General features: G+C 57.6%; 56 protein-coding genes (2 of these 56 cut by a window edge). 36 read left to right on the forward strand and 20 right to left on the reverse strand.

All coding sequences use genetic code 11. The features are described from left to right. Both B4056_RS13780 and malQ read left to right on the forward strand, forming a co-directional pair. On the forward strand, positions 1–377 hold the 3' portion of the coding sequence (locus tag B4056_RS13780; RefSeq protein ID WP_039380978.1) for a DeoR/GlpR family transcriptional regulator. The gene continues 382 nt to the left of window position 1, outside the view; only the last 377 of its 759 coding nucleotides appear in the window; its start codon lies beyond the left edge, outside the window; its stop codon occupies positions 375–377. Between the two features lie 132 nt (positions 378–509). Continuing rightward, positions 510–2,564: a 4-alpha-glucanotransferase gene (gene malQ / locus B4056_RS13785; RefSeq protein ID WP_039380975.1), complete on the forward strand. Its 2,055-nt coding sequence runs from the start codon at positions 510–512 to the stop codon at positions 2,562–2,564. 38 nt (positions 2,565–2,602) lie between these two features. Here malQ and nfuA read toward each other — a convergent pair whose 3' ends face one another. Both nfuA and gntX read right to left on the reverse strand, forming a co-directional pair. Beyond that, positions 2,603–3,178: a Fe-S biogenesis protein NfuA gene (gene nfuA / locus B4056_RS13790; RefSeq protein ID WP_039380973.1), complete on the reverse strand. Its 576-nt coding sequence runs from the start codon at positions 3,176–3,178 to the stop codon at positions 2,603–2,605. A 58-nt stretch (positions 3,179–3,236) separates the two neighbouring features. Then, entirely contained in the window at positions 3,237–3,914 is a 678-nt protein-coding gene (gene gntX, locus B4056_RS13795; protein ID WP_039380970.1) for a DNA utilization protein GntX, read from the reverse strand. A gap of 35 nt (positions 3,915–3,949) precedes the next feature. Here gntX and bioH point away from each other — a divergent pair, with 35 nt between their 5' ends. Next, positions 3,950–4,723: a pimeloyl-ACP methyl ester esterase BioH gene (gene bioH / locus B4056_RS13800; RefSeq protein WP_288655032.1), complete on the forward strand. Its 774-nt coding sequence runs from the start codon at positions 3,950–3,952 to the stop codon at positions 4,721–4,723. Here bioH and B4056_RS13805 read toward each other — a convergent pair. Continuing rightward, positions 4,704–6,389, reverse strand: a complete 1,686-nt coding sequence (locus tag B4056_RS13805) for an alpha-amylase family glycosyl hydrolase (RefSeq protein WP_039380965.1) — start codon at positions 6,387–6,389, stop codon at positions 4,704–4,706. The genes bioH and B4056_RS13805 overlap by 20 nt on opposite strands. A gap of 126 nt (positions 6,390–6,515) precedes the next feature. Next, a complete protein-coding gene (locus B4056_RS13810; protein WP_039385659.1) occupies positions 6,516–8,837 on the reverse strand; it encodes a Tex family protein in 2,322 nt (773 codons plus the stop codon). 191 nt (positions 8,838–9,028) lie between these two features. Between B4056_RS13810 and greB the strand changes: the two genes are divergently transcribed. Further along, positions 9,029–9,514, forward strand: a complete 486-nt coding sequence (gene greB / locus B4056_RS13815) for a transcription elongation factor GreB (protein ID WP_039380962.1) — start codon at positions 9,029–9,031, stop codon at positions 9,512–9,514. A gap of 53 nt (positions 9,515–9,567) precedes the next feature. Here the strand turns inward: greB and yjbE are convergent, their stop codons facing one another. Further along, positions 9,568–9,807 (reverse strand): exopolysaccharide production protein YjbE, encoded by a 240-nt coding sequence (gene yjbE / locus B4056_RS13820; RefSeq protein ID WP_094111190.1) that lies wholly within the window; start codon positions 9,805–9,807, stop codon positions 9,568–9,570. 498 nt (positions 9,808–10,305) lie between these two features. Here yjbE and ompR point away from each other — a divergent pair, with 498 nt between their 5' ends. Next, on the forward strand, positions 10,306–11,025 hold the full coding sequence (gene ompR, locus B4056_RS13825; protein WP_001157751.1) for a two-component system response regulator OmpR: 720 nt from the start codon (positions 10,306–10,308) through the stop codon (positions 11,023–11,025). Further along, the gene (envZ, locus tag B4056_RS13830; protein WP_039380956.1) at positions 11,022–12,380 is read left to right on the forward strand and encodes a two-component system sensor histidine kinase EnvZ; all 1,359 of its coding nucleotides are present in this window, start codon (positions 11,022–11,024) and stop codon (positions 12,378–12,380) included. The genes ompR and envZ overlap by 4 nt, the downstream gene beginning before the upstream one ends. Before the next feature lie 55 nt (positions 12,381–12,435). On the opposite strand, the gene pckA is transcribed toward envZ, so the two are convergent. The 5 genes from pckA to B4056_RS13855 form a co-directional block, all read right to left on the reverse strand. After that, a complete protein-coding gene (gene pckA, locus B4056_RS13835) occupies positions 12,436–14,055 on the reverse strand; it encodes a phosphoenolpyruvate carboxykinase (ATP) (RefSeq protein WP_039380954.1) in 1,620 nt (539 codons plus the stop codon). A 268-nt stretch (positions 14,056–14,323) separates the two neighbouring features. Continuing rightward, complete coding sequence (gene hslO / locus B4056_RS13840; protein ID WP_039380951.1) at positions 14,324–15,196, reverse strand: Hsp33 family molecular chaperone HslO; 873 nt, start codon at positions 15,194–15,196, stop codon at positions 14,324–14,326. A gap of 25 nt (positions 15,197–15,221) precedes the next feature. Next, a complete protein-coding gene (gene hslR / locus B4056_RS13845; RefSeq protein ID WP_039380949.1) occupies positions 15,222–15,623 on the reverse strand; it encodes a ribosome-associated heat shock protein Hsp15 in 402 nt (133 codons plus the stop codon). 13 nt (positions 15,624–15,636) lie between these two features. Next, complete coding sequence (locus tag B4056_RS13850) at positions 15,637–15,765, reverse strand: hypothetical protein (protein WP_255420281.1); 129 nt, start codon at positions 15,763–15,765, stop codon at positions 15,637–15,639. Positions 15,766–15,960: 195 nt separating this feature from the next. Next, complete coding sequence (locus tag B4056_RS13855) at positions 15,961–18,096, reverse strand: intracellular growth attenuator family protein (RefSeq protein WP_288655046.1); 2,136 nt, start codon at positions 18,094–18,096, stop codon at positions 15,961–15,963. Between the two features lie 388 nt (positions 18,097–18,484). Here B4056_RS13855 and nudE point away from each other — a divergent pair, with 388 nt between their 5' ends. Continuing rightward, positions 18,485–19,051: an ADP compounds hydrolase NudE gene (nudE, locus tag B4056_RS13860; protein ID WP_288655048.1), complete on the forward strand. Its 567-nt coding sequence runs from the start codon at positions 18,485–18,487 to the stop codon at positions 19,049–19,051. 30 nt (positions 19,052–19,081) lie between these two features. Here nudE and mrcA read toward each other — a convergent pair whose 3' ends face one another. Continuing rightward, entirely contained in the window at positions 19,082–21,631 is a 2,550-nt protein-coding gene (gene mrcA, locus B4056_RS13865; RefSeq protein ID WP_094111192.1) for a peptidoglycan glycosyltransferase/peptidoglycan DD-transpeptidase MrcA, read from the reverse strand. A 153-nt stretch (positions 21,632–21,784) separates the two neighbouring features. Between mrcA and pilM the strand changes: the two genes are divergently transcribed. From pilM to trpS, 12 genes are all read left to right on the forward strand, one after another. Continuing rightward, positions 21,785–22,600 carry a pilus assembly protein PilM gene (gene pilM, locus B4056_RS13870; RefSeq protein ID WP_113655563.1) on the forward strand — a complete coding sequence of 272 codons (816 nt, stop codon included), beginning with the start codon at positions 21,785–21,787 and terminating at the stop codon, positions 22,598–22,600. Next, on the forward strand, positions 22,594–23,136 hold the full coding sequence (locus tag B4056_RS13875) for a PilN domain-containing protein (protein ID WP_039380935.1): 543 nt from the start codon (positions 22,594–22,596) through the stop codon (positions 23,134–23,136). Before pilM ends, B4056_RS13875 begins: the two co-directional genes overlap by 7 nt. Then, positions 23,129–23,617, forward strand: a complete 489-nt coding sequence (locus tag B4056_RS13880) for a hypothetical protein (protein ID WP_223811815.1) — start codon at positions 23,129–23,131, stop codon at positions 23,615–23,617. The genes B4056_RS13875 and B4056_RS13880 overlap by 8 nt, the downstream gene beginning before the upstream one ends. After that, positions 23,607–24,014, forward strand: coding sequence for a HofP DNA utilization family protein (locus tag B4056_RS13885; protein ID WP_039380932.1), 408 nt, complete (start codon positions 23,607–23,609; stop codon positions 24,012–24,014). Before B4056_RS13880 ends, B4056_RS13885 begins: the two co-directional genes overlap by 11 nt. Next, a complete protein-coding gene (hofQ, locus tag B4056_RS13890; RefSeq protein WP_113655562.1) occupies positions 23,932–25,191 on the forward strand; it encodes a DNA uptake porin HofQ in 1,260 nt (419 codons plus the stop codon). The genes B4056_RS13885 and hofQ overlap by 83 nt, the downstream gene beginning before the upstream one ends. Positions 25,192–25,674: 483 nt before the next feature. Continuing rightward, positions 25,675–26,196, forward strand: a complete 522-nt coding sequence (aroK, locus tag B4056_RS13895) for a shikimate kinase AroK (RefSeq protein ID WP_039380929.1) — start codon at positions 25,675–25,677, stop codon at positions 26,194–26,196. Positions 26,197–26,235: 39 nt separating this feature from the next. Next, on the forward strand, positions 26,236–27,324 hold the full coding sequence (gene aroB, locus B4056_RS13900) for a 3-dehydroquinate synthase (protein ID WP_094111198.1): 1,089 nt from the start codon (positions 26,236–26,238) through the stop codon (positions 27,322–27,324). A gap of 120 nt (positions 27,325–27,444) precedes the next feature. Beyond that, positions 27,445–28,473 (forward strand): SPOR domain-containing protein, encoded by a 1,029-nt coding sequence (locus B4056_RS13905; protein ID WP_113655561.1) that lies wholly within the window; start codon positions 27,445–27,447, stop codon positions 28,471–28,473. 94 nt (positions 28,474–28,567) lie between these two features. Next, positions 28,568–29,377, forward strand: a complete 810-nt coding sequence (dam, locus tag B4056_RS13910; protein WP_039380921.1) for an adenine-specific DNA-methyltransferase — start codon at positions 28,568–28,570, stop codon at positions 29,375–29,377. A gap of 65 nt (positions 29,378–29,442) precedes the next feature. Then, a complete protein-coding gene (gene rpe / locus B4056_RS13915; RefSeq protein WP_039380919.1) occupies positions 29,443–30,126 on the forward strand; it encodes a ribulose-phosphate 3-epimerase in 684 nt (227 codons plus the stop codon). Next, positions 30,110–30,787 carry a phosphoglycolate phosphatase gene (locus B4056_RS13920; protein ID WP_094111201.1) on the forward strand — a complete coding sequence of 226 codons (678 nt, stop codon included), beginning with the start codon at positions 30,110–30,112 and terminating at the stop codon, positions 30,785–30,787. Before rpe ends, B4056_RS13920 begins: the two co-directional genes overlap by 17 nt. 15 nt (positions 30,788–30,802) lie before the next feature. Then, the gene (gene trpS, locus B4056_RS13925; protein ID WP_288655051.1) at positions 30,803–31,807 is read left to right on the forward strand and encodes a tryptophan--tRNA ligase; all 1,005 of its coding nucleotides are present in this window, start codon (positions 30,803–30,805) and stop codon (positions 31,805–31,807) included. A gap of 91 nt (positions 31,808–31,898) precedes the next feature. Here trpS and tsgA read toward each other — a convergent pair whose 3' ends face one another. Continuing rightward, positions 31,899–33,077, reverse strand: coding sequence for an MFS transporter TsgA (gene tsgA / locus B4056_RS13930; protein WP_094111203.1), 1,179 nt, complete (start codon positions 33,075–33,077; stop codon positions 31,899–31,901). Between the two features lie 260 nt (positions 33,078–33,337). Between tsgA and ppiA the strand changes: the two genes are divergently transcribed. The 5 genes from ppiA (at position 33,338) to argD (ending at position 36,690) form a co-directional block, all read left to right on the forward strand. After that, positions 33,338–33,910: a peptidylprolyl isomerase A gene (gene ppiA / locus B4056_RS13935; RefSeq protein ID WP_039380907.1), complete on the forward strand. Its 573-nt coding sequence runs from the start codon at positions 33,338–33,340 to the stop codon at positions 33,908–33,910. Between the two features lie 101 nt (positions 33,911–34,011). Then, positions 34,012–34,182: a YhfG family protein gene (locus tag B4056_RS13940; RefSeq protein WP_071669295.1), complete on the forward strand. Its 171-nt coding sequence runs from the start codon at positions 34,012–34,014 to the stop codon at positions 34,180–34,182. Further along, complete coding sequence (locus B4056_RS13945; protein WP_039380904.1) at positions 34,172–34,765, forward strand: putative adenosine monophosphate-protein transferase Fic; 594 nt, start codon at positions 34,172–34,174, stop codon at positions 34,763–34,765. Before B4056_RS13940 ends, B4056_RS13945 begins: the two co-directional genes overlap by 11 nt. Before the next feature lie 41 nt (positions 34,766–34,806). Continuing rightward, entirely contained in the window at positions 34,807–35,382 is a 576-nt protein-coding gene (gene pabA, locus B4056_RS13950) for an aminodeoxychorismate synthase component 2 (protein ID WP_039380901.1), read from the forward strand. Positions 35,383–35,469: 87 nt separating this feature from the next. Beyond that, on the forward strand, positions 35,470–36,690 hold the full coding sequence (gene argD / locus B4056_RS13955; RefSeq protein ID WP_094111204.1) for a bifunctional acetylornithine/succinyldiaminopimelate transaminase: 1,221 nt from the start codon (positions 35,470–35,472) through the stop codon (positions 36,688–36,690). A 3-nt stretch (positions 36,691–36,693) separates the two neighbouring features. On the opposite strand, the gene B4056_RS13960 is transcribed toward argD, so the two are convergent. Together B4056_RS13960 and crp are read right to left on the reverse strand one after the other, a co-directional pair. Continuing rightward, positions 36,694–38,766, reverse strand: coding sequence for a YccS/YhfK family putative transporter (locus tag B4056_RS13960; RefSeq protein ID WP_288655054.1), 2,073 nt, complete (start codon positions 38,764–38,766; stop codon positions 36,694–36,696). 60 nt (positions 38,767–38,826) lie between these two features. Then, positions 38,827–39,459: a cAMP-activated global transcriptional regulator CRP gene (gene crp, locus B4056_RS13965; protein WP_000242755.1), complete on the reverse strand. Its 633-nt coding sequence runs from the start codon at positions 39,457–39,459 to the stop codon at positions 38,827–38,829. Positions 39,460–39,749: 290 nt separating this feature from the next. Here crp and B4056_RS13970 point away from each other — a divergent pair, with 290 nt between their 5' ends. Further along, positions 39,750–40,154 (forward strand): OsmC family protein, encoded by a 405-nt coding sequence (locus tag B4056_RS13970; protein WP_039380892.1) that lies wholly within the window; start codon positions 39,750–39,752, stop codon positions 40,152–40,154. A 96-nt stretch (positions 40,155–40,250) separates the two neighbouring features. Here B4056_RS13970 and B4056_RS13975 read toward each other — a convergent pair whose 3' ends face one another. The 3 genes from B4056_RS13975 to B4056_RS13985 form a co-directional block, all read right to left on the reverse strand. Beyond that, positions 40,251–41,120 carry a phosphoribulokinase gene (locus tag B4056_RS13975; RefSeq protein ID WP_039380889.1) on the reverse strand — a complete coding sequence of 290 codons (870 nt, stop codon included), beginning with the start codon at positions 41,118–41,120 and terminating at the stop codon, positions 40,251–40,253. A gap of 61 nt (positions 41,121–41,181) precedes the next feature. Further along, positions 41,182–41,400, reverse strand: a complete 219-nt coding sequence (locus tag B4056_RS13980) for a YheU family protein (protein WP_039380886.1) — start codon at positions 41,398–41,400, stop codon at positions 41,182–41,184. Beyond that, positions 41,397–42,419 (reverse strand): hydrolase, encoded by a 1,023-nt coding sequence (locus B4056_RS13985; protein WP_288655059.1) that lies wholly within the window; start codon positions 42,417–42,419, stop codon positions 41,397–41,399. The genes B4056_RS13980 and B4056_RS13985 overlap by 4 nt, the downstream gene beginning before the upstream one ends. A 60-nt stretch (positions 42,420–42,479) precedes the next feature. Between B4056_RS13985 and B4056_RS13990 the strand changes: the two genes are divergently transcribed. Further along, on the forward strand, positions 42,480–43,082 hold the full coding sequence (locus tag B4056_RS13990; RefSeq protein WP_039380881.1) for a LysE family translocator: 603 nt from the start codon (positions 42,480–42,482) through the stop codon (positions 43,080–43,082). Between the two features lies 1 nt (position 43,083). Here the strand turns inward: B4056_RS13990 and B4056_RS13995 are convergent, their stop codons facing one another. Beyond that, complete coding sequence (locus B4056_RS13995) at positions 43,084–44,064, reverse strand: LacI family DNA-binding transcriptional regulator (protein WP_094111207.1); 981 nt, start codon at positions 44,062–44,064, stop codon at positions 43,084–43,086. Positions 44,065–44,297: 233 nt separating this feature from the next. On the opposite strand from B4056_RS13995, the gene tauA reads away from it, so the two are divergent. The 4 genes from tauA to tauD are packed head-to-tail and all read left to right on the forward strand — an operon-like array spanning position 44,298 to position 47,719. Beyond that, entirely contained in the window at positions 44,298–45,278 is a 981-nt protein-coding gene (gene tauA / locus B4056_RS14000; RefSeq protein ID WP_039380875.1) for a taurine ABC transporter substrate-binding protein, read from the forward strand. 10 nt (positions 45,279–45,288) lie between these two features. Further along, positions 45,289–46,056: a taurine ABC transporter ATP-binding subunit gene (tauB, locus tag B4056_RS14005; RefSeq protein ID WP_288655061.1), complete on the forward strand. Its 768-nt coding sequence runs from the start codon at positions 45,289–45,291 to the stop codon at positions 46,054–46,056. Continuing rightward, the gene (gene tauC, locus B4056_RS14010; RefSeq protein WP_288655063.1) at positions 46,053–46,883 is read left to right on the forward strand and encodes a taurine ABC transporter permease TauC; all 831 of its coding nucleotides are present in this window, start codon (positions 46,053–46,055) and stop codon (positions 46,881–46,883) included. The genes tauB and tauC overlap by 4 nt, the downstream gene beginning before the upstream one ends. Beyond that, on the forward strand, positions 46,880–47,719 hold the full coding sequence (gene tauD / locus B4056_RS14015; RefSeq protein ID WP_288655065.1) for a taurine dioxygenase: 840 nt from the start codon (positions 46,880–46,882) through the stop codon (positions 47,717–47,719). The genes tauC and tauD overlap by 4 nt, the downstream gene beginning before the upstream one ends. Positions 47,720–47,804: 85 nt before the next feature. Here the strand turns inward: tauD and B4056_RS14020 are convergent, their stop codons facing one another. After that, entirely contained in the window at positions 47,805–49,709 is a 1,905-nt protein-coding gene (locus tag B4056_RS14020; protein WP_039380863.1) for an ABC transporter ATP-binding protein, read from the reverse strand. Positions 49,710–49,824: 115 nt separating this feature from the next. Here B4056_RS14020 and kefG point away from each other — a divergent pair, with 115 nt between their 5' ends. From kefG to slyD, 4 genes are all read left to right on the forward strand, one after another. Beyond that, the gene (gene kefG / locus B4056_RS14025) at positions 49,825–50,376 is read left to right on the forward strand and encodes a glutathione-regulated potassium-efflux system ancillary protein KefG (protein ID WP_039380859.1); all 552 of its coding nucleotides are present in this window, start codon (positions 49,825–49,827) and stop codon (positions 50,374–50,376) included. Beyond that, positions 50,376–52,178: a glutathione-regulated potassium-efflux system protein KefB gene (kefB, locus tag B4056_RS14030; RefSeq protein WP_094111211.1), complete on the forward strand. Its 1,803-nt coding sequence runs from the start codon at positions 50,376–50,378 to the stop codon at positions 52,176–52,178. Before kefG ends, kefB begins: the two co-directional genes overlap by 1 nt. Before the next feature lie 95 nt (positions 52,179–52,273). Beyond that, positions 52,274–52,468, forward strand: a complete 195-nt coding sequence (locus B4056_RS14035) for a YheV family putative zinc ribbon protein (protein ID WP_039380854.1) — start codon at positions 52,274–52,276, stop codon at positions 52,466–52,468. 196 nt (positions 52,469–52,664) lie between these two features. Continuing rightward, positions 52,665–53,201: a peptidylprolyl isomerase gene (gene slyD, locus B4056_RS14040; RefSeq protein ID WP_150035029.1), complete on the forward strand. Its 537-nt coding sequence runs from the start codon at positions 52,665–52,667 to the stop codon at positions 53,199–53,201. Positions 53,202–53,264: 63 nt separating this feature from the next. Here the strand turns inward: slyD and B4056_RS14045 are convergent, their stop codons facing one another. Beyond that, positions 53,265–53,483: a protein SlyX gene (locus B4056_RS14045; protein WP_039380849.1), complete on the reverse strand. Its 219-nt coding sequence runs from the start codon at positions 53,481–53,483 to the stop codon at positions 53,265–53,267. A gap of 279 nt (positions 53,484–53,762) precedes the next feature. On the opposite strand from B4056_RS14045, the gene fkpA reads away from it, so the two are divergent. Beyond that, positions 53,763–54,593 (forward strand): FKBP-type peptidyl-prolyl cis-trans isomerase, encoded by an 831-nt coding sequence (gene fkpA / locus B4056_RS14050; protein ID WP_104086027.1) that lies wholly within the window; start codon positions 53,763–53,765, stop codon positions 54,591–54,593. Between the two features lie 192 nt (positions 54,594–54,785). After that, positions 54,786–55,229, forward strand: the 5' portion of a protein-coding gene (locus B4056_RS14055; RefSeq protein WP_065648594.1) for a helix-turn-helix transcriptional regulator. Its footprint extends 279 nt past the window's final position; 444 of the gene's 723 nt are visible here — the first part of the coding sequence; it begins with the start codon at positions 54,786–54,788; its stop codon lies beyond the right edge, outside the window.

The raw sequence follows: 55,229 nt of genomic DNA on the forward strand, positions 1-55,229 counted from the left end.
TCCTGATGGGCAAGCCCGATTTCCGGGTGATCATCGCCGGCGGAGAAGTGCGCACGCGTGACGGCGGGATCATGGGCGAAGCCACGCTCGACTTTATCTCGCAGTTCCGCCTCGACTACGGCATTCTCGGTATCAGCGGCATCGATATGGATGGCTCGCTGCTGGAGTTTGACTACCATGAAGTCCGGACCAAACGAGCCATCATCGACAATTCGCGCTGCGTAATGCTGGTTGTGGATCACTCAAAGTTCGGGCGTAACGCTATGGTCAATCTGGGCAATATGGGACTGATTGATTACATGTTTACCGATCAGAAGCCTCCCGCCAGCGTGCTTAAAGTGATTGAGCAGCATGAGGTCCATCTCGAACTCTGCTGATCCTGCGCCGGGCCACGCGCCCGGCAGCTATTTTTTCCCTCTCCCTTCCGATCCGGTCGCTTTTTTCACCAGGCGCGACTTTACTTATCCTTTTGATCTCTATCCGCCAGCCCGGACGCGAAAGGAGCGTTGATGTCTCTCAATAAACTGGATCAGGCCGCAGAAGCGGCGGGAATTGCCTTGCGTTTTGTGAATGCCAGAGGGGAAAAGGAAACCATCAGCGATGAGACCAAAGAGGCGCTGCTGGCGGTAATGGAGGCGCCGGCAGGTAAAGCGCCGCCGGTGCCGCCGGTGCAGGTCTTTGTGGCACGCGCCCGGCGCGAGCTTGCGGTGGGTGGCAAAGGTGAATTTACCTGGCAGCTGACCACTGAGCAGGGCAAAAGCCACAGCGGCACGGTACAGGGTGGCGAGATGCTGACGCTGCCGCCGCGTCTGACGCAGGGCTATCATCAGCTCAGCCTGCGTAAAGGGCGTCAGGAGTGGCAGTCGCGCCTGATTATTGCGCCGCGTCGCTGCTACCTGCCTGAACCGCTGGCACAGGGAGAAAAACGCTGGGGTGCGCTGGTGCAGCTCTATACGCTGCGCTCAGAGCAGAACTGGGGTATCGGTGACTTTGGCGATTTAAAACGGATGCTGGAGCAGGTAGCGGCGCACGGCGGCGACTTTATTGGCCTTAACCCGCTGCATGCGCTCTATCCGGCTCAGCCCGATCTCGCCAGCCCCTACAGCCCGGCGTCGCGCCGCTGGCTGAATATTCTCTATATTGACGTCAGCCAGGTGGCAGCATTTCAGCAGAGCGCCGCTGCACAGCGCTGGTGGAAGAGTGCGAAAACCCGCAAGGCGCTGGAGAAGGCGCGCGCGGTGGAGGCAGTTGACTATGCGGCAGTGGCGGCACTCAAGCTGGAGGCGCTGCGTCTGGCCTGGCAGCAGTATCAGCCGCAGGCGGCAGAGGAAGCGGATTACCAGGCGTTTCTGACGGCGGGCGGCGACGCGTTGCGTTATCAGGCCGCGTTTGATGGCATTCTGGCTGAGCGCAGCGGGCAGGATGAGCAGGGGTGGGGCTGGGAAACCTGGCCGGAGGGTTTACGCAGTGCTGCGCAGCCGGAAGTCCAGGCCTGGTGCGCGCAGCATGAAGAGGAGATTGGCTTCTGGAGCTGGCTGCAGTGGCTGGCGCATCAGCAGTTCAGTGACTGCTGGCAGCGCAGTCAGGAGCTGGGTATGGCGGTGGGGCTTTACCGCGACCTGGCGGTAGGTGTGGCTGAACATAGTGCCGAAACCTGGCAGGATCCGCAGCTATATAAACTTGGCGCTTCGGTCGGCGCGCCGCCCGATCCGCTGGGACCGCTGGGACAAAACTGGGGGCTGCCGCCGCTCGATCCGCACGTGCTGCGCGCGCGTGGCTATCAGCCGTTTATCGACCTGCTGCGCGCGAATATGCGCGACTGCGGCGCGCTGCGCATCGACCATGTGATGTCGCTGCTGCGACTGTGGTGGATCCCGCATGGGGAAGGTGCGGATAAAGGCGCCTACGTCTCCTATCCGGTAGAGGATCTGCTGGCGGTTCTGGCGCTGGAGAGCCAGCGGATGCGCTGCATGGTGATTGGCGAAGATCTCGGCACCGTGCCGCAGGAAATTGTCAAACTGCTGCGCGACAGCGGAGTTTTCTCCTGGAAAGTACTGTTCTTCGAACAGGAAAAAGAGGGGCGCTATCGCCTGCCCGACAGCTATCCGCCGCAGTCCATCGCCAGTGCCAGCACGCACGATCTGCCGACGCTGAGCGGCTTCTGGCAGGCGGAGGATCTGGCACTGGGCGAGAAGCTGGGTATGTATAAAGGCAGTACGCTGCAGTCGCTGCAGGCGCAGCGCGTGGAACAGAAACAGGCGCTGCTGGATGCGCTGCATCAGGCCGGGGCCATGCCGGCGCGCAGTGCAAAGCAGGCGGAAAAACAGGCGCTGACGCCAGCCTTTAATCAGGCTATCCATCGCTTTCTGGCGCTTACCCGCAGCACGCTGCTGGGCCTGCAGCCGGAGGACTGGATGGGCATGACAACGCCGGTTAACGTGCCGGGCACAACAGATGAGTATCCTAACTGGCGACGCAAGTGGAGCTTTACGCTGGAAGAGGCGTTTGCGGATAAGGGCGTGAAGAAACTGCTGAAAACGGTAAGCGAGGCGCGTAAAGCGTAGTAAAACCGCGGCAGCGCAGGGCGCTGCCGCATAAACTATCAGTAGTAGGAGTGTTCGCCGCGCTGGTGTTCAGTGAGATCGCGAACCCCTTTCAGCTCCGGGAAGGCAGCCAGCAGCTCTTTCTCAATGCCATCTTTCAGCGTGACATCAATCATCGAGCAGCCGTTACAGCCGCCGCCAAACTGCAGCACGGCGATGCCATCATCGGTGATCTCCATCAGCGACACGCGGCCGCCGTGGCTGGCCAGCTGCGGATTGATCTGCGCCTGCAGCAGATATTCGACCCGCTCTGCCATCGGCGCATCGTCAGAGACTTTACGCATTTTCGCGTTTGGCGCTTTCAGGGTCAGCTGAGAGCCGAGATTATCCGTAACGAAGTCAATCTCTGCATCTTCAAGATAGGGTGCGCTCAGCTCATCCACATAGGCAGAGAGTTTATCGAACTTCAGTTCGGTATCCGTTGCTTCTACCGCGTCAGGCGGGCAGTAGGAGACGCCGCACTCGGCGGTTGGCGTACCCGGGTTAATAACGAATACGCGGATCTGGGTGCCATCTTCCTGTTTTGACAGCAGTTTTGCGAAATGCTCTTGCGCAGTATCAGTAATACGGATCATGGCGATTGCTCAATAGTTGACTAAATTACCTGGTTATAATACGCCCAACACCGACGCTCTACAAGGTACGGCACAGGCAGCCAATATGGATGCTGGCGGCGCCCTCAGCCTGCAGCAGGCGGCTAATCTCCGCTACGGTGCTGCCGGTGGTGACCACATCATCAATCAGCAGGATATGGCGATCCTGCACCGGCATTTCAAGGCGGAACGCGCTGCGCAGATTATGACGGCGCGCGCGGGCATTAAGCTGATGCTGGGTGCTGCCGCGACGTATCCGGCTGACACCTTCACGATACTCACACCTCAGCCAGCGTGCGAGCGGCTGCGCAAGCAGCGCTGACTGATTAAAGCCGCGCTGCCAGGCGCGCTGATGATGCAGCGGCACGCTCAGCACCAGATCGAACGCCGTAGCGGGTTCATTCCGGCGCGTTGTTAACAATTTTAACAAAAGCAGCCGCGCCAGCATCACCCTGAGTGCGATCGCGCCGGAAAATTTCAGCTGCTGTACCCAGTCACTCAGCGGCGGAGTGTAATCGCTGACGCAGGTTAAGCGATGCCACGGCGGCGGCTGACGCAGGCAGCGACCGCAGCGCTGCGCTGCAGTGGCTGGCAGGCCGCAGCAGGGGCAGAGCGCCGGCAGGAGCGGCAGCTGATGCAGACAGAGAGTGCATAAGCCGTGGTGTGCAATCTGCAGCGGAAGATGGCATAGCCAGCAGCGGGCCGGGGTTGATAGCATAGCGACCTCTTTTTCACTTTTCGGGAGTGTAACCGATGAGTTCGCTTTACTGGCACACCACGGGCGCGGGCGATCGCGATCTTGTGCTGCTGCACGGCTGGGGACTGAATGCCGAAGTGTGGCAACACATTGTTCCGCGACTCAGTCCCCATTTTCGCCTGCATCTGGTGGATCTGCCCGGATTTGGCCGCAGCGCAGCGGCCGGTCCGCTGACGCTGATACAGATGGCGCAACAGCTGCTGCCGCAGCTGCCTGAACGCGCCACGCTGCTGGGCTGGTCACTGGGCGGGCTGGTGGCCAGCCAGCTGGCGCTGCTGCAGCCGGCGCGCGTTTCTGCATTGATCAGCGTAGCCTCCTCGCCCTGTTTTACCGCGCAGGCGGAGTGGCCGGGGATTAAGCCCGACACCCTGACCGGTTTTCAGCAGCAGCTCAGTGACGATTTCCGGCGCACCGTTGAGCGCTTTCTGGCATTACAGACCATGGGGACAGAAAATGCGCGTCAGGATGCGCGTCAGCTGAAAGAGGTGGTGCTGTCGCAGCCGATGCCGTCAGTTGCGGCGCTGCAGAGCGGGCTGGAGATTCTGCGGCAGAGCGATTTGCGCCCGACGCTGGACACTCTTAGCGTGCCGTTCCTGCGCCTCTATGGGGCGCTGGATGGGCTGGTACCGCGACGTATTGCCGCCGAGCTGGATGCGCGCTGGCCCGGCTCCCCGTCAGTGGTCATGGAAAAGGCAGCGCATGCGCCGTTTATCTCACATCCTGAGGCGTTCTGCGGGCACGTGACGCAGTTTATCCACGTAGCCACATAAACTGCCAGGCAGCGAGCGTCACCGGCGCGCTGCCGTCCACCTTTTGCCCGCTGACGATATCCTGGTAGTGTCGCGCCTGCGGCAGCGTGGCGGTAATTTCACGGCTGCTCAGGTTAAACAGGCACAGCAGCCCCTCTTCATCTGGCGCGTGGCGGCGAAACAGCAGGACTGCATTGTCGCTCTCCAGCAGAGTCATGGCGTTATCGGGATGAAAAGCGGGCTGGCGGGTGCGCAGCTGGATCAGCGCACTCAGCCGTTCAAACACCTGCTGACGCAGCCAGTCGCCGCCGCTGATCCACTGCTCCATTTCACGCAGGCTATATTTTTCGCGATTGATGGCGCGGTTGTGGCCGGCAGCGCGCACCCCTTCGTTATCGTTACGCGAGCCGAGGATGCTCTGAATATAAATCGCGGGCACGCCCGGAAACGCCAGCAGAATGGCGTGCGCCAGCAGGAAACGGCGCAGGCGCGTCTCATCATCATCGGTCTGATGGTTAAGCGCATCGAGATAGGTAACGTTGATTTCATAGGGGCTGGTGGTGCCGTCGGGGTTGTTTTTATATGACACCAGCGCGCCTTCCAGCGCCAGCTCACGCACCAGGGCAACAATTTCAGGCTCTGACAGAATGCCCCGCGCCGGATTCAGGCCGATACCGTCATGCGAGGCGAGAAAGTTAAAAAAGGTGGTGCTGCCGCTGCCGGGCGTCAGCGAGGCGGCCCACTGACGCAGCGCGCGCGCTGAACCGGCATGGATCGCCTGCAGCACCAGCGGCGGCAGAGAAAACTGATATACCATCTGCGCTTCATCATCCCCGCGGCCAAAATAGCTGATGTTATCCTGGTGCGGCACGTTGGTTTCCGTGATGATCACCGTGCCCGGCGCAACAACATCGGCGACGGCGCGGAACAGCTTCACCAGCAAATGGGTTTTATGCAGGTGAATGCAGCGCGTGCCCGGCGTTTTCCACATATAGCCAACCGCATCCAGCCGCACATAATCCGCACCTTTTTTCAGGTAGTCGAGCAGCACGCCGATCATACGGATCAGCACATCCGGGCTGGCGAAGTTAAGATCGATCTGATCGGCGCTGAAGGTGGTCCAGATATAGCGCGTGCTGCCGTCGGCCAGGGTAAAAGGCGTAAGCAGCGGCGAAGTGCGCGGGCGGGTCACGGCGCTGAGATCGGTGGCCGGCGGCATACTGATAAAAAAATCATCCCAGCCCGGGTCCTGCGCCAGATAGTGACGAAACCAGGCGCTGTGCGCCGAGATATGGTTGCAGACAAAGTCGAACATCAGCCGCGTCTGGCTGTGCAGCGCCGCAATCTGCTGCCAGTCACCGCAGATCGGATTGACTTTGTGGTAGTCGATAACCGAAAAGCCATCATCGGACGAGTAGGGAAAGAATGGCAGCAGGTGCACCAGGTTAAAAGCAGACTGCAGGTGCTGCTGATAAAAGCGTGTAAAGCTGGCGAGGGTGGGCTGCTCCGGCTCACGAAACTGATCGGCGTAGGTGATGAGCACCACATCTTTCTCATCCCAGTGCGCTTTACGTGGCATTTTCACGCTGTCGCGCGCGGCGCGGATATGTGACAGCAGACGCTCGCGCGCGATGGCGGGCAGGTCTCCTTCATAGATCTCATCGAGCAGGGCGTTGATTTTATCCATCAGATTGTCAGGCCACGCGGAAGGTCAGTGGATCACACAGATTTTTTCAGCGTAGCCTGACGGGACAATTTCGCAACCTGTTACCTGCAGCCATTTGCCGGCTGCAGGCAGATTAGCAGGCTGAAATCAGCGCTTTTTACCAAAAGCCGCAGCCAGCGCATCACCCATGGCACTGTTGCCTGCAGGCGCAGGCTTGCCGCGCCCTTTGGCCGGATTTGCGGCGCGCGCCGGTTCCCTGGCAGCAGGTCGGCTACCGCTGCGTGCATTGCTCTCACCCGGCTGTTCATCCAGACGCATAGTGAGCGCAATACGTTTACGCTGCAGATCCACTTCCATGACTTTGACCTTCACGATATCGCCTGCTTTCACCACCTGATGCGGATCTTCCACGAAGCGATCGGAGAGAGAGGAGATATGCACCAGCCCATCCTGATGCACGCCGATATCCACAAAGGCACCAAAGTTAGTCACGTTGGTCACGGCGCCTTCCAGAATCATACCGGGCAGCAGATCGTTCATGGTTTCCACGCCTTCGGCAAACTGCGCGGTTTTGAACTCAGGACGCGGATCGCGGCCCGGCTTTTCCAGCTCTTTGATGATATCGGTCACGGTAGGCAGACCAAAGCGTTCATCGGTAAAGTCGCGCGCGTTCAGATTGCGCAGGCTGCCGGGATTTCCCATCAGCGCATCCAGCGCCTGCTCAGTGGCAGAGAGAATACGCTCCACCAGCGGATACGCTTCCGGATGCACCGTAGAGGCATCCAGCGGATTGTCACCGTGATTGATGCGCAGAAAGCCGGCGCACTGTTCAAACGCTTTTGGTCCGAGGCGGCTCACTTTCAGCAGCTGCTGACGGTTCTGAAAACGTCCGTTTTCATCACGCCAGCCCACAATATTCTGCGCCATCATGCGCGTCAGACCCGCTACGCGCGTAAGCAGGGCGACCGAGGCGGTGTTGAGATCGACGCCAACGGCGTTAACGCAATCTTCAACCACGGCATCCAGCTTTTTCGCCAGCTGACTCTGACTGACATCATGCTGATACTGGCCCACACCAATCGATTTAGGGTCAATTTTGACCAGCTCGGCCAGCGGATCCTGCAGGCGACGGGCAATAGAGACCGCACCGCGCAACGATACGTCGAGGTCAGGAAACTCCAGCGCCGCCAGTTCCGAAGCGGAGTAGACGGAGGCGCCCGCTTCACTGACGATCACTTTTTGTGCGCTGACCTGCGGAAACTGTTTCTGCACATCGAGGAAAAAGCGCTCGGTTTCGCGCGAAGCGGTGCCGTTACCAATCGCCACCAGCTCAACCTGATGCTTTATACAGAGCGCCGCGACGGCCGCCGCCGCTTTCGCCGCCTGACCGGTGTGCGGGTAGACCGTATCAGTGGCCACCAGTTTGCCGGTCGCATCAACTACGGCAACCTTCACACCGGTGCGCAGGCCAGGGTCAAGCCCCATTGTGGCGCGCATACCGGCCGGAGCGGCCATCAGCAGATCGTGCAGATTGCGGGCAAAGACGTTAATCGCTTCATCTTCGGCCCGTTCACGGATGGTGCCCATCAGTTCGGTTTCGAGATGCAGCAGCACCTTGATGCGCCATGTCCAGCTCACCACCGCTTTACGCCAGCTGTCAGCCGGCGCATTATTCAGGCGCAGACCCAGGTGATCGGCAATCAGCGTTTCGCCATAGCTTTCACGCGGCGCCTCTTCAGACTGCGGATCGGCATTCAGCGACAGCTGCAGTACGCCTTCGTTGCGGCCGCGAAACATCGCCAGTGCGCGGTGCGAAGGCACGCTGCTCAGCGCTTCGTGATGATCAAAATAGTCGCGGAATTTAGCGCCCGCCTCTTCTTTGCCCTCAACGACACGTGCTACCAGATGGGCGTTTTTCCACAGATAGTCGCGCACTTTTGCCAGCAGCGCGGCGTCTTCGGCAAACCGCTCCATCAGGATATAGCGTGCGCCATCGAGCGCGGCGCGCGTATCCGCCACGCCTTTATCCGCATCCACAAAGCCTGCAGCTACCGCTTCCGGCTGCTGCGAGGGATCGTTCCACAATGTGTCAGCCAGCGGTTCGAGGCCCGCTTCAATGGCGATCTGGCCACGCGTACGGCGCTTCTGCTTGTAAGGCAGATAGAGATCTTCCAGCTCGGTTTTACTCAGCGTGCTGTTGATAGCCTGCGCCAGTTCCGGCGAGAGTTTGCCCTGATCGTCAATCGATTTCAGAATCGACTGGCGGCGATCGTCCAGCTCGCGCAGATAGCTCAGGCGGCTCTCCAGCGCGCGCAGCTGGGTATCATCCAGCCCGCCGGTGACTTCCTTACGGTAACGTGCAATAAAGGGGACGGTATTCCCTTCATCCAGCAGGCGTACGGCGGCATCAACCTGTTCGGCGCGTGCCTGCAGCTCACCTGCGATAATCTGGCTCAGCGAATCTTTCATCATCAGTAACGATCTTGCTTATCCGGGGTTAAAAACAGGGGACAGTTATACGGACTGAGGGCGTAAATTGCCAGCCAGCCGGGCGGCAATCCATCTTTTTCTGAATCGCGCCCGCATCTTGCTGCCTGCGGCAGCGTCGCTTATTGTACGCAGCTGGCGACCTGCAAAACTGACATAAATGAGCCGATGTAATGAAAACTCAACTGATTACCCGCGAAGGCTACAACAAGCTGCGCGCCGAGCACGATCATCTGTGGAATGAGAAGCGTCCGGAGATCACCCGTATCGTCTCCTGGGCCGCCAGCCTCGGCGATCGGTCAGAAAACGCGGACTATACCTACAATAAACGGCTGCTGCGGCAGATTGACCGGCGGGTACGCTACCTGCGCAAATGCCTCGCTGAGCTGAAAATTGTTGATTACGCCCCGCAGCAGGAGGGCAAAGTCTTTTTCGGCGCGTGGGTAGAAGTGGAGAATGAGCAGGGGGAACAAAAGCGTTTTCGCATCGTCGGACCAGATGAAATCTATGGCGATAATGTGAAAGAGTACATCTCAATCGATTCACCTATGGCGCGGGCGCTGATCAAAAAAGAGGTCGATGATGAGGTCACCGTTAACACGCCTGAAGGACAAAAGATCTGGTTTGTGAATCAGATTACCTATCACGACAAGGCGTAAGTGAACTGCACTGCGCGTGGTGAGCCACAGGCAGCGCAGTCCCGGTATAGCGCTTACTTGCCCGGCACCGTTGCGGTAGTGGTTGAGGTGCTGCTGCCATTGCCATCGCCACCGCCCATGGTAGCCAGCGCCACGCCCAGCAGTGCTGCTACTGCGCCCACGCCAATTGCATCCGAGTTGCCTTTTGCTGTCGTTGACGCCTGCGCACCGGCGGCTTCACCGACTGACGTTGCCGCCTGAACCTGGGTAAGGCTGGAGAGAACCAGCGCGCTCAGCAGAACAACTTTTTTCATTTTTCTTCTCCACATGACACCGATCGGGTCGATACAGCAGAAGTGTCGGAGATCATCGGGCCGGGCGAAAGTGGTGTTTACTCGCTGATTTAACTGTCTTTATTTATAAATGGTCTTGGATTGTGCCGCCGCTGGCACTCTTCCGAGAGCGTTATGAGGCGCTAACCAGAATCTGCGCAGTTTTGTGCTGCCGGCGGTCTGCTATCCCGCTGAATTGATGTGAAAGCGCAGGGCAGGCTCTGGCAGAGCGGGAAAAGTGCGGTCGAGCCACGCGCAGTGAGAAAAAGTGCCGTTTTTTCAGACAAGCGCTAATCAGGGTAAAATCGGGTGGCAAAAGCGGGAGCGGAGCCGCATTTCAGGCAAGAAATTAAATATAAGCTCCTGTTTAATATGCTTTGTAACAATTTCGCTTAGAATATAAACCATAAATATCTGTCACAGACAGGTCCCTTATCCTCACAATATTGCTTCAGGCAATGGCGCCTTTGGGAGTTGAACATGCAAGAGAACTACAAAATTCTGGTCGTTGATGACGATATGCGTCTGCGCGCGCTGCTGGAACGCTATCTCACCGAACAGGGCTTTCAGGTGCGCAGTGTCGCTAATGCTGAACAGATGGATCGCCTGCTGACGCGTGAATCGTTTCATCTGATGGTGCTGGATTTAATGCTGCCAGGCGAAGATGGCCTCTCTATCTGTCGCCGTCTGCGCAGCCAGAGTAACCCGATGCCGATTATCATGGTGACAGCTAAGGGTGAAGAGGTTGACCGCATTGTCGGGCTGGAAATCGGGGCGGATGACTATATTCCCAAACCGTTTAACCCGCGTGAACTGCTGGCGCGGATCCGCGCGGTGCTGCGTCGTCAGGCCAACGAGCTGCCGGGTGCGCCTTCACAGGAAGAGGCGGTTATCGCCTTCGGCAAATTCAAACTGAACCTCGGCACGCGTGAAATGTTCCGTGAAGATGAGCCTATGCCGCTCACCAGCGGTGAATTTGCCGTGCTGAAAGCGCTGGTGAGTCATCCGCGTGAGCCGCTTTCGCGTGACAAGCTGATGAACCTGGCGCGCGGACGCGAATACAGCGCCATGGAACGCTCAATCGACGTGCAGATTTCGCGCCTGCGCCGCATGGTGGAAGAAGATCCCGCGCATCCGCGCTATATCCAGACCGTCTGGGGTCTGGGCTACGTTTTTGTGCCGGACGGCAGTAAAGCATGAGGCGACTGCGCTTCTCGCCCCGCAGCTCCTTTGCCCGCACCCTGCTGCTGATCGTTACCCTGCTGTTTGTCAGCCTGGTAACAACGTATCTGGTGGTGCTGAACTTCGCTATTCTTCCCAGCCTGCAGCAGTTTAATAAGGTGCTGGCCTACGAAGTGCGTATGCTGATGACCGATCGGCTGCAGCTGGAAGATGGGACACAGCTGGAAGTGCCACCCGCCTTCCGGCGCGAAATTTACCGCGAGCTGGGGATTTCGCTTTATACCAACGCGGCGGCAGAAGAGAGCGGGCTGCGCTGGGCGCAGCACTATGAGTTTCTGAGTGAGCAGATGGCGCAGCAGCTGGGCGGCCCGACCGATGTGCGCGTCGAGGTCAATAAAAACTCGCCGGTTGTCTGGCTGAAAACCTGGCTTTCGCCCGATATCTGGGTGCGGGTGCCGCTGACGGAAATTCATCAGGGTGACTTCTCGCCGCTGTTCCGCTACACGCTGGCGATTATGCTGCTGGCGATTGGCGGAGCCTGGCTGTTTATCCGGATGCAAAACCGGCCGCTGGTGGATCTGGAGCACGCGGCACTGCAGGTGGGCAAAGGCATTATTCCGCCGCCGCTGCGTGAATACGGAGCCTCTGAAGTGCGTTCGGTGACGCGCGCCTTCAATCAGATGGCGGCTGGCGTCAAGCAGCTGGCTGACGATCGCACCCTGCTGATGGCGGGCGTCAGTCACGATCTGCGCACGCCGCTGACGCGCATCCGTCTGGCGACCGAGATGATGGGTGAGCAGGATGGCTATCTGGCGGAGTCAATTAATAAAGATATCGAAGAGTGCAACGCTATCATTGAGCAGTTCATCGATTATCTGCGTACGGGTCAGGAGATGCAGACCGAGCGGGCCGATCTCAATAGCGTGCTGGGAGAAGTGGTCGCGGCCGAGAGCGGCTATGAACGCGAGATTGAGAATGCGGTGATGACCGATGAGCTGATGCTGAATATCAATCCGCTCTCGATTAAACGCGCGGTGGCAAATCTGGTGGTAAATGCTGCGCGTTATGGTAACGGCTGGATCAAAGTCAGCAGCGGCCAGGAGCTTAACCGCGCCTGGTTCCAGGTTGATGATGATGGTCCCGGTATTAAACCCGATCAGCTGCAGCATCTGTTTCAGCCGTTTGTGCGCGGCGACAGCGCCCGCAGTACCAGCGGCACCGGGCTGGGGCTGGCGATTGTGCAGCGCATAATCGATGCGCATGAAGGATCGCTGGAGATTGGTGCCAGCGAGCGCGGCGGATTACGTATCCGCGCCTGGCTGCCGATGCCGGAAAACAGCACCGCGCTGGCCAGCGTCGCGCACAGCACCTGAGCAGACAGAAAAAAGGGCGGCAGTGATGCCGCCCGCTGCAGTGGTTCAGCCGTGCTTACAGCTGTGGACCCGCCTGTACCAGCGCTTTACCCGCGTCGTTGTCGGTATACTTCTCAAAGTTAGTAATAAAACGCTGTGCCAGATCCTGCGCGGCCTGCTGCCACTCCGCTTCGCTCTGCCAGCTGCGGCGCGGATCCAGCGTGGCGGCGTCCACCCCGGCCAGCTGCGTCGGGATCTGCAGATTGAACACCGGCAGGGTCACGGTCGCGGCGTTATCCAGCTCGCCTGCCAGAATCGCGTTGATAATCGCCCGGGTATCTTTCAGTGAGTTGCGCTTGCCGCTGCCGTTCCAGCCGGTGTTAACCAGATAAGCCTGCGCGCCCGCCGCTTCCATGCGCTTAACCAGCACTTCAGCATATTGCGTCGGATGCAGGGTCAGAAATGCGGCGCCAAAGCAGGCAGAGAAGGTTGGCGTTGGCTGCGTGACGCCGCGTTCAGTGCCGGCCAGCTTGGCTGTGAAGCCGGAAAGGAAGTGATACTGCGTCTGCTCTGGCGTCAGCCGCGAAACCGGCGGCAGCACGCCAAACGCATCAGCCGTAAGGAAAATGACCTTTTTCGCATGACCCGCTTTGGAAACCGGCTGCACAATGTTTTCAATGTGATTGATCGGATAGGAGACGCGGGTGTTTTCTGTTTTGCTGCCATCGGCGTAATCCACGCTGCCGTCAGCACGCACCACCACGTTTTCCAGCAGCGCATCGCGGCGGATAGCGCGATAGATTTCCGGCTCTGCCTGTTCAGACAGGTTGATGGTTTTTGCATAGCAGCCGCCTTCAAAATTGAAGACGCCGTCATCATCCCAGCCGTGCTCATCATCGCCAATCAGCTGCCGCTCAGGATCGGTGGAGAGCGTGGTCTTACCGGTGCCGGAGAGGCCAAAGAACACGGCCACGTCGCCCGCTTTACCCACGTTCGCGGAGCAGTGCATGGAGGCGATGCCTTTCAGCGGCAGCAGATAGTTCATGATGGCGAAGAGGCCCTTCTTCATTTCGCCGCCGTACCAGGTACCGCCAATCAGCTGCATGCGTTCTGTCAGGTTAAATGCAACAAAATTTTCTGAGTTCAGCCCCTGCGCCTGCCAGTCCGGATTGGTACACTGCGCCGCGTTCATCACCACAAAATCAGGCGTGAAGCTGGCCAGCTCTTCATCGCTCGGGCGGATAAACATGTTTTTCACAAAGTGCGCCTGCCAGGCCACTTCCATCACAAAGCGTACGCTCAGGCGGGAGTCAGGATTGGCACCGCAAAAGGCATCCACCACAAACAGGCGTTTGCCTGAAAGCTGCTGGGTACAGCGATCCTTCAGCGCCTGCCAGGTCTCCTGCGAAAGCGGCTGATTATCGTTTTTACCGTTGCCGGTGCCATTCCACCACAGCGTATCGCGCGTCGTGTCATCGCGGACAATATATTTATCTTTCGGTGAGCGGCCGGTAAAAATGCCGGTATCCACGGCGATTGCGCCGCTCTGCGTCAGGGTGCCTCGCGCATAACCCTCCAGCTCCGGGCGGGTTTCTTCCTGAAACAGCGTGTCATAGTCAGGGTTATACACCACTTCGGTAGTGCCGCTGATGCCCAGGTCGGCGAGGTCTTGCGATGTCAGGCCGTTAACGCGCATGTGACTGCTCCTTAAATCGGTACTTCATTGCATTTTTAGGGGGTGTCTGCCGCGTGGCGCACTCGGTTGCGCAGGACAGATCGCGCGCAGTGTACACATCTGAGCAGAAGCGGAAAGTGAAGATAGTTAAAAATGCGAACTGGAACGTGACAAGCGGAGAAATCGGCTACTTATAAAAGTAAAGTTAGTGAAAATTAGTTAATTTCCGTGAAAAAACATGGGGGTATAGTTTTATGCGAAACGGGCGGCGTGGCCGCCCGCAGCGGAATCAGTGCAGCTGGTCGCTGTCGCTGACAGATTCGTTCCGGATGGCAGCAATATCAACCGCGTCATAAACATAGTGCGTGCCGCAATAGTCGCAGTGCATATCGATTTTGCCATCTTCCTCGAGGATCTCATCCACTTCGCTCTCTGGCAGCGTTTTAAGCACTTCACCGCAGCGCTGGCGCGAGCAGGTGCACTTAAACATAACAGGCAGCGGATCGTAAACGGTGGCTTCTTCCTGATGGTAGAGACGCCACAGCACATCGTTTGCCGGCAGCGTGATCAGCTCTTCCGCTTTCACCGTTTCCGTCAGCATGGCCAGATGATTGAAATCATCCTGACTGGTCTCCTGCGCGGGCAGCACCTGCAGTAAAATACCGGCTGCGCCCTGCTCAGTAGTACGGATAAACAGGCGGGTAGGCAGCTGCTCAGAACGCATGAAATAGTCTTCCAGACAGCCTGCCAGCGTATCCGCCTCAAGACCCACCACGCCCTGATAACGTTCGCCTTTTTCTGGTGTAATGGTAATAACCAGATAGCCGTTACCTGTCATCTCTTTCAGCGTGCTGCCGGGCGCAATCTCTGCACCTTCTTTCACGCGCGCCACGCCACGCAGCTCCTGACGGTTATTACCGTTGATCACTGCCAGTGTCAGCGGGCCGTCACCCTGCAGCTGCACCGTGATATCACCGTCAAATTTCAGCGTGGCGGTCAGCAGACTGGTCGCAACCAGCAGCTCGCCCAGCAGCGTTTTTACCGGCTCTGCGTAGTCATGGTTGCGGATAATGTCCTGCCAGGTGTGGGAGACATTGACCAGCTCGCCGCGCACGGCAACGTTTTCGAACAGGTAACGGTGTAATTGATCTTGAACAGACATAAGTTTTCTCTCGCAGGGGTGGAAACTATTCATCACCCGACAGTTTAAATTTCATCAGATCGCGGCGCTCTTTTTTATCAGGCCGGCGATCCGGATGTGGCATAGTCAGCGCGTTCAGCTTGCGCGCCAGCGCCGTTTTTTCCCGTTTTTCCACGCTGGCGGCGGTTTCGCTATACATCAGTTGCGCTTCGCTGGCGGGGCGGCGCTGATCGCTGATGGCGTTAACGATCACCGTCCGCTCATCGTTTCCCTGTCGCAGCGTTAACTCCGCGCCAGATTCAACCAGCTTGCTGGGTTTGCTGCGCTGACCGTTATAGTGAACCTTGCCGCCTTCGATCATTTCACGTGCCAGCGCGCGGGTTTTATAGAAGCGCGCGGCCCACAGCCATTTATCAAGGCGTACGCCGTCGCTGATTTTCTCTTTCATTGTGGCTCCTGCTTTAACGCAGCGTTTCACCTTTACCGGTAAACGGGTCCGGCAGGGCGGCGCTGAAAAAGGGTGGCGGCCAGTCGGCGTCGGAAGCGGCTGACGCCCGGGTCTCTGCACCAGACGCTGGCCGGGCTCTCATCACCGCGTCGCGCTATATGCAACCGGCTCTGACGCGAACTTCGCAGAGGGAAAGCTGCAGATACCCGGAGATATGGGCAGAAAGTGATAAATCAAGGTGCGACGCGATGCCGCACCCTATCAGTTTAGCGTAAATGCCGGCCCCGACAGCCGTCGCAAAAAAATGCGCGTCAGGGTAGCACAGAAGGGCGGAGGGTCAGAACAGCGAGCGCACACTCTGCATAGTGCTGAGATTGTGGTTAAAGCATTTATCGTAATATTGCTGAATTTCAGCCATGCGCAGCCGGTTACGATGGATGCGACGCAGCGTCAGTAACCCGTTCACCAGCACGGAAATCAGCAGTATCAGCATCAGCACAACGCTGCCGATGTAGCGCCATTGCGCCATGGCATCCGGTTCGTTATGCAGCATGATATGGCGTGTCCCGTTAGCGTCGGTACTCATACTGGTAATGATGCCGCTGGCGCTGAACGGCGTATGCAGCAGCATGCCCGCGATACGCTGCAGCTCGCGCCACTGTGAAGGCGCGTCCAGATCAAACAGGGAGACGGCAGGCTGCGGCTGCGTCACCAGCTGCCGGCCTTCATCGCTGATGATAAGAAAGCCGCCCGGCGGCGGGCTGTTAAGCGTTTCCGCCGCACGACGGGTTTCACGGGAAAAGAAGGTCGACGTCGCGGTATTCACCAGATTCTCCAGCGCCTCGGCACTGACAGGCCTTAACAGCACATTCATGCCGCTGAGTTTGCCGGTGTCCGCGCGGTGGATCAGCGAATCCCAGTCTTTCGCATTGCCCAGGTTAACCAGCGCATTTTTCAGCCGGACGCAATCCTGCTGCTGGCTGCAGAGATCCTGCGTCCTTAGCACCAGCTCGGAAAAATCATCCAGCAAAATCATGCCTGACTTCTGAATCGCTGAGGCGAGCTGCGGATTAAGCTTGGGATCGGTACTGGTTTCCGGATGCAGCTGGCGCAGGGTGGTATCCAGCAGCGCAGCGGCCTTGTCAATAATGTCAGACTGCGGCTGAGGCAGCGGAGCAGCTTTGTTCCAGTAGATAGCAGAGCAGTCAAAAGGCATGTAAGCGTAGGTGCGATTGCTCTGGTAATTGCCTGGCACCGAGCACATACCGGTTCCCGTCACCCTGAGCACATCGCCGACGTGCAGCGGCAGGGCAGAGAGCTTATCCACGCTGTCGACCTCAAGACTTTCCGTGCCCTTGACCCAGGCCAGGCTCAGCTTGAGCGGCATACTGAGCGGGATCCAGGTCAGCAGCATTGCCAGTACCAGCAGTGAACCGCAGGTCAGTACCAGATTCTTGCGCCACCGCTGGACCGGGAAATTCCTGACCTCATCCTGCAGCGACAAAAAACGCCCCTGACGCACAACCTGGCGGTTCAGATAGATATCCACTTCGGTGATCTGTCCCAGATCGTGAGCGATATAAGGCTGCCAGTGCGGCGGGTAGATGAGATCGATAATGCCCAGCGAAATGTTGCTCTGCTCCTGGTTCGATTCACCAAACAGGCCCCAGCGTTTCGGCGCACCGCGCAGGCAGTGAATATCACGCAGTCTTTTCTCACCGGGAAAACGACAGAGGAACCAGAGGCTGACGGCGATCATTACGCAGCCAGGCACCACCAGCCAGAGCAGGAGATTGCCCGGCAGCACCAGACCGAGAAAAAACAGCAAAAAAGCGCAGCTGATAACGACCGCTTCACGCGTACCGTCAGGCCGCGAAAGCTGGTACTCCTCGTGCGACTCTTTGCGCACCCGCAGTAACTCAACGTTTTCACTCTCTGCTTTACGGATAGAGGCGTTGGTACTGGCAGGCTGGATCAGCGGCGGCAGGGCGGGTTGCTCAATGGCGTAGTTAACCAGCGAGTGACCATTCAGCGAGATGACCAGCGGCAGCGTCTGCGTGCGGATCAGCTCAACGTAATTTTCATCGGCAATATACTGTTCCCAGAGCGGTGGCAGATGCACTTCCACTTCATCGAGATAGTAGCGCCATTTGTGCGGATCGTCGGTTGAGAGACCGTAGCGGGTGATGGAACGGGTAACCGGGTAGACATGATTGCTTTGAGCCGTCAGCGTCAGCGCTTCCGCTTCCGTGGCAAAGCGGGCGCGGGTGCGCGGCGGCTGACGTTTCGCCAGCGCAGCCAGATACTTTTCTACTGCGATGCGCTCATCATCAGAGAGTTTGCGGCAGGGCGGACTGATAAACGGCAGAGGTCGCGCTAACGGCGGACGATGCCGCATAGCGTACCAGTAAGTGATACCTGCTAATGATGAGCCGATCAGCATCACTGTCAGGATGACAATAAAAGTGCTCATGCTCAGCTCATTCCAGCCAACGAAATGCCTTCACGTTAACGTTCTACTCCCGGCGAAAATCGTAAGATGTGTCAATTCTGGCGAGCAGAAGAGGTTCTGACAAGAAGAAACACAGATAAAATAATGCGCTAAATCATCGGATTATAAATTATTAGATTAATCCCTTATAGGATGGTAACCAGGCAATACTCAATTAAATATCGGTATTTTCTGAATTTCGCGCTGAGGCGTTGACTTACGCTTAAAACGAGCGTGCGCATAGCGCGCCATACGGCGGGCCGCGCAATCCGGCAGCGGCTTAGCCTGCGTTGCCTGTCGCACATTTGCGCGGCCTTCGGTATGCTGGCGCTATCGCATTTCACAAGGTTGTGCAACGTCTGAGGCTGATATGACCACTCCATTGAAAAAACCTGACATCCTCAAGGTAGAAGCGGTGGCCCGCTCCCGCCTGTTTACCATTGAAGCCGTCGATCTCGCTTTCAGCAATGGTGCACGCCGCGTTTATGAGCGCATGAAGCCTTCTGAACGCGAAGCGGTAATGATTGTGCCGATTCTCGGCGACGACGTTATCCTGATTCAGGAATATGGGGTGGGGCTGGAAAGCTATGAGCTTGGTTTTCCAAAAGGGCTAATCGATCCGGGCGAAAGCGCCTTTGAAGCGGCTGACCGGGAACTCAAAGAAGAGGCTGGCTACGGCGCGACGCGTCTTGAAGCCCTTGGCAAGCTCACCATGGCACCCTCTTACTTCTCCAGCAAAATGAATATCATTGTGGCTGAAGGCCTCTATGAAGAGAAGCTGGAAGGGGATGAGCCGGAGCCGCTGGTGGTACGGCGCTGGCCGCTGAAGAATTTGCTGGCGCTGCTGGAAGAACCCGACTTCAGCGAAGCGCGTAACGTCAGTGCGCTGTTTCTGGTGCGCGAATGGCTGGTAAAACAGGGCCGGCTTGATTACTGAATAAAAAAGGCGCCCGCAGGCGCCTGTTTATCAGAACAGTTCGTGGCTTTCGCCATTGTCCATAATGGTTGTGCCGACGTCGTGCACGCTATATTCCACCGGCTGCGTGCCGTCAATGAAATACTCCTGACGCGTATTGCCACCACCGTTAGCCAGTTTGCCGGTTGCCCGGTCAATAGTCACGGTGATCACGCCTTCCGGCGGCGTCAGCGGCTGCACCGGTACGCCCTCCAGCGCAGATTTCATATAGTCATCCCACGCCGGCTGCGCGCTCTTGGCTCCGCCCTCGTAACCGGAAATCTGATCCGGAATCGCACCTGATACGGTTGAACGTCCCAGCGCGCGTGAATCATCAAAGCCAATCCAGACCGACGTCACCACACCCGGGCCATAGCCGGAGAACCAGGCATCTTTAGAGCTGTTTGTCGTACCGGTTTTTCCGCCAATATCATTTCGCTTCAGATCGCGTCCGGCACGCCAGCCGGTACCCATCCAGCCCGGCTCGCCAAAGACATTGGAGTTAAGCGCGCTTTTGATCAGGAAAGAGAGCGGGGTATTAATCACGTGCGGCGCATACTGCTGATCGCCTGCTGGCTGCGGCTGTGCCGGAACCTGCTCCAGCGCTGGCTGTGGCACCGTCTGATTCTTCGACTCATCAGAGGTGGCGACGTTCTCCACGCTCTCTTCATTCAGGGCAACTGACTTCTTCGTATCACCATAGATCACCGGCAGATTACACTGCGGACAGGCAATCTTAGGCTTTGTTTCAAAAATCACGCCTCCCTGCTCATCCTCAATGCGGGTGATGAAATAGGGGTCAACCAGGAAACCGCCGTTTGCCATGACCGCATAGCCACGCGCCACTTGCAGTGGGGTGAATGAAGCCGCACCCAGCGCCAGCGACTCGGTATGAATAATATTTTGCGCCGGGAAGCCAAAGCGCTGCAGATATTCTGCAGCATAATCGACGCCCATCGCGCGCATGGCGCGTACCATCACCACGTTTTTAGACTCTCCCAGCCCCTGCCGTAAACGGATAGGACCAGCATAGGTTGGCGGCGAGTTTTTAGGCCGCCAGTCTGCGCCTGCGCCGGCGTCCCAGCGGGAAATCGGCACATCGTTAAGGATAGAAGCCAGCGTCAGACCACGATCCATAGCGGCGGTATAGAGGAAAGGCTTGATGTTCGATCCCACCTGGCGCAGCGCCTGGGTGGCACGGTTAAACATGCTCTGATTGAAATCGAATCCGCCCACCAGCGCGCGCACTGCGCCATCTTCCGGATTCAGCGACACCAGCGCAGAGTTCACCAGCGGTACCTGACCCAGCCACCACTCATCGCCCACTTTACGTACCCAGATCTGCTGACCAGCCTGCAGCACCTGCGTGATACTGCGCGGCGTCGGGCCCTGCAGCGTGTCTGATTTATAAGGGCGCGCCCAGCGCACGCCGGAGAGTTTCAGCGCGACCGTGCTGCCATCTTTCAGTAAGGCCGTGGCCTCCTGAGCGCTGGCGCTGGTCACCACTGCGGCATTCAGCGGTCCGTAGGCGGGCAGTGTTTTCAGCGTTTTAAGAATACGCGGCTGATCCCAGCTGGTCTCGCCCACTTTCCATAACACGGCGGTCGGGCCGCGATAGCCGTGGCGCATATCATAAGCCATAACGTTATTACGCACCGCCTGCTGCGCCGCCTCCTGCAGGCGACGGGTTACGGTGGTATACACCTTGTAGCCGTCGTCATAGGCGCGATCGCCGTAACGTTTCACCATCTCCTGACGCACCATTTCACTGAGATAAGGGGCAGAAAAGGCGATCTCAGGACCGTGATAGCTGGCGGTCAGCGGCGTATTACGGGCCTCTTCATACTGCTGCTGTGTGATGTCGTTCTGATCCAGCATGCGCGCCAGCACCACATTACGACGCGCCAGCGCCCGGCTGTGCGAATAGAGCGGGTTGAAGGTTGAGGGCGCTTTCGGCAGGCCAGCGATCATCGCCATTTCACTCAGCGACAGCTGATCGACCGTTTTACCGAAATAGACCTGCGCCGCCGCGCCAACGCCATACGCGCGATAGCCGAGATAGATTTTATTGAGGTAAAGCTCAAGGATCTCATCTTTGCTCAGCAGCTGCTCAATGCGGATGGCCAGGAACGCTTCCTTGATTTTACGCATCAGCGTACGTTCAGGGCTCAGAAAGAAGTTACGCGCCAGCTGCTGAGTAATCGTACTGGCACCCTGCGACGCATGGCCTGACATCAGCGCGATGCTGGCGGCACGGAAAATCCCCACCGGATCGACGCCGTGATGCTCATAAAAGCGGCTATCTTCGGTCGCGATAAATGCTTTGATCAGCTCTGGCGGCATCTGCTTCAGCGTCAGCGGTACGCGGCGTTTTTCACCATACTGGGCGATCAGCTCGCCATCGGCGCTGTAAACCTGCATCGGCGTCTGCAAACGCACATCTTTCAATGTGTTCACATCGGGCAGTTGCGGCTCTATATACTTGTACAAGCCATAAACCGTACCGGCTCCCAGCAAAATGCAACACACTGCAAGAATCAATAAATACTTTACGAACTTCACCTGAGAATTCCCATCTGTTGGCGTTTGGGCAGTTTATAAACAATCGCGCGGTAGTATAAAGGCAAGCCTGACGCTTTGATATACCCGTCATTTGCCTGTCATTCAGCATAGCCGGGTTTAGCGTTTACCTTTGATGATAAGGAGATCGCGCGTATGGCTTTTCAGCGCTGGCAAATTGGACTGGATATTCAGAACAGGCACCTGTGTGCGCTGGGTATTGAACGCCGTCGTCATGGCTGGCAGCTGCGACACTGGTGGCAGCAAGCGCTGCCGCACGATACGTTACGCAACGGCGTGTTGCAAAGCTCGCCGCTGTTACAGGAGATGTTAGCGTCGTGGCGGCGGCAGCTGCCGGCGCAGTTTTCCCTGCGCGTTGGCCTGCCGCCACAGCTGGTTCTGCAGCGGACCTTGCCGCTGCCCGACACCTCGCTGCGCGAACCCGCTTTAAATCGTTATGTCACTGCCGCCGCCCGTACCCTCTTTCCGGTGGAAACCGCGCTGCTGGCGTTTGACTATCAGTGTGACGCGGCTGAAAACAGGCTGCAGGTTACGGCGGCACGGCGGGACGTAATGGCGCAGTGGCTGCAGCCGCTGCAGCAGGCGGGTCTGGAGCCTGACATCTTTGAACTGAGCACGCAGGCCCTGATGCAGGTCGCACAGCAGCTGCCGCTTGCCCCCCATACGCTGCTGATCCACCCGGCAGGCGAGCACGGGTTCTGGGTGTTTAATGATGGCGCGCTGCGCTGCGGGAGCGTCACAGGCGCGCTCAATGCAGACACTGTTACACAGCTCTTTCCGCAGGTATCGGACTCGCTTTGTACCTCTTCGTCAGCCCTGACCACACTACAGGCGAAGCTGTGCCTGCCGCTCTCATTATTACGCTACCAGCAGCCGCCTCTGCCCGCACAGCAGGGCGACTTTACGCTGGCGCTGGGACTGGCGCTGCGTCCCGGAGACAGCTCATGCTAAGGGTTAATCTGCTGCCGTGGCGTGAGCGGCAGTGGCAGAAGTGCTGCCGGCAGACGAAATATCTGCTGATTACCGCGTTAACGCTGCCGCTGCTCGTTGCGCTGGTGCTGGGAGGATATAGCAGACAGCAGCTGACTCAGGCTGAAAGTGCGACAGAACAGGCCCGGCAGCGACTGCTCGCGCTGCGGCACCTGCGCACGCAACAGCAATCACTGCTGCAGGCGCGCGACAGGCTGCTGGACTTACAGCAGCAGCGTCAGCAGGTGGCGCTGCAGTATCAGCACTGGCAACGTTTCTGGCAGCAGCTGCCGGGGTTGCTGCCGGATGCATTGTGGCTGGAGCGTATCGATCGTCAGCAGCAGCTGCTGCGCGTCGAAGGGTGGAGTGACAGCGTGGCTGCGGTGAGCGAGCTGCGCCATCGGTTGCTGGCACAGCCGCTGTTTGCCGCCGTCAGGCAGAGGGCGATAACCCGGCAGTCCGATGGCCGATACCGCTTCACGCTGCAGGCGCGGATGCGGGAGCCGCGCAATGAATGAGCTGATGTGGCGCTATGCGCTGTGGCCTTTTGCCTGGCGCGCCGGTTGCAGCACGCTGGTTGCCGCAGCCGTGCTGCTGCTGCTCTGGCTGCTGCTGCTGCAACCCCAGCAGCAGGCGCTGGCACAGCAGCGGACAGCGCTGACAGCGCTTACCGCGCAGCAAAGCCAGCTGCAGCAGGCGCTGCAGCCGTCAGTCGCCACGCTTACGCAGGAGATCGCTATGTTACAGATGCCGCAGCGCAGCAGCGCGGCCAGCGCATCGCTGGAGCAGCTGGTGAACACGCGTGGCGCGCAGCTGCAAAACTGGCAGCCGCAGGCTCAGCCATCAGAACTGGTGCTGCAGCTGGAGTGGCGTGAATTTATGCCGCTGTTCAGTGAGCTGGCCGGAACCGCTCAGCCGGTACCGCAGCGTTTTTCACTGCGGTCCGGCGCGCGTCTGCTGACGGCAGAGCTGTGGCTGGAGCAATCCGATGCGGAGTAGCGCGCTGCTGTGCCTGCTGCTTTGGGTCGGTGCCGTCGCAGCACGCAATCCTTTCGTCCCTCTGACCACCCGCGCCTGCGAACCGCCTGCCGCCACGCCGCAGAACTGGCGTCTGCAGGGCGTGGCAGGTCGCGCACCCCACTTTGTCGCCTGGGTAATATCGCCCGAGGGGAAAAGCTACCGGCTGGAGCCATCCATTCCTTTTCCGGTTTATCCCTGGCAGGTCGCGGGGATAACCGCGCGCACGCTGACGTTAACCGCGCCGCGCCGCTGTGTGAAGCAACAGATCGTTTGGGTAATTAAAGGAGGCTTTTATGAAACGGATCGTGATGCTGCTGGGGCTTATGTTAAGCACCCCGCTGCAGGCGCAGACCAGCACGCTGAGCCTGGTATTTGACGATGCGCCGGTAGAGCGCATTCTGCAGGCGCTGGCGGATTATCAGCAGACTAATCTGCTGATTGCGCCCGGGGTTGAGGGACGACTGTCGCTGCGTCTGGAGAAGGTAAGCGCAGAGCATGCCCTGTCGCTGATTTCACGCCTGACCGATCTTGTTCTGATAGAAGAGGAGGGGGTGCTGCTGGTCTATCCGCAAAGCTGGCAGCAGCGTCAGATGCAGCGGGTCCGGCAGGAGCAGGAAGATAAACAGGCGCAGCGGACGCTGGAGCAGCACACCGTTACGCTTCATTATGCCAGCGCCAGCGAGATTCACCGCAGTCTGCAGGGAGAGCCTTCACTGATGTCAGCACGCGGCAGCGTCACGGTCGATAGCCGTACTAACTCACTGCTGCTGCGCGACACGGCACCGGCTCTGGAAAGCACGACGCGCTGGATCAAAGCCCTCGACCGGCCGCTGGAGCAGGTGGAGCTGCAGGCGCATATCGTGACGCTTAACGAAGAGCATCTGCGTGAACTGGGCGTCAGCTGGCAGCTCTCTCCGGCAGATGCGGTAGCGGCGACGCTGCGCAATCCGCAGCTTAGCCTGCCGCTGGCGGTCAGTACGCCAGCACTGCGCGCCGGGGTGACGCTGGGTAAAATGAGCGGTGAATTGCTGAATCTTGAGCTGAGCGCGCTGGAGCAGGAGAATCAGATCGATATCATCGCCAGCCCGCGGCTCTTTACTGCGCATCAGCAGACGGCCACCATCAAACAGGGCACCGAAATTCCGTACGAGGTGAAGTCAGGCAACAGCGGTGCGACGGCAATCGAGTTCAAAGAGGCGGTGCTGGGTATGGAGGTCACTCCCACGGTTCTGGGCAACGGTCGCATTCAGCTGCGGCTGCGACTGAGCCAGAACATGCCTGGCCGCAGCCTGACGCTGGGAGAGAACCAGGTGCTGAGCATTGAAAAGCAGGAAATTGAGACGCAGGTGACGCTGCGTGATGGCGAAACGCTGGCGCTGGGCGGCATTTTTCAGCAGCAGCGCACGCAGAGTGAAAAGCGCGTGCCGTGGCTGGGAGAGGTGCCGCTGCTGGGCGCGCTGTTCCGGCAGCAGCTGCAGGAGCAGAAAAAACGTGAGCTGGTTATCTTTATTACCCCCAGACTGGTCAGGGAAGCAGCGCTTTCTGCCGGATAAAGCGGAAAATTCGTTCTGTAGTGCCGTGCGCGTTGACGCCAGAGAGGAATTAGCTTACAAGGTTTAGCGATTTTAAAACGGTGTAGCGGTACGCGGCAGGATAATCTTCCGACGGGCGTCAGTCACAAGCGATACTGGCGTCAAAAAAGAAATATGCCAGCATAAAGTGGGCAGCAGCAAGCAGATAAAGGGCCGTTTTCAGCGCTAATATCAGCCGATGATAAGCACCGGCAACCCCCGGCCTGCGCAGCTGTAGCCTGTTTAATGAAGGCACGTAAGGAAGAGCGTTACCGTCTCGCGAACCAAAGACCATACCTGTGTGCAGGTTGCCGGAGGCGATTTATTCGGTTGCCAAACGGCCATGAGTGTTGAGATAATTTTCTATCTGACTCTTGCTAATGCTTATGAGGTCTCAGTTCCTGTCCCGCCAGCAACGCGCTGAACGCGGGGTATCATCAACGAATTCTTAGTAATACCGACAAAATGGCAGAGAAACGCAATATCTTTCTGGTTGGGCCGATGGGTGCCGGCAAAAGCACTATTGGTCGTCAGTTAGCTCAGCAACTCAATATGGAATTTTTCGATTCCGATCAGGAAATTGAGCGACGTACCGGAGCGGATGTAGGCTGGGTATTTGATGTGGAAGGCGAAGCTGGTTTCCGCGATCGCGAAGAAAAAATCATTAACGAGCTGACCGAGAAACAAGGCATCGTACTGGCGACCGGCGGCGGTTCCGTCAAATCCCGTGAAACGCGCAATCGTCTCTCCGCCCGCGGCGTGGTTGTCTATCTGGAAACCACCATCGAAAAGCAGCTTGCCCGCACGCAGCGCGATAAAAAGCGCCCGCTGCTGCAGGTTGATGAACCGCCTCGTGAAGTGCTCGAAGCACTGGCAGATGAACGCAATCCGCTTTATGAAGAGATCGCTGACGTCACTATTCGCACTGATGATCAAAGTGCCAAAGTGGTCGCCAATCAGATCATCAACATGCTGGAAAAAAATTAATCCAGCATCCTGAGGGCTCAGCAACAGGTATCGGTCATCATGGAGAAGATCACTGTCTCACTGGGGGATCGTAGTTACCCCATTACCATTGCTGCCGGATTGTTTAAGGATCCGGCTTCTTTTTGGCCGCTGAAGGCAGGCGATCGCGCCATGCTGGTAACCAACCAGACGCTGGCCCCGCTCTATCTCGGGAAAGTCGCAACGCTGCTGACCCAGGCGGGCATCCATGTTGATCAGGTGATTTTGCCTGACGGTGAGCAGTATAAAACGCTGACCGTCATGGATGAGGTCTTTACCGCGCTGCTGCAGAAGCCGCACGGCCGCGACACCACGCTGATTGCGCTGGGTGGCGGCGTGATTGGCGATCTCACCGGATTTGCCGCTGCCAGCTATCAGCGCGGCGTCCGATTTATTCAGGTGCCCACCACGCTGCTGGCGCAGGTTGACTCGTCAGTAGGCGGAAAAACCGCCGTCAATCATCCGCTCGGTAAAAACATGATTGGCGCGTTTTATCAGCCCGCCTCGGTGGTCATCGACACGGATTGTCTCTCCACGCTACCGCCGCGCGAGCTGGCGTCTGGCCTGGCAGAGGTGATCAAATACGGCATCATTCTGGACGGTGAATTCTTCCACTGGCTGGAGCAAAATCTTGATGCGCTGCTGGCGCTGGATGCGCGCGCAATCGCCTGGTGTATTCGCCGCTGCTGCGAGCTGAAAGCGGAAGTGGTGGCTGCCGACGAGCGTGAAAACGGCCAGCGTGCGCTGCTCAACCTGGGCCATACGTTTGGTCATGCGATTGAAGCGCATATGGGCTATGGCAACTGGCTGCATGGCGAAGCCGTGGCCGCCGGTATGGTGATGGCCGCGCGTACGGCGCAACGGCTGGGGCAATTTACCGCAGCAGAAAGCGAACGCGTGATTGCGCTGCTGCAGCGTGCTGGCTTGCCGGTAACCGGTCCCGCTAAGATGACAGCTGAAGCGTATCTGCCGCATATGATGCGCGACAAAAAAGTGATCGGGGGCGAGCTGCGTCTGGTGCTGCCTCTCGCTATTGGTCGCTCTGAAGTGCGTGCCGGTGTTGCACATGATATGGTGCTGGCTGCAATTAACGATTGTCGCAGTAACTGAGCGCGAATGTAGCGTTCTGACAGCAGACCGTCATATAACGCTGCGGCAGGTAAGTTCAGGCTGAAGAAGAACGTTGTGATACGGTGCGTCGGACACGTACCGTTTTACGGAGGAGGCGAGATGGATGAGTTCAAACCGGAAGATGAGTTAAAACCTGATGCCAGCGATCGCCGTCCCGCGCGATCCCGTAAAGCGTCTTCTGCGCCAAAAGCCAAAACGCCGGTCTCCCGTCAGCATATGATGATGGGAATTGGCATTCTGGTGTTACTGGTTCTGGTGCTGGGCATCGGTTCAGCGCTGACCGGGCCGGATGATAAACCCGCGGCTAACCGCAGCAGCGGCAGTGGGTCGACATCTGGCGGCAGTGAAAAACATATCGATCTCTCTGACTCCACCTCCATGAGCGGCCAGCAGGCAGCGGCCCCAACGGCTGAAGGCAGCGCGCCACAGAATACGACGCAGCCGGCAGCGGGCGGTGAAGGGCAGGCGATCTCAATGCCTTCCGTGTCATCCACGCCAACGCAGGCGCAGGTAACAGAGGCGCCTGCGAACCAGCAGCGCGTCACGCTGCCGGGCGATCTCAACAGCGCGCTGAGTAATCAGCAGGGCTCGGTAGATGCTGCCGCCCAGGGTGCGCAGGGCGGCTCTTCTCTGCCCACCGCGCCCGCTACCGTAAGCGGCAATGCCGGCAGCACAGCAGGAAAAGCGGTTACGCCGCCTGCTGTGCGGGCGGATAACGCGCCGCGCGCCAGCAGCAGTTCACGTTCCACCGCATCCGGTACCAGCCATAAACCAGCGGCTGCGGCAAAACCGTCTGCGACCCGCGAGAGCCAGACCCACACCACGGCAGCGCACAACCCGCCTGCCAGCAGCGCCAGCAAGTCTCTGCCTTCAGGGGGTAACTATACGCTGCAGCTGAGCGGAGCGTCGAAGCAGGAGAGCCTGACGGCGTGGGCAAAAAAACAGAATCTGAGCGGCTATCACGTGTATAAAACCACACGTAACGGTCAGCCCTGGTACGTGCTGGTCAGTGGCGCTTACGCGACGCCTGCCGAAGCGAAACGGGCTGCGGCTGCGCTGCCTGCAGAAGTACGTGCGGTTAATCCGTGGGTAAAACCGCTGAGCCAGGTTAAGAAAGAGAGTCAGTAAATTGATGTGGGGCCCGCTGCTGCGGCCCCGTTTAAGCGCAGATCTGCTGTCGGTTTCACCACAGCTACAATGAAGATGTAATAACCACGACAGCATGAAAAAAAATCGCGCTTTCCTGAAATGGGCCGGTGGGAAATACCCACTGCTTGACGATATTCGTCGTCACCTGCCACAAGGCGACTGCTTAGTTGAGCCTTTTGTGGGCGCCGGTTCCGTATTTCTCAATACCGATTATGACCGCTACCATCTGGCGGACATCAACGGCGATCTCATTAACCTCTACAACATTGTCAAAACGCGTACGCAGACATTTATTGCGGATGCGCGTCAGCTGTTTACGCCGGAAGGAAACAGCGCTGAGCACTATTATGCGCAGCGGCTGGCATTTAACGCCAGCCGCGATCCCTACCAGCGCGCCGTGCTGTTCCTCTATCTGAATCGTCACGGCTATAACGGCCTGTGTCGCTACAACCTGCGCGGTGAATTTAACGTGCCTTTTGGCCGCTACCGCAAACCCTACTTTCCGGAAGCTGAACTACTCTGGTTTGCAGAGCGCGCGCAGAAAGCGACCTTTGTCTGCGAATCGTACGATGTTACCCTGAACAGCGCTGCTGCAGGCTCGGTGGTCTATTGCGATCCGCCCTATGCGCCGCTGTCGGCAACGGCCAACTTCACGGCCTATCACACCAACAGTTTCAGCCTGCGCGAGCAGCAGCATCTCGCGGAGCTGGCCGGGAAGCTGGCTAAGAGCCAGATACCGGTCCTGATTTCCAATCACGATACGCTGCTGACCCGGGAGTGGTATCAGAACGCGGATTTACATGTAGTAAAAGCCCGGCGTTCTATCAGCCGAAGCATAAGTGGTCGTACGCAGGTGGACGAACTGCTGGCGCTTTTCCGCTAGCCTGTTTCGTCCGCGACCAACGCATTACGTCAGCTGAGACTGGCGCACAACATTGGGAGAATCGGATGAAACAATTTTTACTGGCCCCTTCAATTCTTGCCGCTGACTTTGCCCGTCTGGGTGAAGATACCGCCAAAGCACTGGCGGCAGGCGGCGATGTCGTGCATTTCGATGTGATGGATAATCACTATGTGCCCAATCTGACGATGGGACCTATGGTGCTGAAAGCGCTGCGTGACTACGGCATTACGGCACCGATTGATGTGCACCTGATGGTCAAGCCAGTGGATGCGCTTATCCCGGAGTTTGCGAAAGCGGGTGCCAGCTATATCACATTCCACCCGGAAGCCAGTGACCACGTTGATCGTACGCTGCAGCTCATCAAAGAGCATGGCTGTAAGGCGGGCCTGGTGTTTAATCCGGCAACGCCGCTGAGCTACCTTGATTACGTGATGGATAAGCTGGATATCATTCTGCTAATGTCGGTCAATCCTGGCTTTGGCGGCCAGTCATTCATACCGGGCACGCTGGATAAACTGCGCGAGGCGCGCCGGCTGATCGATCAGAGCGGCTATGACATCCGGCTCGAAGTGGATGGCGGAGTAAAAATCGACAATATCGGACAGATTGCTGCCGCCGGCGCAGATATGTTTGTCGCCGGCTCGGCCATCTTCGGTCATCCCGATTACAAAAAAGTCATCGATGAAATGCGCACGGAACTGGAGAAAGTTAATGGCTCATTTCACTGATATCCGCGCGCTGGCCTTTGACCTTGACGGAACGCTGGTGCATAGCGCACCGGGCCTGTCACAGGCGATCGATCGGGCGCTGGGCGATCTGCAGCTGCCGGCGCCGGGCATTGAGCGGGCATCAACCTGGATAGGTAACGGTGCCGATATTATGATGGCGCGCGCCCTGACCTGGGCGCTGGGCCGCGAGCCGCATGCGGAAGAGCAGCGTGACGCACGCGCCTGTTTTGACCGGCACTACGCTGACACGGTTGAGTCAGGCAGCACGCTGTTTCCGCAGGTAAAAGAGACGCTGCTCGCGCTGCGCGACCAGGGATTACCTCTCGCTATCGTTACCAATAAACCAACGCCGTTTGTCGCTCCGCTGCTGGCCTCTCTCGGCATCAGCGACTCTTTTTCACTGATTATCGGCGGCGATGACGTAGCGGTGAAAAAACCGCATCCGGCCGGCATCTTCCTGGTGCTGGGCCATTTCGGCGTACTGCCGGAACAATTGCTGTTTGTCGGGGATTCACGCAATGATATCCTCGCGGCACAGGCTGCCGGTGTACCGAATGTCGGTATGACGTTTGGCTACAACTACGGTGAGTCTATTACCACCAGCCGGCCCGATTTGACTCTCGACACTTTTGGCGAACTTCTGCCCGCACTCGGGCTGTGATTATCAGGATATAACATGAGCAAACCCATCGTTTTCAGCGGCGCCCAGCCTTCAGGTGAACTGACCATTGGCAACTATATGGGTGCGCTGCGTCAGTGGGTGCAGATGCAGGATGACTATCACTGCATTTACTGCATCGTCGATCTGCACGCGATTACCGTGCGTCAGGACCCGGCCACGCTGCGTAAAGCGACGCTGGATACGCTGGCGCTCTATCTGGCCTGCGGCATTGACCCGGAAAAAAGCACTATTTTTGTTCAGTCGCATGTGCCGGAGCATACGCAGCTGAGCTGGATCCTGAACTGCTACGCCTACTTTGGCGAGCTGAGCCGTATGACACAATTCAAGGATAAATCTGCCCGCTATGAAGAGAATATCAACGCCGGTCTGTTTGACTACCCGGTGCTGATGGCGGCTGATATTCTGCTGTATCAGACCAATCAGGTTCCGGTAGGCGAAGATCAGAAGCAGCATCTGGAGCTGAGCCGCGATATCGCTGCCCGTTTCAACGCGCTTTATGGTGACGTGTTTAAGGTTCCGGAGCCGTTTATTCCGAAATCGGGCGCGCGCGTAATGTCGCTGCTGGAGCCGACGAAAAAGATGTCCAAGTCGGATGACAACCGCAACAACGTTATCGGCCTGCTTGAAGATACCAAATCGGTCGTGAAGAAGCTCAAGCGTGCGGTTACTGACTCCGAAGAGCCGCCGGTGGTGCGCTATGATGTCAAAGAGAAGGCGGGCGTCTCCAACCTGCTGGATATTCTCTCAGGCGTTACCGGCAAATCGATTCCGGAGCTTGAACAGCAGTTTGAGGGCAAAATGTACGGGCACCTCAAGGGCGACGTTGCCGAGGCGGTATCCGGCATGCTGACCGAGCTGCAGGCGCGCTATCACCACTTCCGCAATGATGAAGCGCTGCTCAACCAGGTAATGCGTGACGGCGCAGCTAAAGCGCGCGCACACGCGCAGGAAACGCTGAAGAAAGTGTACGACGCCGTCGGGTTCGTCGCACAGCCGTAAACCGGCGCGGATGACGTAAAAAAAGGCGAGCCTTCCGGCTCGCCTTTTTATTGGGTCGCATCTGCCGCGCGAGGCGACAGTGCCGGTATCATCAGTGGGTCACATGACCGTGCTGACGGTGCTTTGTGACAAAGCCGAGCAGCACGCACATGACAAACACCACGGCATAAAGGCCGTTGGCAGTAGAGAGTGCCGCATGCGCGCCACCTTTAGCCACTATCGGTCCGGTAACCACAAAGGTCAGCATGGTGCCCACGGTGCCGCAGGTCAGGATAAAGTTAACCAGCTTAGGCGAGGCCGCTTTGGTCTGCAGCGAGCCCAGCGTAATGATGGTGGTATAAATCGCGCTGGAGAAGAAGCCCAGCGCGATAATGATCCAGTGCAGCATGCCCGCCTCCTGAGAGGAGACAAACCAGTACATCAGGCCGGTGGCCAGCGCAGCCAGCACCATCAGGATGCGCTGCAGGTCAAAGAAGCGCAGCAGGAAGCTAAACGCCCACATACCGACCATGTAAGCGGTCCAGAAGTTGCCGACCAGCTGCCCGGCAGAGGCGATATCCATGCCCATCGATTTGGTTGCATACTCCGGCACCCAGGAGATAAAGCCCAGCTGACCCAGGATATAACAGAGCGCAGCGATGGAGAGGAACAGCACCCCCACGCCCCATTTCTCTTTTTCCCCACCCTGAACGGCCGCTTCACTTTTGAGAACCGGAAACTCCACCATCAGCGTCAGAACAAAAATAGCCAGGTAGATAACACCGATGCAGGCATATACCCAGTACCACGGCAGCGCACGCGCCAGCAGTACGCCAGCAATAATCGGGAAAATCGTGCCGGCCATGCTGAAAAATGAATCAGTAAACAGCAGGCGTGAACCGCGCTGGCGACCGTCATAGATATGGGTGATCAGGAAGGTACCAATTGACATGGTAATGCCGCTGACCACGCCCAGAATAAACATGCAGAGTGAAAAGACCTGCAGGTTATGGCTGGTCATCAGGCCCGCTACCGCCAGAATCATCAGCACAAAGCCGAAAATCAGCTGGCGTTTCAGCGGCACAATCACCATCAGCCAGGCGTTCAGGAAAACGGCAACCAGAATGCCGGCGTTAAGGAAAGTAAAAGTGTTACTCATCTCTGAGATGGGTAGCTGGAAATATTGCGCGATATTATCCAGCACCATACCGGTCACAATCACCAGTGCGCCAGTGAGCGCATAAGAGAAAAAGCTGATCCAGGTAAGGCCGATGCGATTACGGTTTGTCATGTTCATAACCTGTGGGGGGACGATGAGGCAAAAGTGTCATGAATTGTAAATGGAACTGTGATCTTAATAAACAAGCAGTGAAATAAGCTACGCAAATTTCATGATATGTGTGATTCCAGTCACGCAAATGATTGCGCGGCGGCAAAAGTATGACGTTTGCAACATTCCGGTAAATATAGGTAAAACGCTGGCTCTTGTATTACATGCTCTTTACAATCAATTCTGTTTTTTAAGCCGATCTCCAGGGTAAGGACTCTTTCATGCTTAAACGTACTTTGACAGCGGCGATCGCCCTGTTAGCACTCTCTTCCGTATCTGCTTCTGCACTGGCTGCAAAAGGGGATACGCATGTCCTGCTCACCACGTCGGCGGGCAACATTGAACTTGAACTGGATAACCAGAAAGCGCCGGTTTCAGTAAAAAACTTTGTGGATTACGTTAATAACGGCTTCTACAACAACACCATTTTTCATCGCGTGATCCCGGGTTTTATGATCCAGGGCGGCGGTTTTACCACGGATATGCAGCAGAAGCAGACCAGCGCGCCAGTCAAAAACGAAGCTGACAACGGACTGCGTAATCTGCGCGGTACCATCTCTATGGCGCGTACCGCTGAGAAAGACAGCGCAACCAGCCAGTTCTTCCTGAATGTGGCAGATAACGCTTTCCTGGATCACGGACAGCGCGACTTCGGTTATGCGGTATTTGGTAAAGTTGTGAAAGGGATGGATGTGATCGACAAAATCGCCCAGGTCCCGACTAAAGATGTGGGCCCGTACCAGAATGTCCCGGCAAAACCGGTTGTTATTACCTCCGCGAAAATCCTGCCTTAATCTGTTTCCGCGTCACCTGTAGCGTGACGTCGCTGACCGCGCTCCGGCAAAGCCAGAATTTGCTCTTATACTTAGGGCAAATCTTGTCAGCCGGAGGCGCTATGCCGCAAAAACTCACTGAAAAACAGAAAGCCACTTTGTGGCTGCAGCGTCGTGCTGCCAGCTATCAGGCCAGCTGCAGGCTGTCTGGTTATACCCTGACTGAGCCTGCGGTCACCGCTGAGCAGGCGGAAGATCGGCTTGCTTCGCTGAGGAGGCAGTATGGCGGATAATTCACTGGCGGTACGCGATCCCTACCTGTGGCACAACGATGATGTGCTGAAAAACCGGCTGGAAATTCATGATGCCGCGCAGCTGCGCAAGGCGGAGCTGGCGTTCAGTGCCGCGCGGCTGGCGACGCTGGATCCAGGTCCGCGTACACCGGGTCTGCCGCGTTTACGCCATATTCATCGCACGCTGTTTCAGGATCTCTACAGCTGGGCGGGCGAACTCCGCACCATCGATATCTGGCGCGACGAGACCCCTTACTGCCACTGCGAATACATTGAGAAAGAGGGCAATGCGCTGATGAGCGCGCTGGAGGAAGAGCAGGGGCTGACCGAACTTGATACAGACGCCTTTGTGGCCCGTCTGGCACATTACTACTGTGAACTCTATGTACTGCATCCGTTCCGGGCGGGCAACGGACGCGCTCAGCGCATCTTTTTTGAGCAGCTGGCGCTGCACGCCGGCTATCTGCTGGAGTGGGATCGGCTGGAGCCGGAGCCGTGGCAGAAGGCAATTCGCGAAGCGGTCGCGGGCGATCTCGCCGCGCTGACCGCGCAGCTGACAAAAGTGGTAAGCCCGGCGCGATAAAGTGCGTAGAATAGCGGCGGTTTGATCGACCTGAGGTCATGATGCTGCTGCTGCTTGATAACTACGACTCTTTTACCTGGAACCTTTACCAGTATTTTTGCGAGCTGGGCGCGCAGGTGCGCGTGGTGCGTAATGACGCTATCTCGCTGGCTGAGATGGCGGCATTGCCGCTAAGCCATCTGGTTATCTCCCCCGGGCCCTGCACGCCCGACCAGGCGGGTATTTCTCTGGATGCCATTCGCTATTTTGCCGGGCGGCTGCCGGTGCTGGGGGTGTGCCTCGGACATCAGGCCATCGCTCAGGCCTTTGGCGGAAAGGTGGTACGTGCGCGTCAGGTCATGCACGGGAAAACCTCGCCGGTACGCCACACTGGCGAAGGCGTGTTTCGCAACCTCGCTAATCCACTCACCGTAACGCGCTATCACTCACTGATTGTGGCGGATGGATCGCTGCCTGACGCGTTTGAGATCACCGCCTGGAGCCTGCGTGATAATCAGCCCGATGAAATCATGGGCTTTCGTCACCGCACGCTGCCGCTGGAAGGCGTGCAGTTTCACCCCGAAAGCGTGCTCAGCGAGCAGGGCCATCAGCTGCTGAAAAATTTCCTTGAACGCTAACTTCCGTTTGCCATTCCGTGATTTTTTATGCATATTCCGTGATTATAATTTCATTTAAGATCACTCAATAGCCGGATGAGGTCAGCAATGGCAGCGGAAAACATAGCGGTAACCCGGGAGACGTTTGATAACGTCATTTTGCCTGTTTATGCACCTGCGCAGTTTGTGCCCGTAAAGGGCAAAGGCAGCCGCGTCTGGGATCAGCAGGGTAAAGAGTATATCGACTTCTCCGGCGGTATAGCGGTCACCGCGCTGGGTCACTGCCATCCGGCGCTGGTTGAGACGCTGAAGCGCCAGGGCGAAACGCTGTGGCACACCAGTAATGTTTTTACCAACGAGCCGGCGCTGCGTCTGGCGACGAAGCTGATTGCTGCTACCTTCGCCGACCGCGTATTTTTTGGCAATTCCGGTGCGGAAGCTAACGAAGCGGCATTCAAGCTGGCGCGCTACTACGCCTGTAAAAAGCACTCGCCGTTCAAAAGTAAGATCATCGCGTTTCACAACGCTTTCCACGGCCGCACGCTGTTTACCGTCTCCGTTGGCGGACAGCCTAAATACTCTGACGGCTTCGGCCCCAAACCGGCCGATATCGTCCACGTCCCGTTTAACGATCTGGCGGCGGTAAAAGCCGTGATTGATGATCATACCTGCGCGATCGTTGTTGAACCGATTCAGGGTGAGGGCGGCGTGATGCCGGCAACGCCGGAATTTATGCAGGGACTGCGTGCGCTGTGCGATGAGCATAACGCGCTGCTGGTGCTGGATGAAGTACAGAGCGGCATGGGGCGCAGCGGCAAGCTGTTCAGCTATGAACACTACGGTATTCAGCCTGACATTCTTACGACGGCGAAAGCGCTGGGCGGCGGCTTCCCGGTGAGCGCGATGCTGACCACGCATGAGATCGCTTCCGTCATGGCGCCCGGCGTACATGGCACCACCTACGGCGGCAATCCGCTCGCCTGCGCGATTGCAGAAACCGCGCTGGATATCATCAACACGCCGGCGGTGCTGGCCGGAGTGGAGGCGCGGCGGCGGCAGTTTACCGACGCGCTGAGGGCGCTGGATAGTGAGCTGGACATCTTTAGCGAAATTCGCGGAAAGGGTCTGCTGATGGGCGCGGTACTGAAACCGGAACATGCCAGTAAAGCCCGCGATATTCTCAATGCAGCAGCGGCAGAAGGCGTGATGATCCTGACCGCCGGCAGCGATGTGATCCGCTTTGTGCCGTCGCTGGTTATCACTCCGGAGGAGATCGACGCCGGAATGACGCGCTTTGCCGCCGCGCTGCGCAGGGTTATTGCAGCCTGACTATCATTTCGGACGAATAGCCCGCAGCCAGCGGCCATGATGCGGTCGCTGGCTCCATGCCAGAGAGGAGATGGTGTGCATGACGCTGAGATGCTGCAAAATGCGTTTAACATGCTGCTCGACAATCGTCACCGGCCCCTCATGCAGGTTTTCCGGCGCCTCCATAACGTTGCTCTCACTGCCCGGTCCGTCGTAGGTCAGCCGCTGCTGACAGCGCTGCAGGGCAATTTCGCACGACTGCAGATAGCGCTCTGCCAGAGCCGGGGTCAGCATGGTGTGCTCACGCGCCAGAATAGTCATGGCGTTAATATGCTCTACGATAAACTGACTGTGCGTGACCCACAGCCGCATATCCTTCAGATACTGCGCGTTAAAACCAGGCTCGCTGGTCGCCTGATTCAGCGCATTAAACAGCGCGTTATGCGCCTGGTTAACCTTTACCCGCTGGTAAGCCAGTTTTTCCGGCGCGTGATCCGGCCCCAGCAGCATGCGCAGCGCCTCCTGATACGCTTCCAGCGCATCGTGCGCATTCTGGCGCAGCAGACCACTCTGCCACTGCGGCCATAGCCAGATCATACCGGCGAAGGCGATCAGACAGCCCATCAGCGTATCCATCATCCGCGGCAGCAGGAACTGAGCACCATTCAGCGACAGCAGCTGCAGCGAGTAGACCGCCGTCACGGTGAAGCCAATCATCGACCAGCCATAATATTTGCGCGTCACCAGATAACTGGCCAGCGTGATTGCCAGCATAAACAGCAGCGCGATCGATTCCGGTACGGCGAAACGCAGCGATGCGGCGGCAATCAGCAGCCCGGCAAAGGTGCCGAGCGCCCGGTGCTGAATGCGCACGCGCGTGGCGCTGTAGCCATTCTGGCTGACAAACATAATGGTCATCAGGATCCAGTAGGGCTTGGGAATATTAAAAAACAGCGCAACAGAGCTGCCAAACATCAGCATAACGGCAAAGCGGGCCGCGCTGCGCAGCGCGCCGGACCTGAACGATAGATAGCTGCGCAGGGCGGGCAGCAGCGGCAGGCGCCGCTGGCGATCGGCCATCAGATCGCGCGTATAGAGCGGTTTCTGGGTGCGCAGCACGCGGGCGATGCGGCTGAAATGATAAAGGCAGAAGTGGCCAACCGGATTATCCGGATGCTGCCGCGCAATTTTTTCCAGCGCGCCGAGCGGCTTTTCCATCTGAAAGCGGGCGGGCAGCTGGTGATAGAGAATGGCATCGGCCAGCAGCCTGAGCTGTGCCGAAATGGTTTTTGCATTCCAGCGGATAACCGCTTCCGCATGACTCTGTTCTACCAGCTTTTGCACTTTCTCCGGCTGGTGCAGGCTGACAGCGATATGCTCCTGCAGATCCAGCGCCACCTGAAAAGCGCGCGTCAGCCGCTTATGGCTGTTATCGCGGCTGGCAGAAAGCATATGCATCTGCTGATAGCAGGTGGTGATCAGGTCAACCGCTTTCTGCTGGCGCGCCAGCAGCGGCGGCAGCGCTTTTTCCGGATCGGTCAGCTGTGTCAGCAGGGTATATTTGGCATCGCAGTAGTCAGCCAGCTCACGATAGAGCAGGCTCAGCGTTTCACGCATCGGCTGCTCTTTCCACAGCCAGTACCAGAACCAGTTAAACAGGCCATACCAGAACGTGCCGCCAATATAGAGCAGCGGCGGCACCCAGATCGGCATACGCCCCACCAGGCTCAGCGTAAAGATCGCTGCAATCAGCGTGCCGGGCAGCAGACGCCCGTGCAGCGGACTGATTTCGCCCGTCACGCCAATCAGCAGCGGCAGCACCAGCATAATAAGCGGCAGCGGAACCGCGGCGTTGGTGAGGTACTGGATCAGAAAACTGCCGGTGGCGAAAAGCGTACCGCCCACGATCAGGCGTTTGAAAAAGCGTTTATGCGGCGTATCAAGGCCGGCAATATTGCAGCAGGCGGGTACCAGCGAGAACAGCAGGCCTTTTTGCAGATCGCCACACAGCCATCCCAGCGCGACAGGCAGGCACAGCACCAGCGTCTGACGCAGAGCGTAATTGACTTCGGGATGATAGATGATTCGGCGCCACATCAGCTTATCGCAAACAGAAACGGCGTGATGGTGTCATCACGCCGTGGGGGGTGAAACAGCTTAGCGGGTGCCGTAAACGACGATGGTTTTACCGTGTGCGGAGATCAGGTTCTGATCTTCCAGCATTTTCAGGATGCGACCAACGGTTTCCCGTGAGCAACCCACGATCTGACCAATCTCCTGACGGGTAATTTTAATCTGCATACCGTCGGGGTGGGTCATGGCATCCGGCTGTTTAGCCAGATTAAGCAGCGTCTGCGCAATACGGCCGGTAACATCCAGGAAAGCCAGGTTACCCACCTTTTCTGATGTCACCTGCAGGCGACGTGCCATCTGCGCCGACAGGCGCATCAAAATATCCGGGTTAACCTGAATCAGTTGACGAAATTTTTTGTAGGAAATTTCAGCAACTTCGCAGGCTGTTTTCGCACGCACCCAGGCACTGCGCTCCTGGCCCTCTTCAAACAGGCCGAGTTCGCCGATGAAATCTCCCTGATTCAGATAGGAGAGGATCATCTCTTTGCCTTCTTCATCTTTAATCAGTACCGCAACGGAACCTTTAACGATGTAGTAGAGCGTTTCTGCTTTTTCACCCTGATGGATCAGCGTGCTTTTGGATGGATATTTGTGAATATGGCAATGGGACAGGAACCATTCGAGTGTAGGGTCTGTTTGCGGTTTGCCGAGAACCATTCGCTATTATCCTCTATTGTAATCGTGCCCAAAACACAGGGGCATTCATTCCCTGTCAGGCGATGAAATCGTCCAGCGCGTCCTGTTAATAAAAATTATCCGGGCGGATGTGTAAGCTCTGCTTTTGATTCTGCCCGTCCTCATCAGCCACGACGAAGAAATTTTCAGCTCTGTTTGTAGCACAGCTTTTGCAGGCTGTCTTGTGTTGTCTCGCTTCAGCAGGCGGGCGATTGCTGTTTGCCGGATGAACGCGTACTCTGGCGCAAAACGCCGCTTCAGGAGAAAGAATAATGCAGGCACGTGTGAAATGGGTGGAAGGGCTGACCTTTCTCGGAGAATCCTCATCAGGACATCAGTTATTAATGGACGGGAATTCAGGCGATAAAGCGCCAAGCCCGATGGAGATGGTACTGATGGCCGCCGGCGGCTGCAGCGCGATTGATGTGGTCTCGATTCTGCAAAAAGGGCGTAATGACGTGGCTGACTGCGAGGTCAAACTGACTTCAGAGCGGCGCGAAGAAGCGCCACGTATTTTTACACAGATTAACCTGCACTTTATCGTCAGCGGCAAAGCGCTGAGCGAGAAAGCGGTGGCGCGGGCGGTTGACCTGTCGGCAGAAAAATATTGCTCGGTGGCGATCATGCTCGGCAAAGGGGTGGAGATCACCCACAGCCATGAGGTAGTTGAGCTGTAACAGCTGCCGGTGCGCATACCTCGCTACCCGTGAAACAGGCTTTGCAGGGTCGCCATTTATGGCGACCGATGCCACGTCGTGTGGCAGACATGGCCTCTACTCTATCCGTTTTCCTTCAATCAGCCGCTGCACCAGTGGCATCATGATCAGCTCCATCGCCAGTCCCATTTTGCCGCCCGGTACCACCAGCGTATTCATATGCGAAATAAACGATCCCTGAATCATCGCCAGCAGATAGGGGAAAGCGATCCCCTCCAGGCCGCGAAAATGGATCACCACAAAACTCTCATCCAGTGAGGGGATCTCGCGCGCCGCGAACGGGTTAGAGGTATCAACTGTCGGTACACGCTGAAAGTTAAGGTGCGTGCGCGAAAACTGCGGCGTGATGTAGTTGATATAATCTTCCATCGACCGTACCACGGAGTCCATCACCGCTTCGCGCGAATGGCCCCGTTCGCTGGTATCGCGTACCAGTTTCTGTATCCACTCAAGATTGACGATCGGCACCACGCCCACCAGCAGATCAACATGCTCCGCCACGTTATGCTGCTGCGTCACCACTCCGCCGTGCAGACCCTCGTAAAACAGCACATCGGTATTCTCCGGCAGCGGCTGCCAGGGAGTAAAGGTGCCCGGCACCTGATTCCACGGCACGGCCTCATCATAGGTGTGCAGATATTTGCGCGACTCTCCGATGCCGCTTTCGCCATAGCGCCGGAACGTCTGCTCCAGCAGGCCAAAGTCATTGGCGTCCGGACCAAAATAGCTGATGTGACGGCCCAGATCGCGTGCTTTGCGGATCGCCATATCCATTTCCGGCCGGGTATAGCGATGAAAACTGTCGCCTTCTACTTCGGCTGCATGCAGCCCCAGCTGCTGAAAAATTTTACGGAACGCAAGGCTGGTTGTCGTGGTACCGGCGCCGCTGGAGCCGGTAACGGCGATAACGGGGTGTCTGGCTGACATACGTGTGCTCCCTGTGAGGTCGGGCGATGAGCATTGTTACCATGAATTATCCGGCAGTGCATCAGCCGCGAAACTCGCGTCGCGGCATAATATTGACCGTTTCATGCAGCTCAGACCAGACCAGCACCACCTCGCCCTGCTGCAGCTGGCGGCGCACGTCGGCTACCTTCTGCGCCAGGCTACGCTCCTGCTCACCGTAGTCAGTGCCTTCGCGCAGAACAAAACTTTCAATCAGGTTTTCCAGCGTTGTTACATCCAGTTCCTGCCACGGAATAATCACAATTGCCCATCCAGATAAGTTGAGAGCCACTCCGGCACGCGCTGCTCCAGCCACATATGCGGTTTAAGCAGGCTGCCGCCGACAAAGCCAACGTGTCCACCCTGCTGCGTCAGCTGATACTCAATTGTGGCAGACAATTGCTGCGGCTGCGGGATCACCGCATCTGTCATAAAGGGATCGTCTTTGGCGTGGATGATCAGCATCGGCTTGCGCACGCCGGTTAACAGCGGCAGGGCGCTGGCGCGCTGATAATAATCGCTGGCGTCAAGAAAGCCGTGCGCCCGGGCGGTGATCGCATCGTCAAATTCGCGCAGGCGGCGAAACGCGCGCAGCTGCAGTACATCAACCGGCAGCGTGCCGGGCCAGGCGCGCAGTTTGCGCAGCGCATTCTTTTTCAGCTGCGTCAGCAGATAGTGCTGGTAGAAGCGGGAGAAGCCGATATCGAGCTTTTCACTGCAGGGGGCGAGCGCCAGCGGCGCTGATATCGCCACGGCCGCCTCCAGCGGTGCCTCATTGCCCTGCAGCCCCAGTAAACAGGCGAGCATGTTACCGCCCAGCGACACTCCTACTGCAGCCGTCGGCACGCTGCCCCATTCACGCCGCAGCCAGTGCAGGAAATAGGTTGCGTCTTCTGTTTCACCGGAGTGATAGATGCGCTGCAGCCGGTTAGGTTCGCCGCTGCAGCCGCGAAAGTGCATCACCACGCCAAGCCAGCCGCGCGCTTTGCACGCCTGCATCATGCCGTGTGCATAAGGGCTGCGAAAATGGCCTTCGAGCCCGTGGAACATCACCATGCGCGGTTTGTGTCGCGCGCCGGCCGGATCTTCGCTCCAGGCGAGATCGACAAAGTCGCCATCCGGCAGCTCCAGCCGCTGCCAGTGTGGTTTAAGCGTGACGCGACGCCGTAGCAGGCGCGGCAGCAGGGTCTGCAAATGCGCATTGCCGAAGCCGCGCAGCGGAATAAAGGGATTGCCGGTGGGGCAATCTAAATAACCAGGGATAGTGCTTGTCTGATGCATAACTCGCTGATAGCTTCGATGGGTTGTCTGCTTTTAAGGATGAGGAGCATCCGGATACTCATGGAACTCAGTCTTTTTTTGTCGATGTTAGGTTTTCTCTGGGTCGCGGCCATCACGCCGGGGCCCAATAATATGTTACTTACGGCCTCAGGTGCTAATTTTGGCTTTCTGCGCACGCTACCGCTGCTTATTGGTATCATGCTGGGTATGCAGGTGATGTTGCTGATGGTGGCATTTGGCATTGGCGGACTGATCCTGCTCTATCCGTCGCTGCATCTGGTGCTGAAGATTGCCGGCAGTCTCTATCTGCTCTGGCTGGCGTGGAAAATCGCGACGGCCGCCTATGAGACGCTGGAAACCGAAGACCGTTCGGTAAAGCAGATGCCGTTCTGGCAGGGCGGACTGCTGCAACTGATCAATCCCAAAGCCTGGCTGATGGCGCTGGGGGCGATAGCGAGTTTCAGCCTGGCAGGAGCTGCCTATCAGCACTCTGTGGTTGCGATCAGCATGGGCATGGCGCTGGTGAATCTGGTATCCGGCCTGATCTGGATGGGATTTGGTTCACTGATTGGCCGCCTGCTGCATAGCCCGCGTGCCTGGAAGCTGTTCAACCTCGCGATGGGCGCACTGACCGCTGCCTGTGTGCTGCTGATCTGGCGCTAGATTAGCTGGATGCGCGCTCCAGACGCTGCCAGGGCAGGACTTCATGCACAATGGCAGCATGCGGCTGGCGAATGCGGTTCAGCAGCAGCTGTACGCTGCGGGCGCCCATCTGATTCATCGGCTGCGCAATGGTGGTCAGCGGCGGATTCAGGCTGCTGGTAAACGGAATACCGTCAAAACCCACCACGGCCAGATCTTCCGGGACGCGCAGTCCCGCTTCCAGCGCGGCGTGGATAACGCCAACGGCCAGCACATCTGACACGGTAAAAATGGCATCGGGCGGAGAGGGCTGTGCCAGCAGCGCATGCAGCGCGGCGCTGCCCGCTTCGCAGGAGATATTCTCCGCATACGCCACGCGATCCCACGTCATATTCAGCGCCTTCAGCGCCTCGCGGTAGCCGCTCTCACGCTGATGCGAATAGAGATAGCGCATGTCGCAGTTGACCAGCGCAATCTGTTTTCGGCCCTTTCCGGCCAGGTAGCGGACCGTCTCAAAGGCCGCCTGCCGGTTATCAATAGTCACGCTGGATGCATTAATAGAGGGATCGTATTCAGCACACTGCACCCACGGCGCATCACCAATCAAATCTTTCAGCCCCTGCAGACAGGCGGCGGCATCCATTGTGATCACGCCATCGACGACCTTGCCAGCCAGCAGCGCCAGATAGGCGGTTTCACGCCGCAGCTGAGAGGCGCTGTTGCAGAGCAAAATGTGATAGCCCTGCGCCTCCGCCTCCGCTTCAATCCCCTGCACCACGCGCGAACAGAAGGGGTTGGTAATATCTGAAATCAGCACCAGCAGCATGTTGCTTTGCGCCGTGCGCAGCTGGCGCGCCAGCAAATTAGGCTGGTAGTCGCACGCGCTGATCGCTGCCAGCACTTTACTGCGCGTATCGGGACGCACGCCGGGATGCTGGTTCAGAACCCGGGAAACGGTAGCTTTTGATACGCCCGCCAGGTGCGCGACTTTTTCGATGGACATGGAGATAACAACCGCTATTCAGGTGATGAAATCAGGTAGAGATCAATAACACAGTAGCGATGTGAGCGCCTGACAAATTTGTCACCGTTTCTGTCCGGCCTATTTGCTTTTTTTGCATAGCCTTGCCTGATGTTGATCTAAGAACTGATTGGCATGAGGGATAATTTTTAATTCCTTTATGAAACTTTCACCGCTGGCGACACTGCCGTCATAACTTCACTTCGGGGAACAGGATGATGGCAATGCAAAAAACAATAATCTCGCTGGCAGCAGTACTGGGACTGATAGCGTTTCAGGCACAGGCAGTCAACGTCACCGTGGCGTACCAGACCTCCGCAGAGCCTGCCAAAGTCGCTCAGGCGGATAACACCTTTGCCCGTGAGAGCGGAGCAACCGTGGACTGGCGCAAATTTGACAGCGGCGCCAGCGTGCTGCGTGCGCTGGCGTCCGGCGATGTGCAGATTGGCAATATTGGCTCCAGTCCGCTGGCGGTCGCTGCCACACAGCAGCTGCCGATTGAAGCGTTTCTGCTTGCATCACAGCTGGGTAACTCCGAGGCGCTGGTCGTGAAAAAAGGGATCAGCGATCCGAAACAGCTCATCGGCAAACGTATTGCCGTACCTTTCATCTCCACCACGCATTACAGCCTGCTGGCGGCGCTGAAGCACTGGGGCATTAAGCCCTCACAGGTGCAGTTAGTGAACCTGCAACCGCCTGCGATTGTTGCCGCCTGGCAGCGTGGCGATATTGACGGCGCGTACGTCTGGGCCCCGGCCGTTAATGAGCTGGAAAAAGAGGGCCACGTGCTGACCGACTCCTCGCAGGTGGGACAGTGGGGCTCACCAACGCTCGATGTCTGGGTGGTGCGTAAAGATTTTGCGCAGCAGCATCCGGAGGTGGTTACTGCGTTTGCCCGCAGCGCCATTGATGCACAGCAGGCCTATCTCGCCCAGCCCGAACAGTGGCTGAAGCAGCCGGATAACCTGAGCAAGCTGTCGCGCCTGAGCGGCGTACCGGAAGGGGATGTGCCGGGTCTGGTTAAAGGCAATACCTATCTGACGGCGCAACAGCAGGTTGAGCAACTCGGCAAGCCGGTGAATAAAGCCATTGTTGATACCGCGCACTTCCTGAAAGAGCAGGGGCGGGTGCCGGAAGCGGCCAGCGACTACAGCAGCTTTGTGACCACCCGCTTTGTTGCGCCTTTAGCGAAATAACGGAGGCCGTATGCTCAGCATCACGCATCTCAACGCACGTTACGCCGGTCAGCCCGCGCTGCAGGATATCAACCTGCAGCTGGATAGCCGTGAATTGCTGGTGGTGCTGGGTCCATCCGGCTGTGGCAAAACCACGCTGCTGAACCTGATTGCCGGTTTTCTGCCGCTGGAGTCGGGCAGCATTACGCTGGATGGCAAAGCGGTGACCGGGCCAGACGCCAGCCGCGGCGTGGTGTTTCAGCATGAAGGGCTGCTGCCGTGGCGCAACGTGATCGATAACGTGGCATTTGGCCTGCAGCTGGCCGGTATGGCAAAAGCGGAGCGTCACGCCGTTGCCCGCCGGCTGATTCGCAACGTCGGGCTGGAGGGGGCAGAAAAGCGTTTTATCTGGCAGCTCTCCGGGGGACAACGTCAGCGCGTAGGGATTGCGCGTGCGCTGGCGGCCGATCCGCAGCTGCTGCTGTTAGATGAGCCCTTTGGCGCGCTGGATGCATTTACCCGCGAGCAGATGCAAACCCTGTTGCTGACGCTGTGGCGCGACACCGGCAAGCAGATCCTGCTGATTACCCATGACATTGAAGAAGCGGTGTTTCTGGCCAGCGAACTGGTGCTGCTGTCGCCCGGACCGGGACGCATAGTAGAGCGGCTAAAGCTCAATTTTGGTCAGCGCTTCGCGGATGGCGAACCGTGCCGCATCATCAAATCCGATCCGGCGTTTATCGAACGTCGTGAATATGTGCTGAATCAGGTGTTTGCCCGGCGGGAGGCGTTTGTATGAGTGCAGTTATTGATGAGAAACGCGGTACAGCGCGCACCCGCGGCCTGCGCTGGCCGCTGTCACGCCAGCTGTCGCTTAGCCTGCTGAGCATCGCGCTGCTACTGCTGGTGTGGTGGGGCGTGACGGCGCTGGGGCTGATTGCGCCGCTGTTTCTGCCCGCGCCGCAGCAGGTGCTGCAGAAACTGCTGCTGATTGCCAGTGCGCAGGGCTTTATGGACGCCACGCTGTGGCAGCATCTGGCCGCAAGCCTGACGCGCATGCTGGTGGCGCTGTTTTTTGCCGCGCTGATTGGTATCCCGACCGGCATTGCGATGGGACTGAGCCCGGCGCTGCGCGGGCTGCTCGATCCGCTGATTGAGCTTTACCGGCCGGTGCCGCCGCTGGCCTACCTGCCGCTGATGGTGATCTGGTTTGGTATTGGTGAAACCTCAAAGATTTTACTTATCTATCTGGCGATTTTTGCGCCGGTGACGCTGGCCACGCTGGCTGGCGTGAAAAACTGCCGGCAGGTCCGCGTGCGCGCGGCACAGGCGCTTGGCGCATCCCGCTGGCAATTGCTGCGCTTTGTGATCCTGCCGGGCGCGCTGCCGGAGATCCTGACCGGTCTGCGTATCGGGCTGGGCGTCGGCTGGTCAACGCTGGTGGCTGCAGAGCTTATCGCTGCCACGCGGGGCCTGGGGTTTATGGTGCAGTCGGCAGGAGAGTTTCTTGCTACGGATGTGGTGCTGGCGGGTATCGGCGTCATTGCCGTTATCGCATTTAGTTTAGAAGTGAGTCTGCGCGCGCTGCAACGCCGCCTGACGCCCTGGTATGGAGAGCAACAATGAACGAACGTCTTACTTTTACCGCGCTGGGCCCCTGGATCGGCGCGCAGGTCAGCGATGTCGATCTCAGCCGTCCGCTGAGTGATGCGCAGTTTGAACAGCTCTATCACGGCCTGCTGCGTCATCAGGTGCTGTTTTTACGCAACCAGGTGATTACGCCGCAGCAGCAGCGGGCGCTGGCGGTGCGTTTTGGCGATCTGCATATTCATCCGGTCTATCCGCATGCGGCTGGCGTGGAAGAGATCATCGAGCTGGATACCCATCAGGATAATCCGCCGGATAACGACAACTGGCATACCGATGTCACCTTTATTGAAACGCCGCCGGCCATTGCTCTGCTGGCCGCGAAACTGCTGCCGGAAAGCGGGGGCGATACGCTCTGGAGCAGCGGAATTGCCGCTTATGAAAACCTTTCTGAGCCGGTTAAGCAGCTGCTGAGCGGGTTACAGGCGGAGCACGATTTTAAGAAGTCGTTTCAGGAGTATAAATATCGCCGCACGCCGGAGGAGCATCAGCGCTGGCAGCAGGCGGTGGCTAAGCATCCCCCGGTCCGGCATCCGGCGATCCGCACCCATCCGGTCAGCGGGCGTAAGGCGCTGTTTGTGAACGAGGGGTTTACCACGCGTCTGCTGGGCGTCAGTGAAAAAGAGAGCGACGCGCTGCTGAATTATCTGTTTGCGCACGCCACGAAGCCGGAGTTTCAGGTGCGCTGGCGCTGGCAGGAGAACGATATCGCTATCTGGGATAACCGCGTGACGCAGCATTACGCCAATGCCGATTACTATCCGGCGCGCAGGATTATGCATCGTGCGACGGTGTTAGGGGATATACCGTTTTAACGCGTTGCGGTGGTGAGCCAGGTCGGCATAAATGCCGCCCCTGCAGAAGAGAGAAAAGCTGCAGGGTCGGCATAGATGCTGGCCGCTAATTCGCCAGCATCTGCTCCAGCTGCTCCTGCGCATCCAGCCACGCCATTTCGACGTCTTCCAGCGCCGATTTGCTCTCCGCCTGGCGCTGCAGGGCGGCGGTTAAATCGGCTTTGCGGCTTTGATCGTAAATCGCGCTGTCGGCCAGCAGGGCTTCAGCCTCGCTCAGCTGACTCTGCCACTTAGCCATCTGCTTCTCCAGCTTCTCAATCTCTTTGCGCAGCGGCTGCGTCTGCGCGCGCAGCTCAGCATCACGACGCTTCTGATCTTTGCGCGACTGAGCGCTATTGGCATTATCCTGCTTTGGTGCGGCATCCTGCTGCGCCTGCTGCTTTTGCAGGTCGCTCAGCCACTGCTGATAATCATCCAGATCGCCGGCAAACACGTCCACTTTGCGGTCGTGGACCAGATAGAGATCGTCAGTGGTGGAGCGCAGCAGATGCCGGTCATGCGACACCACCACCAGCGCGCCTTCAAAGTCGATAAGCGCTTCGGTCAGCGCCTGACGCATGTCGAGATCGAGATGGTTAGTTGGCTCATCCAGCAGCAGCAGGTTAGGACGCTGCCAGACGATGAGCGCCAGCACCAGGCGCGCTTTTTCGCCGCCGGAAAAACGCGCGGTGGCTTCGCTGACTTTATCGCCCTGAAAGCCAAAACCGCCCAGGTAATCGCGCAGCTGCTGCTCCAGTACGGCTGGCGCGATACGCGCCAGATGCTGCAGCGGTGACTCCTCGGCGCGCAGATACTCAAGCTGGTGCTGCGCGAAGTAGCCGAGCTTAATGCCTTTCGCCAGACCCACTTTGCCCTCCAGCGGATCGATCTCTCCCGCCAGCAGCTTGATCAGCGTAGATTTACCCGCACCGTTTCGGCCCAGCAGACCAATACGCGAGCCCGGCACCAGATTGAGCTTGATCGCGTCAAGAATAATGCGATCGCCATAACCCGCCGTGACCTTCTCCATTTTCAGCAGCGGATTGGGCAGGCTTTCCGGCGCGCGGAAGCTGAAGCTGAACGGGTTATCCACGTGCGCTGGCGCAATCAGCTCCATGCGCTCCAGCATTTTGATGCGGCTCTGCGCCTGTTTGGCTTTGGTCGCCTGGGCACGGAAGCGATCGATATACTTCTGCAGGTGCGCGACTTTTTCCTGCTGGCTTTGATAGAGCGCCTGCTGCTGCGCCAGTTTAGCGACGCGCTGTCGCTCGAAAGAGCTGTAGTTGCCGGTATATTCAATCAGCATCTGCTGCTCAATATGAATAATTTTATCCACGACCGGATCGAGAAAGTCGCGGTCGTGTGAGATCAGAATCAGCGTGCCCTCATAGCTTTTCAGCCAGCGCTCCAGCCAGATCACGGCGTCAAGATCGAGGTGGTTAGTCGGCTCATCCAGCAGCAGTAAATCGGAGCGGCACACCAGCGCCTGCGCCAGGTTGAGACGCATGCGCCAGCCGCCGGAGAAGTCGCTGACCGGCCGCATCAGCTGCTCCTGACTAAAGCCCAGACCGTGCAGCAGACTGGCCGCGCGCGCGTGTATACTCCACGCCTGAATCGCATCCAGCTTGCCGTGCAGCAGCGCAATCGCGTTGCCATCATCGCGCGCGTTGGCATCCGCTAATTCAGATTCAAGCTGACGATATTCGCGGTCGCCGTCGATAACATATTCCAGCGCGGCTTTACTCAGCGCTGGCGTCTCCTGGTTGACCCACGCCAGCGCCCAGCTGCCGGGGAAGGTGACGCTGCCGGCATCGCTGCTGATTTCACCTTTAAGCAGCGACAGCAGGGTGGATTTGCCGCAGCCGTTTTTACCCACCAGGCCCACTTTCTGGCCGGGGTTAATGGTTGCGGTTGCGTTGTCCAGCAGCACAGTGGTGCCGCGTCGTATCTGTAGTGCGGAAAAGACAATCATAGGCGCCGTGTCGTCAGAATATGGTAATTTATCGGCAACATAATTCGATAATGTTTAGTTGCGTTGAGCATGGTAGCGGAATTCCGCTGCGGTGACGACGCTTTGGAGGGGAAGGATGTCGCAGCCACCAAAAGTTTTGCTGCTTTACGCCCATCCGGAGTCACAGGATTCGATCGCCAATCGGGTTTTGCTGCAGTCGGCCAGGGAACTTGAACACGTCACCGTGCACGATTTATATGCGCACTATCCGGATTTTTTTATAGATATTCACTATGAACAGCAGCTGCTGCGCGACCATGAGATCGTCGTGTTTCAGCATCCGCTCTATACCTACAGCTGTCCTGCCCTGCTGAAAGAGTGGCTGGATCGCGTACTGTCGCGTGGTTTTGCCAGCGGCGTGGATGGGAACGCGCTGGAGGGGAAATACTGGCGCAGCGTAGTGACTACCGGTGAGCCTGAAGCGGCCTACCATCACGACGGCCTGAACCGCTATCCGATGAGCGATATTATGCGGCCATTTGAGCTGACGGCGCAGATGTGCCGTATGCATTGGATGACACCGATGGTGATCCACTGGGCGCGGCGGCAGACGCCTGAAACGCTGCGTCATTTTGCCCGCGCCTACGGCGACTGGCTCGCGTCACCACTGCCGCAGGGAGGAGTGTAATGCAAGGTGAAACGTTACTGACAGCGGGCGTCATCTATCTGGTGGCGGCGGTGCTGGTGGTGCCTGTTGCTGCCCGGCTGGGAATTGGTGCCGTGCTGGGTTATCTGCTCGCAGGTATTGCGATCGGCCCGTGGGGGCTGGGCTTTATCAGCGATGTGGATGAGATCCTGCACTTCTCCGAGCTGGGCGTCGTGTTTCTGATGTTTATCATTGGCCTGGAGCTGAATCCAGCCAAACTCTGGTCACTGCGACGCTCAATTTTCGGCGTCGGCGCGGCGCAGGTGATATTTTCTGCGGCGATCCTCGGTGTGCTGCTCTGGCTAAGTGACTTCAGCTGGCAGGCGGCCGTGATAGGCGGTATCGGTCTGGCTATGTCCTCTACGGCTATGGCGCTGCAGCTGATGCGCGATAAAGGAATGAACCGCAGCGAATCAGGACAGCTGGGCTTTTCGGTGCTGCTGTTTCAGGATCTGGCGGTGATCCCGGCGCTGGCGCTGGTGCCGTTACTCTCCGGCGGCGACAGCGGGCACGTTGACTGGCTTAAAGTTGCGATGAAAGTGCTGGCCTTCGCCGGCATGCTGGTGGGCGGCCGTTATTTACTGCGCCCTATTTTGCGCTTTATTGCCGCTTCCGGCGTCAGAGAAGTGTTTACCGCCGCCTCGCTGCTGCTGGTACTGGGCTCGGCGCTATTTATGGATGCGCTGGGCCTGTCGATGGCGCTGGGCACCTTTATCGCCGGGATCCTGCTGGCGGAGAGCGAGTACCGGCACGAACTTGAAGTGGCTATCGAGCCGTTCAAAGGGTTGCTGCTGGGCCTGTTCTTTATCTCTGTTGGTATGGCGCTGAACCTTGGCGTGCTCTATACGCATATCGTGGCTATTTTGATCGGCGTACTGGCGCTGGTGGCGATAAAAGCGCTGGTGCTCTACGTGCTGGCGCGCATTTACGGCCTGCGCAGTTCAGAGCGTCTGCAGTTTGCCGGTGTGCTCAGCCAGGGCGGCGAATTTGCGTTTGTCCTGTTCTCCGCCGCGTCATCCGCCCATCTGTTCAGCGGCGATCAGCTGCCGCTGCTGCTGGTCACGGTGACCCTCTCGATGATGACAACCCCGCTGCTGATGCAGGGCGTGGATAAGATTCTGGCCCGTCGCTTTAATGACAAAGACGACAGTGATGAGAAGCCCTTTGTTGAGGACGATCAGCCGCAGGTTATTGTGGTGGGTTTTGGCCGCTTTGGGCAGGTGGTAGGGCGTCTGCTGATGGCTAACAACAAGCGCATCACGGTGCTGGAGCGGGATATCTCTGCGGTCAGCCTGATGCGCAAGTATGGCTATAAAGTTTACTACGGTGACGCCACCGAGCTGGAGCTGTTGCGGGCCGCAGGCGCAGAGAATGCGCAATCTATTGTTATTACCTGCAGCGATCCCGAAGATGCCATGACCATTGTGCACCTCTGCCAGCACCATTTTCCGCAGCTGGAGATTCTGGCGCGGGCGCGCGGGCGCGTCGAGGCGCACGAACTGCTGCAGGCAGGCGTCACGCTATTCTCCCGTGAAACGTTCTCCAGTGCGCTGGAGCTTGGTCGCAAGGCGCTGATCTCTCTTGGCATGCATCCTCATCAGGCGCAGCGTGCGCAGCAGCATTTCCGCCGGCTGGATATGCGCATGCTGCGTGAGCTGATGCCAGGCCATGATGACAGCGTGCAGGTCTCCCGCGTGCGTGAAGCGCGACGCGAACTGGAGGATATCTTCCAGCGCGAGATGCAGCATGAAAAGCGGCAGATAAATGGCTGGGATGATGAGTAAGCCGGCAGCCTGGGCTATTCAGGGCCATCGCTGCAATTTGCGGTGTGCAGGGTATACACTTAAGGTTTCCGTGAACAACAGGCGGGCAGGAAAAAATGCGTAAACGTTTTATCGCCGGTGCGGTCTGTCCGCACTGTCAGGAAAAAGACACCCTGGCCATGTGGCGCGAAAACAGTGTCGATGTGGTGGAATGCGTAAAATGCGGACATCAGATGCGCGAGGCCGATAAGCAGGCGCGCGATCAGATCCGCAGTAATGAGCAGGTGATCGGCATTTTTCATCCCGAGTAACGTGCCGGCACAGCTTTTTTTACGCTTAGACTTACAGTGGTGTTGAATTCCGTTACAATCGGCGCCACTAATGCTGAATGGTCTGCATATTCTGCAGGATAAAATCTGTTCAGCTTTAAACCTTTCTGGTTGGTTATTGCACGCAAAAATAGACCAATGAGACGGGATCCTTAGTTCTCAACGGTTAGGAGATATCATGAAAGTAGCAAAAGACCTGGTGGTGAGCCTGGCGTATCAGGTTCGTACCGAAGATGGCGTGTTGGTTGACGAGTCACCGGTAAGTGCACCGTTAGACTATCTGCACGGTCATGGTTCCCTGATTTCTGGTCTGGAAAAAGCGCTGGAAAATCACGCGGTCGGCGACAAGTTTGACGTGCATATCCCGGCAAACGACGCTTATGGCCAGTATGATGACAATCTGGTACAGCGCGTACCTAAAGATGTCTTCATGGGTGTGGATGAGCTGCAGGTTGGCATGCGCTTCCTGGCAGAAACCGACCAGGGCCCGGTGCCGGTTGAAATCACTGAAGTAGAAGATGAGCACGTTGTGGTTGATGGTAACCATATGCTGGCTGGTCAGAACCTGAACTTCAACGTGGAAGTGGTTGCTATCCGCGAAGCCACGGAAGAAGAGCTGGCGCACGGTCACGTGCATGGCGCAGATGGTCATCATCACGATCACGGCCACGACCACGACCATGGTCACGGCGGCGGTTGCGGCTGCAACCACTAAGCGTTGCCGGTATAAAAAGGCCACCTGCGGGTGGCCTTTCTGTTTTTCTGCTGCCGGCAGGTATTAATAATGCGGCGGAGGTGTCTCTTCCGACGGCGAAGCAACCATTGAGGGCGCTGCCGCTTTAACTTTGTCGACCAGCAAGCGGACATGTTCCCGCAGCCTGCTCATCTCCAGTTCATGCTCGACCACCGTCTGATTAAGCTGCTCAATGGTGTCTTCCTGAAAAGCCAGCTTGCTCTCCAGCGCTTCAAGGCGCCGATCCCAGTCTGTCTGTTGCATCGTTACTCCTCCTGTCATCGTACTGCGCATTGATATGAACCGGCGTGATTCTACGGCCTTTACGGTCAGAATCACCTGATATTTACCCGGCGTTTATCTCCTGCCATTGAATTCACCCGCAGCGCCTACATCTCAGATGAAACTTCCTGAAGCAAAAAAGGTCGGAGGTTAACCGGGTAATTACACTGCGGGAGTGTTCGTTACTGCCGCGTAAAGTTATAGTGTGGACCACTGTCCGCAATGATTCCCGAGGTTTGAAGCTTCGGTTTTGGAGAAAGGATGAAATCACTGTTTAAAGTCACATTGTTAGCTACCACTATGGCTGTCGCACTTAATGCACCGCTGGCGATGGCAGCAGAAACCGCTGCAGCTCCGGCTGACGCGGCGCAGGCTGCGCCACAGGCACCAAAAAATGCTGCTTTCAAAAACGAAGATCAGCAATCTGCCTATGCACTGGGTGCTTCGCTGGGTCGCTACATGGACAACTCTCTGAAGGAACAGGAGAAACTGGGCATCAAACTGGACAAAGATCAGCTGATTGCTGGTGTTCAGGACGCGTTTGGCGGTAAAAGCAAACTCTCTGACCAGGAGATCGAACAGACTCTGCAGGCCTTTGAAGGTCGCGTGAAGGGTGCTGCTCAGGCGAAGCTGGAAAAAGATGCAAAAGAGAATGCTGACAAAGGCAGCGCTTTTGCTGAAAAATTCGCGAAAGAGAAGGGCGTGAAGAAGACCGAATCTGGTCTGCTCTATCAGGTTGAGAAAGAGGGCAGCGGTGCCGCACCTAAAGATAGCGACACTGTTGTGGTCAATTACAAAGGTACGCTGATCGACGGCACCGAGTTTGATAACTCTTACACCCGTGGCGAACCGCTCTCTTTCCGTCTGGATGGCGTCATTCCGGGCTGGACTGAAGGCCTGAAGCACGTGAAAAAAGGTGGCAAGATCAAACTGGTGATCCCGCCGAACCTCGCCTATGGCAAAAATGGCGTACCGGGTATTCCGGCTAACTCCACGCTGGTGTTTGATGTTGAACTGCTGGATATCAAAGCAGCACCAAAAGCGGATGAAAAAGCACAGGCTCCGGCCGCTGCTGAGAAAAAAGCACAGTAATCGCTCTGTTCTGCCGCCTTCGGGCGGCAGTTCCCTCTGCATTCCCCCGCACGTTCAATTCCTGCTGCATATGTGCAAAGCTCTGGCTAAAGCGGACGACATTTGCCAGACTAACGCCTGCATAATGATCATAAGATGAGTCTGCCCCAATGCTGTCGCGACAGGCTCCAGCCATGTAGGGTAATGTCTTCGATGTCTAATCCATTTAATCCCGGTGAACTGACTGACTTCGATTTACTGGAGCAGCGCCCTTTTGAGCAAGCAGATTACGATATTCTCAAATCTTACGAGGCAGTGGTCGACGGTCTGGCGATGCTGATTGGCTCGCACTGCGAAATCGTGCTGCACTCGCTGGAAGATCTGAAATGTTCAGCTGTGCGTATTGCTAACGGCGAACATACGGGGCGCAAAGTCGGATCGCCGATTACCGATCTGGCGCTGCGCATGCTGCATGATATGCATGGCGCTGACAGCAATGTCTCCCGCGCCTATTTTACACGCGCCAAAAGCGGTGTTCTGATGAAATCGGTCACCATTGCTATTCGTAATCGCCAGCAGCGCGTCATTGGTTTGCTCTGCATCAATATGAATCTGGATGTACCGTTCTCGCAAATCATGTCGACTTTTATGCCGCCA

The sequence above is a fragment of the Pantoea sp. UBA7232 genome (assembly GCF_002473195.1).
In the GTDB taxonomy this organism is placed as follows: domain Bacteria; phylum Pseudomonadota; class Gammaproteobacteria; order Enterobacterales; family Enterobacteriaceae; genus Pantoea; species Pantoea eucrina.

What these genes read in the sequence shown, in the direction of transcription:
- malQ (WP_039380975.1), top strand. Translation starts at nt 510, where the DNA reads ATGTCTCTCAATAAACTGGATCAGGCCGCAGAAGCGGCGGGAATTGCC.
- nfuA (WP_039380973.1), bottom strand. Translation starts at nt 3,178, where the DNA reads ATGATCCGTATTACTGATACTGCGCAAGAGCATTTCGCAAAACTGCTG.
- gntX (WP_039380970.1), bottom strand. Translation starts at nt 3,914, where the DNA reads ATGCTATCAACCCCGGCCCGCTGCTGGCTATGCCATCTTCCGCTGCAG.
- bioH (WP_288655032.1), top strand. Translation starts at nt 3,950, where the DNA reads ATGAGTTCGCTTTACTGGCACACCACGGGCGCGGGCGATCGCGATCTT.
- B4056_RS13805 (WP_039380965.1), bottom strand. Translation starts at nt 6,389, where the DNA reads ATGGATAAAATCAACGCCCTGCTCGATGAGATCTATGAAGGAGACCTG.
- B4056_RS13810 (WP_039385659.1), bottom strand. Translation starts at nt 8,837, where the DNA reads ATGAAAGATTCGCTGAGCCAGATTATCGCAGGTGAGCTGCAGGCACGC.
- greB (WP_039380962.1), top strand. Translation starts at nt 9,029, where the DNA reads ATGAAAACTCAACTGATTACCCGCGAAGGCTACAACAAGCTGCGCGCC.
- yjbE (WP_094111190.1), bottom strand. Translation starts at nt 9,807, where the DNA reads ATGAAAAAAGTTGTTCTGCTGAGCGCGCTGGTTCTCTCCAGCCTTACC.
- ompR (WP_001157751.1), top strand. Translation starts at nt 10,306, where the DNA reads ATGCAAGAGAACTACAAAATTCTGGTCGTTGATGACGATATGCGTCTG.
- envZ (WP_039380956.1), top strand. Translation starts at nt 11,022, where the DNA reads ATGAGGCGACTGCGCTTCTCGCCCCGCAGCTCCTTTGCCCGCACCCTG.
- pckA (WP_039380954.1), bottom strand. Translation starts at nt 14,055, where the DNA reads ATGCGCGTTAACGGCCTGACATCGCAAGACCTCGCCGACCTGGGCATC.
- hslO (WP_039380951.1), bottom strand. Translation starts at nt 15,196, where the DNA reads ATGTCTGTTCAAGATCAATTACACCGTTACCTGTTCGAAAACGTTGCC.
- hslR (WP_039380949.1), bottom strand. Translation starts at nt 15,623, where the DNA reads ATGAAAGAGAAAATCAGCGACGGCGTACGCCTTGATAAATGGCTGTGG.
- B4056_RS13850 (WP_255420281.1), bottom strand. Translation starts at nt 15,765, where the DNA reads ATGAGAGCCCGGCCAGCGTCTGGTGCAGAGACCCGGGCGTCAGCCGCT.
- B4056_RS13855 (WP_288655046.1), bottom strand. Translation starts at nt 18,096, where the DNA reads ATGAGCACTTTTATTGTCATCCTGACAGTGATGCTGATCGGCTCATCA.
- nudE (WP_288655048.1), top strand. Translation starts at nt 18,485, where the DNA reads ATGACCACTCCATTGAAAAAACCTGACATCCTCAAGGTAGAAGCGGTG.
- pilM (WP_113655563.1), top strand. Translation starts at nt 21,785, where the DNA reads ATGGCTTTTCAGCGCTGGCAAATTGGACTGGATATTCAGAACAGGCAC.
- B4056_RS13875 (WP_039380935.1), top strand. Translation starts at nt 22,594, where the DNA reads ATGCTAAGGGTTAATCTGCTGCCGTGGCGTGAGCGGCAGTGGCAGAAG.
- B4056_RS13880 (WP_223811815.1), top strand. Translation starts at nt 23,129, where the DNA reads ATGAATGAGCTGATGTGGCGCTATGCGCTGTGGCCTTTTGCCTGGCGC.
- B4056_RS13885 (WP_039380932.1), top strand. Translation starts at nt 23,607, where the DNA reads ATGCGGAGTAGCGCGCTGCTGTGCCTGCTGCTTTGGGTCGGTGCCGTC.
- hofQ (WP_113655562.1), top strand. Translation starts at nt 23,932, where the DNA reads ATGAAACGGATCGTGATGCTGCTGGGGCTTATGTTAAGCACCCCGCTG.
- aroK (WP_039380929.1), top strand. Translation starts at nt 25,675, where the DNA reads ATGGCAGAGAAACGCAATATCTTTCTGGTTGGGCCGATGGGTGCCGGC.
- aroB (WP_094111198.1), top strand. Translation starts at nt 26,236, where the DNA reads ATGGAGAAGATCACTGTCTCACTGGGGGATCGTAGTTACCCCATTACC.
- B4056_RS13905 (WP_113655561.1), top strand. Translation starts at nt 27,445, where the DNA reads ATGGATGAGTTCAAACCGGAAGATGAGTTAAAACCTGATGCCAGCGAT.
- dam (WP_039380921.1), top strand. Translation starts at nt 28,568, where the DNA reads ATGAAAAAAAATCGCGCTTTCCTGAAATGGGCCGGTGGGAAATACCCA.
- rpe (WP_039380919.1), top strand. Translation starts at nt 29,443, where the DNA reads ATGAAACAATTTTTACTGGCCCCTTCAATTCTTGCCGCTGACTTTGCC.
- B4056_RS13920 (WP_094111201.1), top strand. Translation starts at nt 30,110, where the DNA reads ATGGCTCATTTCACTGATATCCGCGCGCTGGCCTTTGACCTTGACGGA.
- trpS (WP_288655051.1), top strand. Translation starts at nt 30,803, where the DNA reads ATGAGCAAACCCATCGTTTTCAGCGGCGCCCAGCCTTCAGGTGAACTG.
- tsgA (WP_094111203.1), bottom strand. Translation starts at nt 33,077, where the DNA reads ATGACAAACCGTAATCGCATCGGCCTTACCTGGATCAGCTTTTTCTCT.
- ppiA (WP_039380907.1), top strand. Translation starts at nt 33,338, where the DNA reads ATGCTTAAACGTACTTTGACAGCGGCGATCGCCCTGTTAGCACTCTCT.
- B4056_RS13940 (WP_071669295.1), top strand. Translation starts at nt 34,012, where the DNA reads ATGCCGCAAAAACTCACTGAAAAACAGAAAGCCACTTTGTGGCTGCAG.
- B4056_RS13945 (WP_039380904.1), top strand. Translation starts at nt 34,172, where the DNA reads ATGGCGGATAATTCACTGGCGGTACGCGATCCCTACCTGTGGCACAAC.
- pabA (WP_039380901.1), top strand. Translation starts at nt 34,807, where the DNA reads ATGCTGCTGCTGCTTGATAACTACGACTCTTTTACCTGGAACCTTTAC.
- argD (WP_094111204.1), top strand. Translation starts at nt 35,470, where the DNA reads ATGGCAGCGGAAAACATAGCGGTAACCCGGGAGACGTTTGATAACGTC.
- B4056_RS13960 (WP_288655054.1), bottom strand. Translation starts at nt 38,766, where the DNA reads ATGTGGCGCCGAATCATCTATCATCCCGAAGTCAATTACGCTCTGCGT.
- crp (WP_000242755.1), bottom strand. Translation starts at nt 39,459, where the DNA reads ATGGTTCTCGGCAAACCGCAAACAGACCCTACACTCGAATGGTTCCTG.
- B4056_RS13970 (WP_039380892.1), top strand. Translation starts at nt 39,750, where the DNA reads ATGCAGGCACGTGTGAAATGGGTGGAAGGGCTGACCTTTCTCGGAGAA.
- B4056_RS13975 (WP_039380889.1), bottom strand. Translation starts at nt 41,120, where the DNA reads ATGTCAGCCAGACACCCCGTTATCGCCGTTACCGGCTCCAGCGGCGCC.
- B4056_RS13985 (WP_288655059.1), bottom strand. Translation starts at nt 42,419, where the DNA reads ATGCATCAGACAAGCACTATCCCTGGTTATTTAGATTGCCCCACCGGC.
- B4056_RS13990 (WP_039380881.1), top strand. Translation starts at nt 42,480, where the DNA reads ATGGAACTCAGTCTTTTTTTGTCGATGTTAGGTTTTCTCTGGGTCGCG.
- B4056_RS13995 (WP_094111207.1), bottom strand. Translation starts at nt 44,064, where the DNA reads ATGTCCATCGAAAAAGTCGCGCACCTGGCGGGCGTATCAAAAGCTACC.
- tauA (WP_039380875.1), top strand. Translation starts at nt 44,298, where the DNA reads ATGATGGCAATGCAAAAAACAATAATCTCGCTGGCAGCAGTACTGGGA.
- tauB (WP_288655061.1), top strand. Translation starts at nt 45,289, where the DNA reads ATGCTCAGCATCACGCATCTCAACGCACGTTACGCCGGTCAGCCCGCG.
- tauC (WP_288655063.1), top strand. Translation starts at nt 46,053, where the DNA reads ATGAGTGCAGTTATTGATGAGAAACGCGGTACAGCGCGCACCCGCGGC.
- tauD (WP_288655065.1), top strand. Translation starts at nt 46,880, where the DNA reads ATGAACGAACGTCTTACTTTTACCGCGCTGGGCCCCTGGATCGGCGCG.
- B4056_RS14020 (WP_039380863.1), bottom strand. Translation starts at nt 49,709, where the DNA reads ATGATTGTCTTTTCCGCACTACAGATACGACGCGGCACCACTGTGCTG.
- kefG (WP_039380859.1), top strand. Translation starts at nt 49,825, where the DNA reads ATGTCGCAGCCACCAAAAGTTTTGCTGCTTTACGCCCATCCGGAGTCA.
- kefB (WP_094111211.1), top strand. Translation starts at nt 50,376, where the DNA reads ATGCAAGGTGAAACGTTACTGACAGCGGGCGTCATCTATCTGGTGGCG.
- B4056_RS14035 (WP_039380854.1), top strand. Translation starts at nt 52,274, where the DNA reads ATGCGTAAACGTTTTATCGCCGGTGCGGTCTGTCCGCACTGTCAGGAA.
- slyD (WP_150035029.1), top strand. Translation starts at nt 52,665, where the DNA reads ATGAAAGTAGCAAAAGACCTGGTGGTGAGCCTGGCGTATCAGGTTCGT.
- B4056_RS14045 (WP_039380849.1), bottom strand. Translation starts at nt 53,483, where the DNA reads ATGCAACAGACAGACTGGGATCGGCGCCTTGAAGCGCTGGAGAGCAAG.
- fkpA (WP_104086027.1), top strand. Translation starts at nt 53,763, where the DNA reads ATGAAATCACTGTTTAAAGTCACATTGTTAGCTACCACTATGGCTGTC.